At 63.5% G+C, this 56617-nt stretch carries 54 protein-coding genes and 1 pseudogene (2 of these 55 only partly in view); 33 read left to right on the top strand and 22 right to left on the bottom strand.

Going from position 1 to position 56617, the window contains the following annotated elements; all coding sequences use genetic code 11:
• Together NKH17_RS24440 and NKH17_RS24435 are read right to left on the bottom strand one after the other, a co-directional pair.
• Window positions 1-457: the 5' portion of a CAP domain-containing protein gene (locus NKH17_RS24440; RefSeq protein ID WP_352902010.1), read on the bottom strand. 59 nt of this gene lie to the left of the window's left edge; only the first 457 of its 516 coding nucleotides appear in the window; its start codon is at window positions 455-457; its stop codon lies beyond the left edge, outside the window.
• Window positions 458-587: 130 nt separating this feature from the next.
• A complete protein-coding gene (locus NKH17_RS24435; protein ID WP_352479896.1) occupies window positions 588-1043 on the bottom strand; it encodes a MarR family winged helix-turn-helix transcriptional regulator in 456 nt (151 codons plus the stop codon).
• A gap of 62 nt (window positions 1044-1105) precedes the next feature.
• Here NKH17_RS24435 and NKH17_RS24430 point away from each other — a divergent pair, with 62 nt between their 5' ends.
• Window positions 1106-1555: an SgcJ/EcaC family oxidoreductase gene (locus NKH17_RS24430; protein ID WP_352972512.1), complete on the top strand. Its 450-nt coding sequence runs from the start codon at window positions 1106-1108 to the stop codon at window positions 1553-1555.
• Window positions 1556-1830: 275 nt separating this feature from the next.
• On the opposite strand, the gene NKH17_RS24425 is transcribed toward NKH17_RS24430, so the two are convergent.
• Window positions 1831-2196, bottom strand: a complete 366-nt coding sequence (locus tag NKH17_RS24425; RefSeq protein ID WP_352479898.1) for a winged helix-turn-helix transcriptional regulator — start codon at window positions 2194-2196, stop codon at window positions 1831-1833.
• Between the two features lie 106 nt (window positions 2197-2302).
• Between NKH17_RS24425 and NKH17_RS24420 the strand changes: the two genes are divergently transcribed.
• Window positions 2303-3007 carry a glutathione S-transferase family protein gene (locus NKH17_RS24420; RefSeq protein ID WP_352479899.1) on the top strand — a complete coding sequence of 235 codons (705 nt, stop codon included), beginning with the start codon at window positions 2303-2305 and terminating at the stop codon, window positions 3005-3007.
• A 141-nt stretch (window positions 3008-3148) separates the two neighbouring features.
• The gene (locus NKH17_RS24415; protein WP_352479900.1) at window positions 3149-3973 is read left to right on the top strand and encodes a DUF2189 domain-containing protein; all 825 of its coding nucleotides are present in this window, start codon (window positions 3149-3151) and stop codon (window positions 3971-3973) included.
• Window positions 3974-3979: 6 nt separating this feature from the next.
• On the opposite strand, the gene NKH17_RS24410 is transcribed toward NKH17_RS24415, so the two are convergent.
• Complete coding sequence (locus NKH17_RS24410; RefSeq protein WP_352479901.1) at window positions 3980-4612, bottom strand: LysE family translocator; 633 nt, start codon at window positions 4610-4612, stop codon at window positions 3980-3982.
• A gap of 230 nt (window positions 4613-4842) precedes the next feature.
• Between NKH17_RS24410 and NKH17_RS24405 the strand changes: the two genes are divergently transcribed.
• Both NKH17_RS24405 and NKH17_RS24400 read left to right on the top strand, forming a co-directional pair.
• Entirely contained in the window at window positions 4843-5703 is an 861-nt protein-coding gene (locus NKH17_RS24405; RefSeq protein ID WP_352902005.1) for a TIGR01459 family HAD-type hydrolase, read from the top strand.
• 9 nt (window positions 5704-5712) lie between these two features.
• Window positions 5713-6696 carry a bifunctional riboflavin kinase/FAD synthetase gene (locus NKH17_RS24400; protein WP_352902003.1) on the top strand — a complete coding sequence of 328 codons (984 nt, stop codon included), beginning with the start codon at window positions 5713-5715 and terminating at the stop codon, window positions 6694-6696.
• A 152-nt stretch (window positions 6697-6848) separates the two neighbouring features.
• Here NKH17_RS24400 and NKH17_RS24395 read toward each other — a convergent pair whose 3' ends face one another.
• On the bottom strand, window positions 6849-7403 hold the full coding sequence (locus tag NKH17_RS24395) for an HdeD family acid-resistance protein (RefSeq protein WP_352902001.1): 555 nt from the start codon (window positions 7401-7403) through the stop codon (window positions 6849-6851).
• A 349-nt stretch (window positions 7404-7752) separates the two neighbouring features.
• On the opposite strand from NKH17_RS24395, the gene NKH17_RS24390 reads away from it, so the two are divergent.
• Window positions 7753-8658 (top strand): alpha/beta hydrolase, encoded by a 906-nt coding sequence (locus NKH17_RS24390; RefSeq protein ID WP_352901998.1) that lies wholly within the window; start codon window positions 7753-7755, stop codon window positions 8656-8658.
• A 202-nt stretch (window positions 8659-8860) separates the two neighbouring features.
• Complete coding sequence (locus NKH17_RS24385; RefSeq protein ID WP_352901995.1) at window positions 8861-9664, top strand: MipA/OmpV family protein; 804 nt, start codon at window positions 8861-8863, stop codon at window positions 9662-9664.
• A 16-nt stretch (window positions 9665-9680) separates the two neighbouring features.
• Here NKH17_RS24385 and NKH17_RS24380 read toward each other — a convergent pair whose 3' ends face one another.
• The 3 genes from NKH17_RS24380 to NKH17_RS24370 all read right to left on the bottom strand — a co-directional run bounded on the left by NKH17_RS24380 (window position 9681) and on the right by NKH17_RS24370 (window position 10751).
• Window positions 9681-10115, bottom strand: coding sequence for an RES family NAD+ phosphorylase (locus NKH17_RS24380; protein ID WP_254817429.1), 435 nt, complete (start codon window positions 10113-10115; stop codon window positions 9681-9683).
• 2 nt (window positions 10116-10117) lie between these two features.
• Entirely contained in the window at window positions 10118-10492 is a 375-nt protein-coding gene (locus NKH17_RS24375) for an Xre family toxin-antitoxin system antitoxin (RefSeq protein ID WP_352649683.1), read from the bottom strand.
• A gap of 73 nt (window positions 10493-10565) precedes the next feature.
• Window positions 10566-10751: a hypothetical protein gene (locus NKH17_RS24370; RefSeq protein ID WP_352649682.1), complete on the bottom strand. Its 186-nt coding sequence runs from the start codon at window positions 10749-10751 to the stop codon at window positions 10566-10568.
• 43 nt (window positions 10752-10794) lie between these two features.
• Between NKH17_RS24370 and ileS the strand changes: the two genes are divergently transcribed.
• Window positions 10795-13785 (top strand): isoleucine--tRNA ligase, encoded by a 2991-nt coding sequence (ileS, locus tag NKH17_RS24365; protein WP_352972505.1) that lies wholly within the window; start codon window positions 10795-10797, stop codon window positions 13783-13785.
• Window positions 13786-13980: 195 nt separating this feature from the next.
• Entirely contained in the window at window positions 13981-14661 is a 681-nt protein-coding gene (locus NKH17_RS24360; RefSeq protein ID WP_352802620.1) for a hypothetical protein, read from the top strand.
• An 84-nt stretch (window positions 14662-14745) separates the two neighbouring features.
• On the opposite strand, the gene NKH17_RS24355 is transcribed toward NKH17_RS24360, so the two are convergent.
• A complete protein-coding gene (locus NKH17_RS24355) occupies window positions 14746-15198 on the bottom strand; it encodes a nucleoside deaminase (RefSeq protein WP_352479909.1) in 453 nt (150 codons plus the stop codon).
• A gap of 76 nt (window positions 15199-15274) precedes the next feature.
• On the opposite strand from NKH17_RS24355, the gene NKH17_RS24350 reads away from it, so the two are divergent.
• The 5 genes from NKH17_RS24350 (at window position 15275) to NKH17_RS24330 (ending at window position 21475) form a co-directional block, all read left to right on the top strand.
• A complete protein-coding gene (locus NKH17_RS24350) occupies window positions 15275-17200 on the top strand; it encodes a pseudouridine synthase (protein WP_352901988.1) in 1926 nt (641 codons plus the stop codon).
• A complete protein-coding gene (gene rsmD / locus NKH17_RS24345) occupies window positions 17181-17735 on the top strand; it encodes a 16S rRNA (guanine(966)-N(2))-methyltransferase RsmD (protein ID WP_352901986.1) in 555 nt (184 codons plus the stop codon). Before NKH17_RS24350 ends, rsmD begins: the two co-directional genes overlap by 20 nt.
• Before the next feature lie 98 nt (window positions 17736-17833).
• Entirely contained in the window at window positions 17834-19198 is a 1365-nt protein-coding gene (locus NKH17_RS24340) for a M16 family metallopeptidase (RefSeq protein WP_352901983.1), read from the top strand.
• Between the two features lie 4 nt (window positions 19199-19202).
• A complete protein-coding gene (locus tag NKH17_RS24335) occupies window positions 19203-20615 on the top strand; it encodes a M16 family metallopeptidase (protein ID WP_352901980.1) in 1413 nt (470 codons plus the stop codon).
• Window positions 20612-21475 (top strand): patatin-like phospholipase family protein, encoded by an 864-nt coding sequence (locus NKH17_RS24330; protein WP_352901977.1) that lies wholly within the window; start codon window positions 20612-20614, stop codon window positions 21473-21475. Before NKH17_RS24335 ends, NKH17_RS24330 begins: the two co-directional genes overlap by 4 nt.
• Window positions 21476-21645: 170 nt before the next feature.
• Here the strand turns inward: NKH17_RS24330 and NKH17_RS24325 are convergent, their stop codons facing one another.
• From NKH17_RS24325 to NKH17_RS24310, 4 genes are all read right to left on the bottom strand, one after another.
• A complete protein-coding gene (locus tag NKH17_RS24325) occupies window positions 21646-22182 on the bottom strand; it encodes a dihydrofolate reductase family protein (protein WP_352901974.1) in 537 nt (178 codons plus the stop codon).
• 272 nt (window positions 22183-22454) lie between these two features.
• A complete protein-coding gene (locus NKH17_RS24320) occupies window positions 22455-24185 on the bottom strand; it encodes an adenylate/guanylate cyclase domain-containing protein (protein WP_352901971.1) in 1731 nt (576 codons plus the stop codon).
• A 106-nt stretch (window positions 24186-24291) separates the two neighbouring features.
• Entirely contained in the window at window positions 24292-24594 is a 303-nt protein-coding gene (locus NKH17_RS24315; RefSeq protein ID WP_352901968.1) for a dihydrofolate reductase family protein, read from the bottom strand.
• A 1422-nt stretch (window positions 24595-26016) separates the two neighbouring features.
• Entirely contained in the window at window positions 26017-29904 is a 3888-nt protein-coding gene (locus NKH17_RS24310) for an NACHT domain-containing protein (protein WP_352901963.1), read from the bottom strand.
• A gap of 70 nt (window positions 29905-29974) precedes the next feature.
• On the opposite strand from NKH17_RS24310, the pseudogene NKH17_RS24305 reads away from it, so the two are divergent.
• The 7 genes and pseudogenes from NKH17_RS24305 to NKH17_RS24275 form a co-directional block, all read left to right on the top strand.
• Window positions 29975-30181 (top strand): annotated as a pseudogene (locus NKH17_RS24305) (LacI family DNA-binding transcriptional regulator); the annotation flags it as partial.
• Between the two features lie 213 nt (window positions 30182-30394).
• Complete coding sequence (locus tag NKH17_RS24300) at window positions 30395-31723, top strand: DUF6600 domain-containing protein (RefSeq protein WP_352972498.1); 1329 nt, start codon at window positions 30395-30397, stop codon at window positions 31721-31723.
• A 208-nt stretch (window positions 31724-31931) separates the two neighbouring features.
• Complete coding sequence (locus NKH17_RS24295) at window positions 31932-32987, top strand: LacI family DNA-binding transcriptional regulator (RefSeq protein WP_352901957.1); 1056 nt, start codon at window positions 31932-31934, stop codon at window positions 32985-32987.
• 70 nt (window positions 32988-33057) lie between these two features.
• Window positions 33058-34311, top strand: a complete 1254-nt coding sequence (locus tag NKH17_RS24290) for an ABC transporter substrate-binding protein (RefSeq protein ID WP_352901954.1) — start codon at window positions 33058-33060, stop codon at window positions 34309-34311.
• 526 nt (window positions 34312-34837) lie between these two features.
• Window positions 34838-35764, top strand: a complete 927-nt coding sequence (locus tag NKH17_RS24285) for a carbohydrate ABC transporter permease (protein WP_254817448.1) — start codon at window positions 34838-34840, stop codon at window positions 35762-35764.
• A complete protein-coding gene (locus NKH17_RS24280) occupies window positions 35764-36621 on the top strand; it encodes a carbohydrate ABC transporter permease (protein ID WP_352479924.1) in 858 nt (285 codons plus the stop codon). The genes NKH17_RS24285 and NKH17_RS24280 overlap by 1 nt, the downstream gene beginning before the upstream one ends.
• Before the next feature lie 27 nt (window positions 36622-36648).
• Window positions 36649-38631, top strand: a complete 1983-nt coding sequence (locus NKH17_RS24275; RefSeq protein ID WP_352899876.1) for a glycoside hydrolase family 127 protein — start codon at window positions 36649-36651, stop codon at window positions 38629-38631.
• Here NKH17_RS24275 and NKH17_RS24270 read toward each other — a convergent pair.
• Both NKH17_RS24270 and NKH17_RS24265 read right to left on the bottom strand, forming a co-directional pair.
• The gene (locus NKH17_RS24270) at window positions 38618-39358 is read right to left on the bottom strand and encodes a gamma-glutamylcyclotransferase (RefSeq protein WP_352479926.1); all 741 of its coding nucleotides are present in this window, start codon (window positions 39356-39358) and stop codon (window positions 38618-38620) included. The two genes, NKH17_RS24275 and NKH17_RS24270, sit on opposite strands and share 14 nt — an antisense overlap.
• Window positions 39359-39569: 211 nt before the next feature.
• Window positions 39570-40952, bottom strand: coding sequence for an FAD-binding oxidoreductase (locus NKH17_RS24265; protein WP_352479927.1), 1383 nt, complete (start codon window positions 40950-40952; stop codon window positions 39570-39572).
• 226 nt (window positions 40953-41178) lie between these two features.
• On the opposite strand from NKH17_RS24265, the gene NKH17_RS24260 reads away from it, so the two are divergent.
• Window positions 41179-42186, top strand: coding sequence for an AraC family transcriptional regulator (locus NKH17_RS24260; protein WP_352479928.1), 1008 nt, complete (start codon window positions 41179-41181; stop codon window positions 42184-42186).
• A 122-nt stretch (window positions 42187-42308) separates the two neighbouring features.
• On the opposite strand, the gene efp is transcribed toward NKH17_RS24260, so the two are convergent.
• A complete protein-coding gene (gene efp / locus NKH17_RS24255; RefSeq protein ID WP_023674374.1) occupies window positions 42309-42875 on the bottom strand; it encodes an elongation factor P in 567 nt (188 codons plus the stop codon).
• 114 nt (window positions 42876-42989) lie between these two features.
• Between efp and epmA the strand changes: the two genes are divergently transcribed.
• On the top strand, window positions 42990-44036 hold the full coding sequence (epmA, locus tag NKH17_RS24250; protein ID WP_352479929.1) for an EF-P lysine aminoacylase EpmA: 1047 nt from the start codon (window positions 42990-42992) through the stop codon (window positions 44034-44036).
• 46 nt (window positions 44037-44082) lie between these two features.
• Here epmA and NKH17_RS24245 read toward each other — a convergent pair whose 3' ends face one another.
• On the bottom strand, window positions 44083-44253 hold the full coding sequence (locus NKH17_RS24245; protein WP_352479930.1) for a hypothetical protein: 171 nt from the start codon (window positions 44251-44253) through the stop codon (window positions 44083-44085).
• 104 nt (window positions 44254-44357) lie between these two features.
• Between NKH17_RS24245 and NKH17_RS24240 the strand changes: the two genes are divergently transcribed.
• Complete coding sequence (locus tag NKH17_RS24240; RefSeq protein WP_352479931.1) at window positions 44358-45032, top strand: DUF8692 domain-containing protein; 675 nt, start codon at window positions 44358-44360, stop codon at window positions 45030-45032.
• 12 nt (window positions 45033-45044) lie between these two features.
• On the opposite strand, the gene NKH17_RS24235 is transcribed toward NKH17_RS24240, so the two are convergent.
• Both NKH17_RS24235 and NKH17_RS24230 read right to left on the bottom strand, forming a co-directional pair.
• Complete coding sequence (locus NKH17_RS24235) at window positions 45045-45356, bottom strand: ABC transporter permease (protein WP_352479932.1); 312 nt, start codon at window positions 45354-45356, stop codon at window positions 45045-45047.
• Entirely contained in the window at window positions 45350-45490 is a 141-nt protein-coding gene (locus NKH17_RS24230) for a hypothetical protein (protein ID WP_352479933.1), read from the bottom strand. Before NKH17_RS24230 ends, NKH17_RS24235 begins: the two co-directional genes overlap by 7 nt.
• A gap of 20 nt (window positions 45491-45510) precedes the next feature.
• Between NKH17_RS24230 and NKH17_RS24225 the strand changes: the two genes are divergently transcribed.
• The 7 genes from NKH17_RS24225 (at window position 45511) to lpxK (ending at window position 51761) form a co-directional block, all read left to right on the top strand.
• Complete coding sequence (locus tag NKH17_RS24225; RefSeq protein ID WP_352899871.1) at window positions 45511-46002, top strand: FAD-dependent oxidoreductase; 492 nt, start codon at window positions 45511-45513, stop codon at window positions 46000-46002.
• 162 nt (window positions 46003-46164) lie between these two features.
• Window positions 46165-47508, top strand: coding sequence for a TldD/PmbA family protein (locus NKH17_RS24220; RefSeq protein WP_352479936.1), 1344 nt, complete (start codon window positions 46165-46167; stop codon window positions 47506-47508).
• Window positions 47495-48301 (top strand): 3'(2'),5'-bisphosphate nucleotidase CysQ, encoded by an 807-nt coding sequence (locus NKH17_RS24215; RefSeq protein ID WP_352802486.1) that lies wholly within the window; start codon window positions 47495-47497, stop codon window positions 48299-48301. The genes NKH17_RS24220 and NKH17_RS24215 overlap by 14 nt, the downstream gene beginning before the upstream one ends.
• Before the next feature lie 74 nt (window positions 48302-48375).
• Window positions 48376-48621, top strand: a complete 246-nt coding sequence (locus tag NKH17_RS24210) for a DUF4170 domain-containing protein (RefSeq protein ID WP_023674378.1) — start codon at window positions 48376-48378, stop codon at window positions 48619-48621.
• A gap of 5 nt (window positions 48622-48626) precedes the next feature.
• Window positions 48627-49406, top strand: coding sequence for a lysophospholipid acyltransferase family protein (locus tag NKH17_RS24205; protein WP_023717166.1), 780 nt, complete (start codon window positions 48627-48629; stop codon window positions 49404-49406).
• Entirely contained in the window at window positions 49403-50719 is a 1317-nt protein-coding gene (waaA, locus tag NKH17_RS24200; protein ID WP_254817457.1) for a lipid IV(A) 3-deoxy-D-manno-octulosonic acid transferase, read from the top strand. The genes NKH17_RS24205 and waaA overlap by 4 nt, the downstream gene beginning before the upstream one ends.
• A 1-nt stretch (window position 50720) precedes the next feature.
• Window positions 50721-51761, top strand: coding sequence for a tetraacyldisaccharide 4'-kinase (lpxK, locus tag NKH17_RS24195; protein ID WP_352479938.1), 1041 nt, complete (start codon window positions 50721-50723; stop codon window positions 51759-51761).
• 242 nt (window positions 51762-52003) lie between these two features.
• On the opposite strand, the gene NKH17_RS24190 is transcribed toward lpxK, so the two are convergent.
• Complete coding sequence (locus tag NKH17_RS24190) at window positions 52004-52237, bottom strand: DUF2093 domain-containing protein (RefSeq protein WP_031211156.1); 234 nt, start codon at window positions 52235-52237, stop codon at window positions 52004-52006.
• A 220-nt stretch (window positions 52238-52457) separates the two neighbouring features.
• Entirely contained in the window at window positions 52458-53393 is a 936-nt protein-coding gene (locus NKH17_RS24185) for a LysR family transcriptional regulator (protein ID WP_352479939.1), read from the bottom strand.
• Window positions 53394-53483: 90 nt separating this feature from the next.
• Between NKH17_RS24185 and NKH17_RS24180 the strand changes: the two genes are divergently transcribed.
• Both NKH17_RS24180 and NKH17_RS24175 read left to right on the top strand, forming a co-directional pair.
• Window positions 53484-54377 (top strand): DMT family transporter, encoded by an 894-nt coding sequence (locus tag NKH17_RS24180; protein WP_352479940.1) that lies wholly within the window; start codon window positions 53484-53486, stop codon window positions 54375-54377.
• Between the two features lie 124 nt (window positions 54378-54501).
• Window positions 54502-55257 carry a hypothetical protein gene (locus NKH17_RS24175; protein ID WP_352479941.1) on the top strand — a complete coding sequence of 252 codons (756 nt, stop codon included), beginning with the start codon at window positions 54502-54504 and terminating at the stop codon, window positions 55255-55257.
• A 34-nt stretch (window positions 55258-55291) separates the two neighbouring features.
• Here the strand turns inward: NKH17_RS24175 and mutL are convergent, their stop codons facing one another.
• Window positions 55292-56617 carry the 3' portion of a DNA mismatch repair endonuclease MutL gene (gene mutL, locus NKH17_RS24170; protein WP_352479969.1) on the bottom strand. The gene runs 525 nt beyond the window's last position, so the window shows 1326 of its 1851 coding nt (coding positions 526-1851); the start codon falls outside the window, past its right edge; its stop codon occupies window positions 55292-55294.

Here is a 56617-nt window from a genome sequence, read left to right as displayed (position 1 = left end):
AGGCGAGACCGAAGCGGGTGAAGCGCGGGTCGAGCATGTTGCGGCGGTGGCCTGGCGAATGCACCCAGATATCGAACAGCTTCTGCTGGTCGAAGCGGCCTTCGGCGATGTTTTCGGCGGCAGCGCCGGCAATGCCATTGTCTTTGACGCGCGAGGCAAAGTCCTTGCCCCAGCCGGTGGTGTGGTTCATTCGGCGGCCGCGCGCCATATAGCCGGCCTGCTGCAGTGCCGCCTGCTCGAGCCGGGCATCGGGGACAAGCGGCCCGAGACCCGCCGAAGCGCGGATGCCGGCCAGCGTGCCAGCGGCGGAGGCAGAGACACCGGCGCCTTCGCCGGTGGGCAGCACGGTGGCGCAGGCGACGAGCCCGGCAAGGGCGCCAAGGCCGGCAGCTCTGAGCAGCACGCGCCTACTTAGGCATGGTTGGGCCCCATAATTTTCGATTTTCGTAACGGTCATGCCCGCCTGACATAAGCGCGATCATGGCTTTTGCCGGGCAGGGCGGTGAAAATGCGTGATGATGGTTTCCGGCTCGACACCAGTCAGGCATTCACGGACAGACAGCTTCTTTTGCCCCATCTTTGCGGCTTCACGAGCGCTGGCGAGGTATCCTCGGTTGCAAATTTTCTCTGGGGGATATCGCTTGCAGTGACGACCGGAGCGATTCGTACGCCTGAGCACCAAGCAGCCTCCGGTATTGGTCTTCGAGACGCTGATTGAAATCGTGGACGGTCCGGATCACCGCAAGCGCCGCGTCGGTTGCAACGATTAATTTGGCCCGTCGGTCGTTCGGATCACGCGAGCGCCGAACATAACCGAGGCGCTCCAGTTCATCGATCAACTCACCCATCGATGCTTTGCCAATGCCCGCTCGCTCTGCGAGGACGCTGGGTCGGGTTCCTTCCGCGTCGATGTTGGCGAATACAGCGCCGTGTTTGGGCTTGATTGCCGAATGGCCGCTCTCCCGGAGAACCTGGACCAAAGCGCTCGCCGACGATTGATAAGCATAGAGAAGCAGAGACTGCGTGTATGGCTGATTATCCATCTTTCCAAACTTATATGGTGCCCATATAGTATGGCAACCGAACTATATGGCAAGAGGTCAGCATGGCTACTGGCAACGTCCGAACCGAAGGGGTGGAAAGTGTCGCGTACAGGCTGATCGACGCTTGGAATCGTCACGATGCTCGCGCCTTTGCCGCCGTATTCGCGGCAGATGCCGAATTTACGAACGTCTTCGGTATGCAGGCGACTGGACGTGACAGGATCGAGCAGTTCCATGCCCCAATTTTTGAGAAGATGTTCAAGCACAGCCACCTATCCGCGGAAAGCGTGCGGAACAGGCTTGTTCGCCCGGATGTTGCCACGCTCGACCTGCGGTGGTCCATGACTGGCGCACTCGATCCGATGGGAAACGAATGGCCGCGTCGGCGCGGATTAATCAGCGTAGTGGCGACGCGGGATCACGAAGAATGGTTGATTGCAACGATGCACAATATGGAACTTGGAGACGATCAAACGGTAAAGTCTCAGGAGAAACTTCAAGAGCATAAGTAGGCTCTTCATCCACGTCTAAATCGAAAGCAACAGCCATCCAGCATGGTCAGCCGATCTGATCGGGCAATGAGATCGAACGGCGGGTCAGTGACCGGGATTGGCGAGCCATGCTACAGGAGTTGGTGCTGGATGGCCCGCGCCTTGCCCGGTTTGGTCGGCCACAATGGCGCGCCCCATAAGCCGGTCGCTTGGTCTTGCGGGATCTAATGTATGAACGGCTTGGCGCGCGCTGGGCTCTCGCCGGCAGTCTTTGCGATGCGGTGATCGCCGGTCGGCTATTCCGCCGCCACGAGTTTGGTTTCCGGCGTCGATGAAACCCGGCCGTCCCGATCGTCTTCGGTATGTTCCCACCAGTCGCCCAGGGCGTCGATAAGCGGCACAAGCTTGAGGCCGGGCTCCGTGAGGTCGTAATCCACACGTAGTGGATAGCCGGCATGCGCCGTTCGCCGCACGATCCCGGCTTCCTCCAGCTTGCGCAGTTCCAGCGCCAGGATGCGGTGCGACACTGCCGGGTTGTCACGCCTCAAATCGCTGAAGCGCTTGGTACCATCCTTGAGATAATAGAGCAGCAAGGTGGGCCAACGACCGCTGAGCACACGCATGGTCTCCTCGATCGGGCAGCGTGAGACGACATCTTTCATGGCGGGGACCTGGTTACAGAATAGTGCCTAATTTACATGGGGCGACCAGCGTTTAGGGTCAAGTTTCGCTGCGCAGCGTGACCCCTAACATGGAAGAGACAAAGAAATGGAACCTATTCTCCTTTACGGCTTCCCGCTGGGAAGTTCGATGGGGCTTGTCGCTGCTTTTGAACGCCTCGGACAACCCTATCGCCTGTGTCGTGTCGACATGCTCACTGAGATGAAGAACGACGCCTATGCCAGCATCAACGGCCGTCAGGAAACGCCGGTGTTGATCACGCACGAGGGCAGGGTGCTCACCGAGACTATGGCGATTGCCGCCTGGCTCGAAGCCCGCGATACGCAACGCCGTATCAGCTTCGATCCTCGCTCGCCGGAGGCCGACCGGATGCACCAGCTGGTCGCCTTCATAAACACCGGCTTCACCGCCGCCTTCACCCCGCTCTGGGCGGCATATGAAATGGAGTCGGCCGAACCGGTGCTGCTGGCGACTTTACGTGATTTCGGCCGCAAGGTCGTTACCAACCGCCATAACCAGCTTGAGGCGATGATCCTCGACACGGATTTCCTGATCGGCGAGCGGCTGACGCTTGCCGACACCACGTTGATCGGCGTGGCGCGCTGGGCGGAGTTCCACCAGGCGGTCGACGGCGCCGCTTACCCAAAGCTGGCGGCGCTACGCCGCCGCATCGAAGCCGATCCGGCCGTGCAATACGCGCTCGCTGTCGAGGCTGGCGAAAAGCCCGCCGGGTCAGGCGCTTGCTTCGGTCACTTGCCGCTGGCCGAGGTGATCGATCGCTTCGCGGCGTAACTGTTCGCTCAGCGCCCGGCGCCCCGGCGCCGGGCGCTGGCGACAAGCACGCCCAGATCGGCTATCATGTCGACGTTCTTGAAGTGGCAGCTGCGGGCGGCCATCCTGGCGGTGACCGCCCCGACACACGGGAGAAAGGTTATGGCCGGCTTTCATGTCATGGCTGATGCACGTGGAATGCATGTACAGCCCACGGTGCGCCGCATCAGCACCGAGGATCTGATTGATGCGCTCCGTCTCGGCGTCGAGGATTTCTGGGCCAAGCCGTCGCATTATGTGTTCCTGTGCCTGATCTATCCGGTGGTCGGCCTGATCCTGACGCAGTGGACCTCGGGCTCGAACGCCATCCAGCTGATCTATCCGCTGATGTCCGGCTTCGCTTTGGTCGGTCCGTTCGCGGCTATCGGCCTTTACGAAATCAGCCGCCGGCGCGAGTTCGGCATGGATACATCCTGGTGGCATGCGCTCGACGTGCGCCACTCGCCGGCGCTCCCCGCGATTGCGGTCATCGGCATCATGCTGCTGGTACTGTTCCTGCTCTGGCTGTTCACCGCGCAGTCGATCTACACCAGCCTGTACGGCAATCAGCCTCCGGCCTCTATTGCCGGCTTTATTCGCGAGGTGCTGACGACCAGCAAGGGCTGGACGCTGATCCTGCTCGGCAACCTGGCCGGGTTCGTCTTCGCCGCGATCGTGCTGGCGACGACCGTCGTCGCCTTTCCGCTGCTGCTCGACCGCGATGTCGGCGCGGTCTCGGCAGTCGAGACGTCGGCGCGCGCCGTCCTGACAAACCCGCTACAGATGGCGCTGTGGGGCCTGATGGTCGCCGTGCTCCTGGTCATCGGCTCGATCCCGCTATTTGCCGGGCTTGCCGTCGTCATGCCCATCCTTGGCCACGCGACCTGGCATCTTTATCGCAGGGTGGTCGAACCGGAGCGGGCGGAGCAGGTCAGGCGGCCAATGTAGGACCGATCAGCGTTGCGCGTCGGTTGCCATCTTGACGGCCAGCGCGGTCAGCACCGTACCCATCATCCAGCGCTGGATCACCATCCATAAGGGCCGCCCGGCGAGGAAAACCGCGATCGAGCCGGCCGTCACCGCGATGATGGCATTGACGGTCAGGCTGATCGCGACCTGCGTGGCACCGAGCACTAGAAGCTGCGACAGCACGTGGCCCTTGCCGGGGCTGATGAATTGCGGCAGCAGCGACAGATAGAGCACTGCCACCTTCGGGTTGAGCAGGTTGGTCATCAGGCCCATCGCGAACAGCTTGCGCGGCCTGTCTTTCGGCAGTTCGCGGATATGGAAGGGCGAGCGCCCGCCGGGCTTCACCGCTTGCCAGGCGAGCCACAGCAAATAGAGCGCGCCGGCAAGGCGCAGCACATCATAGGCAAAGGGTACGGCGAGCAGCAGCGCGGTGATGCCGAACGCCGCCGACAGCACATAGAACAAGAAACCGAGCGCCACGCCGCCCAGCGAGATCAGCCCGGCCTTCGGCCCCTGCGACAGCGAGCGCGAGATCAGATAGATCATGTTCGGGCCGGGCGTCAGCACCATGCCGAGGCAGACCAGCGCGAAGGCAAGGTGGTTGGCGGGTTCAGGCAAGAGCGCATCTCCGGATGGGTACACTCACCACATGCTTCCATCATCCGCAAGGGCATGAGGGCAGGAGCCTTTGCGCCAGCGCGCCGGGCCGCCTGCCTTAGTTCCCGGACGACAATCTTGCGGACACAATGAAAGCTGGTGACAGGGCGAAGCGCTTCGGTTAATCCGGGCCGGCCGCTACGGACCGTCGGTCGCGGCGCTTGCAAGCATCATGGTACAGGGACAACGGCATGGCGGATTCGCCCGACATCATCGGTTCGCTCGCAGACTTGTCGGGAGCCTATTCAGCCATACTGTGCGACGTCTGGGGCGTCGTGCATAATGGCGAATGGCATTTCCCGGCGGCGGCTGCCGCGCTGATCGCTGCTCGCGCGGCGAGAATACCTGTCGTCCTGATCACCAATTCGCCGCGCCGCAGCGCCGACGTGGTGGCACAGATGAACGCCATCGGCGTTCCTCCCGCTGCCTACGACCGTGTCGTAACGTCCGGCGACGTTACCCGCGATCTGATCGCCGAAGGGCCGCGAAAGATCTTCCATATAGGCGCCGATCGGGATTTCACGCTCTATGAGGGCCTCGACGTCGAGATCGTCGAGGAGTTCGAAGCATCCGGCGTGGTCTGCACCGGCCTGTTCGACGACGAGGTGGAGAAGCCGGAAGATTATGCCGATCTTCTGCGGCGGCTGCGTGCCAGGAACCTGCCCTTCATCTGCGCCAATCCCGACATCGTCGTCGAGCGCGGCGAACGCATGATCTGGTGCGCAGGCGCTTTGGCCCGCGAATACGCACAGCTTGGCGGACGCACGCTGATCGCCGGCAAGCCGTACGCGCCGGTCTATGACGTCGCCATGAAGGAGGTCGCCGTCATTCTCGGCCGCCCGGTCGAGCGTTCGCAAGTTCTGGCCATCGGCGACGGCATGATGACCGACATCAAGGGCGCGGCCGACAATGGCTTCGACGTGCTCTACGTATCGGGCGGCATCCATGCCCGCGATTACGGTGAGACGCTGCAGCCGGATCCGGCCAGGCTTGCGGCCTTTCTGGAAAAATACGGCTACAGGCCGGTCGCGGTGATTCCCAGACTGCAATAGGTTCAAGCCATGACGGCAATGTTCGAACGCATTTCCGCAACCGCACCGCTGCCCGCCCATCTGCGCGGCGGCGTAGTGGCTATCGGCAATTTCGACGGCGTCCACCGCGGCCACCAGGCGGTGCTCGAACGCGCGCGCGCCGAAGCGGAGCATCGCGGCGTACCCGCCCTGGTGCTGACCTTCGTACCGCATCCGCGAAAGGTTTTCAGGCCGGACATGCCGCTGTTCGTGCTGACGCCGCCGCCGATGAAGGCGCGGCTGTTGTCGCATCTGGGCTTTGCGGCGCTGGTCGAGCAGCCGTTCACACGCGAGTTCGCCTCCTTGTCGGCGGAGGCTTTCGTCACCGGCGTGCTCGAGCGCAACCTCGGCATAAGCCACGCCGTCACCGGCTTCGATTTCCATTTCGGCAAGGACCGCCAGGGCGGTCCGGCCTATCTGATGGCTGCCGGCGAGCGCCACGGCTTCGGCGTCACGCTGGTCGATGCGTTTCGCGACGAAAGCGCCGAGGTGGTGTCGTCGAGCCGCATACGCACGCTGCTGTGCGAGGGCAATGTGGCCGAGGCCGCCGGCTTGCTCGGCTACCGTTTCACCGTCGAGGCGGAGGTGATCGGCGGCCAGCAGCTCGGCCGGACACTCGCCTTTCCGACCGCAAACATGAGGCTTTCGCCGGAAGCCACCCTCAAGGAAGGGGTTTATGCCGTCCGCTTCCGCCGCGCCGACGGTTCCCTTCATGATGGCGTCGCCAGCTTCGGCCGCCGGCCGACGGTCGACGACAATGGCGCGCCATTGCTGGAGACCTTCGTCTTCGACTTTTCCGGCGACCTCTATGGCGAGATTTGTGCCGTGTCCTTCTTCGGCTACCTGCGCTCGGAGGTGAAGTTCGACGGGCTTGACGCGCTGGTCGCCCAGATGAAGCGCGACGAGGCCGAGGCGAAGGCACTGCTCGCCGGCGTCAGGCCGCTTTCCGGGCTGGACCGAGCGATCGCGTTTTGACAACCCGCGCCGTCGTCGTCCGCGTCGCTTCGCTCCTGCTTCGCCCTGGGATGACGAAGCTGGAGATTTCAGCCAATCTCGAAGGTATGCGATAGAAATGAACGACGAGCATTACCTGTCGGCATCCTGCAATCCGCCAGGTCGATCACAATTTATCTCTTCAGCGCCAGGCCGACGGCAATGAAGGTCCAGCCTTGGAAAATCAGGTCGACGGCCAGGAACAGGCCGAGCACCCACACGCTGTTGACCGGCCAGCCCATGGCGATGACCAGTCCCGCCAGCGCGCTGACGACGCCGGCCGTGACCACCCAGCCCCAGCCCGGCTGCGGCCGGTGGCTGTAGCCGACCCAGGCCCGGAGCACGCCTGAGGCAAGCAGCGCGACCGCCAGGAGGAATGTCAGCACCGCCGAGGCCAGCAGTGGATTGTAGAAGGCGAAGAACCCGGCGACGGCGTAGAGAAGGCCGCTGAGCAGCCAATAGAAGAAGCGGCCCCATGTCTTCACGCCGAACGCATGAATGATCTCGATGACGCCGGCCATCAGCATCAGCCAGCCGACGACATAAACCGAGGCGACGGTTGCGATGAACAGATTGCCGAAAGCAATGCCGCCGAAGATGAGCAGCAGCACCCCGAGCGCGACGAACCATCCCCACTTCGCCCGCGTCTGGCCAATGGCGTCTTTCATGGCATCGCTGTGCACGGTCATTGCCCTTCTCCGTCAAGGTTGCCTAGCTTCTTTGTTCCGAAAGGTAGCGCCGATCGCCTTGCCCGTCCAGCGAGCAGGGTGTGAGCGCCACACTCCCGAGCGATCCGCTTGCCAGACCTTCGCTTTCTATCCGAAGCGGCCAAATACCAGATGGAATATTCGATCGTGTGCAGGGGTGGGCCAGCGCTAAAAAGATGACAAGCGAGTTTACGGGCGACCCGTCGTCCCGTGTATTCGCCATGGCGCAAGTGTAACGAAAAATTCCCAGCGCTGGCGTTGGCCCTTTATCGATGACGTGCGGCTGCTGCTGTATATCGTTTTCTACGCTTGATGAGGCTGGGGAAGCAAAATGAGCGATATGGACGAACACCGCGATCTGGTGGAGATCAATGCCGTCCGCAGCCTGTTGACGTCAAAACCACGAACGGTCCGCTGGGACGAACGCCGGGCACGGCTCGACGAAGTCGGTTCGGTCTGGCCGGTCGCGGAGGACATCCGATGCGAGCATGTGGTTTTCGATGGCCTCGAGGGAGAGTGGTCCCTGGCGCCTGGCAGTGACAGGGATAAGATTCTGCTCTTTTTCCACGGTGGCGGCTACTGCTCCGGCTCTCTTAAAAGTCATCGTCGAATGGTGACCGAGGCAGGTCGGGCAATGGGAATGCGCACCCTCGCGATCGACTATCGACGCGCGCCGGAACATCCTTTCCCTGCGCAACATGAAGACGCACTCACCGCATGGCGCTTTCTGAGGCGGCAAGGCATTGCGCCGGATCGCACCGTGGTTGGGGGAGACAGTGCGGGTGGCAACCTCACCCTGTGCCTGGTCAGTATATTGCGCACGGCAGGCGAGCGGTTGCCGCGATGTCTTTGGCTGTGTTCGCCCTGGACGGACCTTTCGATGTCCGGCGCGACACTATCAACCAAGGACGCAATCGACCCTATCATCCACCGGGCGTATTTGGGGGAACTGGCAACCGCCTATGTTCCCAATGGCGTTGGTCGGCGCGATCCGCTGATCTCGCCTTTGTTTGCCGATCTGAGCGGATTTCCCCCAATGCTTATACAAGTCGGTTCGGCCGAGACGCTGTTGTCGGACGCAACTCGGCTCGCGGAAGCCGCTGGCGCGGCTGACGTCAAAGTACGTCTCGAAATTTGGCCGCATATGATTCACGCTTGGCCGGTTTGGAATGCGGGGCTGGGTGCCGGTCGGCGCGCTCTTCACAGCGCGGGCATGTTTGCCCGCGAATATTTATAACCCCTGCCGAAGCAGCTGCTGGCGCATTCCAAACGTCTTGATCTGGAATCTTGGTGCGCCAGTACAATTCGCTGCAATGCGGAAAACAGCCCGGCCAACGCTGCCAAGGTTACGGACATTAAGTCAAATTTTACCGAACTGGCGCCATGGCTTGGATGAAGGCTGATAGTGTTCGTCAACGCGTTCGACGTATGGAGTAACGATGCGGTCTGTCCCGACGGTCTTGGCCGCATTCATGCTCGGCACCTGCGGCGTTGCCAAGGCAGGCGAGGGCACCTTCGGCTGGATGTCCGGAGACTGGTACCTGACGGTCGGCGCCACCGGCATGGTTGCCCCGAATTTCGAAGGCGGCAAACGGTACCTGCTCAGCGCCTCGCCGATCATCTCGCTCGGCAAGGCTGGTCCCGCGGCGCGCTTCACCTCGCGCAACGACAATATCTCGTTGGCATTGATCGACGATGGCGGCGTCCGCGCCGGCCTGACAGGCAAGTTCCTGTTTTCCCGCGACGGTGGTGATGCCGACGAGTTGAAGGGTCTCGACCCGGTGCGCTGGGGCGGCGAGGCTGGCGGCTTCTTCGAATTCTATCCTTTGGATTGGCTGCGTGCCCGCGCCGAATTGCGGCATGGCATTCGCGCCCATAACGGCTTTGTCGCCGACATCGCCGCCGACGCCTTTTACGATGTGACCCCCGATGTCAGGATTTCGGGCGGGCCGCGCGTTTCGTTCGCCTCATCGGACTATTTCGACGCCTATTACGGCGTTGATGCCGAGGAGTCCCTGGCCTCGGGGCTCAGCGAATATCATCCCGGTGGCGGGGTGAAGTCGGCGGGCCTGGGCGGCGCGGTGACCTGGAAGGTGACCGAACCGATGACGGCCAGTCTGTTCGGCGAATATTCCCGCCTGATGGGCCCGGCCGGCGATTCCAGCCTGGTCAAGGAGCGCGGCGATCGCAACCAGTTCACGATCGGCGTGTCGACGACCTATCGCTTCGATTTCTCGATGTGAGCGGGCGGGCGTCGGCTCATTTGATCAAACGGCTGTCGAACGGATAATGGTATAGGCCCGCAATCGTAATGCGTGACGCATCGTCATGGGTCGGGTTGAGCAGATAGTTGTTTGCCTTGCGCATTATGATCGAAGGGATTTTCATGAGCGCGTAACGATTGGCCGAGAGAAAGTCCGTGCCCTGTCGCCGTGTCGATTCCATGTCCTTGTCCCAGCCGTCATGGATAACCGGTTCGGTCATTTCTATTCCGTCCGGAACGTCGATTTCGATAAGCTGGTAGGTTTCCGGAACGGTTTCGCGCGTCGCATGCACCAGTATCTCCAGCAGTGCCGTCGAAGGGTGGTCGGTGCAATAGACGATGGGCATCCCGCGCCTGTTCCATCTTCCATCAACGAGCGTTCCGCCACGACCCGAGAGATCCGCGAAATTGGAGATGCGCCAGATGCGCATCGTCAGGCAAGCATGCCAAAGTCGATACGGATAAGCTCGTCGGAAACGACGTGGGCGCCGGTCTCTGTCTCAAGGAGATCGATCGGCCTTGCACCATCCAATGCTATGATCTCGCTTCTCAGCCAACGCTGGGCTTTCTCATGGCTACCGAATACCCGATCCGCCTGCTCGGCGATGCGTTCAAGGCGCAGGGCGCGGTCGGATTCAGCTGGCGAAAGCGGCTCGGCATGTTCCTTGCGACGCGCCAGCGTGCGGCGGGGGGCAACGATACGATAGAGTTCTTCGCTACTGAAACCCAGACTGCGCAGATGATCGATCTTGTCTGTAGGGACGGAAAAGTCGTGTGTTGCGCGAATTGCCCTTGCTGCGACCGACATGAATTGTTTCCTTGGTACTGCAGGCCATTTGCCTACAAATGTATGCGCAATTGGCACCTAACGCAAGGAAGCATCAGAGTTCGGGCTTTTCAATATCGCCTGTCTCGGTTAAAAGCCCAGCCATGACGAGCTTTTCGCGCCTTCTCGCGACTGCGATACGAATTACAGGCCCGGTGTTCCGGGCGGCTTGACCGCCGCCGGAGCCGCCGGGAATCTTGCGCGCGGCCTCTCGCGCTTTTTCCAGATCATGATAGTTCAACGCCCGGGCTCTTTCACCGCCGGGCAACGCATATGGCAGACGAATGACTGATACCGAGACCGCCGAGACGATCGACTATTCCAAAACGCTCTACCTGCCGCAGACGGATTTCCCGATGCGCGCCGGGTTGCCGGAAAAGGAACCACTGCTGGTCAAGCGCTGGCAGGATATGGACCTTTACCGCAAGTTGCGCGAAGACGCTGCCGGCCGCGAAAAGTACGTACTGCACGACGGCCCGCCCTATGCGAATGGCAACATCCATATCGGCCATGCGCTGAACAAGATCCTCAAGGACGTCATCACCCGCTCGTTTCAGATGCGCGGCTATGACTCGAACTATGTACCCGGTTGGGATTGCCACGGCCTGCCGATTGAATGGAAGATCGAAGAGCAGTACCGCGCCAAGGGCAAGAACAAGGACGAGGTGCCGGTTAACGAGTTCCGGCAGGAATGCCGTGAGTTTGCGGCGCACTGGATCAAGGTGCAGGGTTCCGAATTCCAGCGCCTCGGCGTCGTCGGCGACTTCGACAATCCCTATACGACGATGGCTTTCCACGCCGAGGCGCGCATCGCCGGCGAGCTGCTGAAATTCGCCATGTCCGGCCAGCTCTATCGCGGCTCCAAGCCGGTGATGTGGAGCGTCGTCGAGCGCACCGCGCTGGCCGAGGCGGAGGTCGAATACCAGGACTATGAGTCGGACACGATCTGGGCGAAGTTTCCGGTCGTCAGCCTCGCTCGCCAGGTCATCAACATCGAGGATGGGCAGCCAGCCTTGGATCCCAAGCTGACGCAGACGTCGCTCGATCTGCTTGATGCCAGCGTCGTCATCTGGACGACGACGCCGTGGACAATCCCCGGCAACCGCGCCGTCAACTACTCGCCGCGCATCAACTATGGTCTCTACGAGGTTACGGCGGCCGAGAACGCCTTTGGTCCCCAGCCCGGCGAAAAGCTGATCTTTGCCGAGAAACTTGCAGACGACGCTGCCGCGAAGGCCAAGGTCACCCTGAATCGGCTTCGCAACGTTGGCGCCGAAGAGCTTGAAAATCTTACACTTTCGCATCCCCTCAAAAGTCTGGGTGGCGGCTACGATTTTCCCGTGCCCATGCTCGCCGGCGATCATGTCACCGACGATGCCGGCACCGGTTTCGTCCACACCGCGCCGGGACACGGCCGCGAAGACTTCGACGCCTGGATGGATGCCGCCTCGGATCTTCGCCAGCGCGGCATCGACACTGCGATCCCCTTCACGGTCGACGATGCCGGCTTCTTCACCAAGGACGCGCCGGGCTTCGGCCCGCACCGCGAGGGTGGAGCGGCGCGCGTCATCGACGACAATGGCAAGAAGGGCAACGCCAACCAGGCTGTCATCGACGAGCTGATCAAGCGCAACGCGCTATTCGCGCGCGGCCGCCTGAAGCACTCCTATCCGCATTCCTGGCGCTCGAAGAAGCCGATCATCTTCCGCAACACGCCCCAATGGTTCGTCTATATGGACAAGGAGCTTGGCGACGGCACGACGCTGCGCAGCCGCGCGCTGAAAGCCATCGACGATACCCGCTTCGTGCCCGCCGCCGGCCAGAACCGCATCCGCGCCATGATCGAGGAGCGCCCCGACTGGGTGCTGTCGCGCCAGCGCGCCTGGGGCGTGCCGATCGCCGTCTTTGCCGATGCCGACGGCAATGTGCTGCGCGACGAGGCAGTCAATCGGCGCATCATGGACGCCTTCGAGAAAGAAGGCGCCGACGCCTGGTTCGCCGCCGGCGCCAAGGAGCGGTTCCTCGGCAATCACGATGCCTCGAAATGGCAGCAGGTCATGGACATCCTCGATGTCTGGTTCGATTCAGGCTCGACGCATGCCTTCACGCTTGAGGACCGGCCCGACCTGAAATGGCCGGCCGACGTCTATCTCGAAGGCTCCGATCAGCATCGCGGCTGGTTCCACTCCTCGCTGCTCGAAAGCTGCGGCACCAGGGGCAGGGCGCCCTATGACACCGTCGTCACCCATGGCTTCACCATGGATGAGGAGGGGCGGAAGATGTCGAAGTCGCTCGGCAACACCGTCGTGCCGCAGGACGTCATCAAGCAGTCCGGCGCCGACATCTTGCGGCTGTGGGTGGTAACGACCGATTATTGGGAAGACCAGCGGCTCGGCAAGAACGTGCTGCAGACCAATATCGACGCCTACCGCAAGCTGCGCAACACCATCCGCTGGATGCTGGGCACACTCGCCCATGACGACGGCGAGGAGGTGCCGCTGGACAAGATGCCGGAGCTGGAGCGGCTGATGCTGCACCGGCTCGCCGAACTCGATGAAGTCGTACGCTCGGGCTACGACGCGTTCGAATTCAAGCGCATCACCCGCGCGCTGCTCGACTTCATGGTGGTCGAGCTGTCGGCCTTCTATTTCGACATCCGCAAGGACGCGCTTTACTGCGAAGCGCCTTCCAGCGTGAAGCGCAAGGCTTCCGTGCAGGTGGTGCGCCATCTCTTCGACTGCCTGGTAAAATGGCTGGCGCCGATGCTGCCCTTCACTATGGAAGAGGCTTGGCTCGACCGTCACCCGGATGCCGTCTCGGTGCATCTCGACCAGTTCCCGAAAATCCCGGCGGACTGGAAGGACGAGGCGCTGGCGGAGAAGTGGCGCAAGGTGCGGCAGGTCCGCCGTGTCGTCACCGGCGCGTTGGAGATCGCCCGCGCGCAGAAGGTCATCGGCTCTTCGCTGGAAGCGGTGCCGGTCGTCACCCTCGACGATGCCGCGCTCGAAGCGGGGATCGCTGATGTCGATATGGCCGAGATGGCGATCACCAGCGATCTGGTTATCGTGCACGGCAAGGCGCCGGCGGGCAGCTTTACCCTCGACGACGTCAAAGGCGTCGCCGTGGTCATCGAGAAGGCGGAGAACCGCGGCCTGGTGAAGTGCGCGCGCTCCTGGCGCTACACCGCCGATGTCGGCTCAGATCCGGAATTCCCGGATGTTTCGGCCCGTGACGCCGCTGTCCTGCATGAACTCAAGGCTTTGAGCCGTCTTTAAGGCGGTGCACAAATGCCACGGCGGGCGGCCGATCGGCCCCCGCGCGTTGCCCTTAACGAGTGGTTGAGGTAAACACGCGAAACTCCGGACGACAAATTGTCGCCGGAATTCCGTCGGAAGAGCATAGGCGACGGGGACCGGACCTTTCTTTGGCCGGCGGCAATCGAGAGGCTGTCTACAGTGGGACTTTTTGGCATGACCGAGAGAACTTACGCGCGCGTTGCGCTGCTGGCGCCGCTTGTCGTATCGGGCCTCGCCTTGTCCGGCTGCATGGGCTCGCCCACTTACGGGACCGACAAGCCTGCTGCCTCGCAGCTTGCCGACGACCTCACGGGGGCTTTTTCCTTCGCACCCAAGCGCAAGGAGAGTATCGACTACAAGCCGCGCCCCACGCTGGTGAAGCCGGGGCCAGGGCAGAAGGAAGTGTTGCCGCCGCCCCAGGAAAGCATCGAGACGGCAAGTGCCGAATGGCCCGAATCGCCGGAGCAGCGCCGTGCCCGCCTGCGCGCCGATGCCACCCTGCATCAGGACGACCCGGCCTACCAGGCGCAGATTGTCGATGACGTGCAGACCGACCCGGTGGCCGTCAAGGCCGCGATGGCGCAGTCGGCTTCGAGCCATCCGCCGGCCTGGACTCCAGCGGATTCGGACAAGGGCCGCGCCGCGGAAGTCAAGCGCCGTCTGGCTGAAGGCAAACAGGGCGACCCGACCACCCGCAGATATCTGAGCGAGCCGCCGGTGCAATACCGCGCCGCCGCCCCCACCGCGCCGGTGGATGACCTCGGCGAGGATGAGTACAAGAAGGAACGCCGCCTCAAGAAGGAGGCGGCCGCCAAGAGCAAGAGTGGCGGCATGTTCGACTGGCTGCCTTGGTAGCCTGACAGCGCTAGAGACGTTCTTGCCTGGATTGGCTGGCTGGACTGGCTGACTTAGATTTGGACCGTCTGCCGGACCGGAAAATCAGGGTCCGCGTCGCTCGCGAAAAAAGTCTTTCAGCAGCGCTGCCGCAGCGTTCTCGGCCATGCCCGGATAGATATCGGGCACATGGTGGCAGGTTGGTGACGTGAAGAAGCGAACGCCGTTGACCACTGCGCCGCCCTTCTCATCAGCAGCGCCGAAATAGAGGCGGCGCAGCCTGGCGAAGGAGATGGCGCCGGCGCACATGGCGCACGGCTCCAGCGTCACGTAGAGATCGTGGCCGCTGAGCCGCTCACTGGAAAGCTTGCGGCAGGCTTCGCGGATCGCCAGCATCTCGGCATGAGCGGTGGGATCGGCGAACTCGCGGGTGCGGTTGCCGGCACTTGCAACGACCGTATCGCCGCCGACGACGACCGCGCCAACCGGCACCTCGCCACGCTGGGCGGCGGCTTCGGCCTCTTTCAGCGCCAGCGCCATGAAATCCTGCCGCTTCACGCGGTTTCCATTCCGATTATCTCCTCGCCACTAGAGCGCGATCCTGTTACTACCCGCGCAAACGAGCAAAGGCCACATGGACGACAAAAACAAAAAATTCCCGCGCAAGGCCGGCCCGAAGCCGGCAGGGCCGCGTGGTCGCGATAGCGCTCCCGGCAAGGGCGGCAAGCCGTCCTTCGGCGCCAAAAAACCCTACACTCCGCGCGGCGACCGGCCGGCGGCGGCCGAAGGCGAACGGCCGAAGCGCGACTTCAAAGGCGACCGGCCATTCAGCAAAGGTCCGCGTCCGGAAGGCAAGCCTTATGAACAGCGCGAGGGTCCACGCAAGCCGTACGCACCGCGCGGCGACCGGCCAGCGGCGGCCGAAGGCGAACCGCCGAAGCGCGACTTCAAGGGCGGCGACCGGCCGTTCAGCAAAGGGCCGCGTCCGGAGGGCAAGCCTTATGAGAAGCGCGAAGGTCCGCGCAAGCCCTACGCGCCGCGCGGCGACCGGCCGGCCACTGCCGAAGGCGAGCACGGCGAATGGCGCTTCGACCGTCCCAAGCGTGACTTCGGCGATCGTCCCAAGCGTGATTTTGGCGGCGATCGGCCGCAAGGTGGACAAACGGCACGGGCGGGGTCGGACGGCGGCTTCAAGCCGCGCCCGCGTCGCGTCGAGCTAACGGAAGAAGCCGGCGAACGCATTGCCAAGCGGCTGGCGCGTGCCGGCCTGGCCTCGCGCCGCGACGCCGAGGAACTGATTGCGGCCGGTCGCGTCAAGGTCAATGGCAAGGTGTTGTCCTCGCCGGCCTTCAACGTGATGCCCGGCGACATCATCCATCTCGACGGCATGGAGATCCCGCCGATCGAGCGCACCAGGCTGTTCCTGTTCCACAAACCGGCCGGCGTGGTCACCACCAACCGCGATCCCGAAGGCCGCAAGACCGTCTTCGATGTGCTGCCCCCCGGGCTGCCGCGGCTGATGACCATCGGCCGGCTCGACATCAACACCGAAGGCCTCCTGCTGCTCACCAATGATGGCGGCCTGTCGCGCGTCCTCGAACTGCCGGCCACCGGCTGGCTCAGGCGCTACCGCGTGCGCGTCCACGGCAAGGTCGAGGAAAGCGCGCTTGCCGGCCTGCGCGAAGGCCTTGCCGTCGACGGCGTCTTTTATGGCGCCATCGAAGCGACGCTCGACCGCGAGCAGGGCTCGAACGCCTGGCTGACACTCGGCCTGCGCGAAGGCAAGAACCGCGAGGTCAGGAACATCCTGGGCTCGCTCGGTCTCGACGTGACGCGGCTGATCCGCATTTCCTACGGGCCGTTCCAGCTCGATGATTTGCCGGAAGGCCATGTGCTGGAGATCAAGGGCCGTGTGCTGCGCGACCAACTCGGCGAGCGTCTGGTCGAAGAGTCCGGCGCCAATTTCGACGCCGATATCGCCAAGCCATTTTCCAACAAGCCGGTCAGGCGTGAGCGGGAGGAGGAGCCCGAGCGGCCGAAATTCAACCGCGACGGCGAACGCCGGCCGATCGGCGAGGGCGGCCTGATCAAGAACCGCAAGCGTCGCGAAGGCAGCCGCGACGAAGCGCTCGGCAAGCTGTCGACAAGCCCCGACAGGAGCTTTGGGCCGAAAAAGAGCTTTGGCGAGCGTGGCCCCAGACCTGAACGCAGCGACTTCGGGGACAAACCCCGTGGCGACAAGCCTCGTGGCGGCTTCGGTGGCAAGAAATCCGAACGGGAGCAGCGGCCGATCGAGCCGCCGGGCCAGCGCAAGGCCAATGTCTGGATGGCGCCGGGCGCACGGCCGATCGGCAAGGGCAGGGCGGAGGCAGACGCGGCCAAGGCGGCAGAAAACAAGGCGCGCAAGGCCTCGTTCAAGCCGTCTTACAGCAAGTCCGGCGGCAAGCCGCAAGGCGGCGGTGCAAAGCCGTTCGGAAAGCCACGCGGCGAGCGTCAGGATGGCGGTGGCGACCGGCCGCGCGGCGGCCCGAAGGGAAGCAATGCGGATCGTCGGCGGTGAGTTTCGCGGGCGTCCGCTGGCGACGCCCCGCACCTTTGCCATCCGCCCGACGACCGACCGCACGCGTGAGGCGGTCTTCAACGTGCTGGCGCATCGCTTTCCCGAAAGACTGGACGGCGCGCGCGTCCTCGACCTGTTCGCCGGCACCGGCGCGCTCGGCCTCGAAGCGCTGTCGCGCGGCGCCTCCTACGCTGTCTTCATCGAAGAATCCGCCGAGGGGCGCGGCCTGATCCGCACCAATGTCGAGGCCTTCGGCCTCACCGGCCGCACCAAGATATTCCGCCGCGACGCGACGGGCTTGGGCGAGGCGGGCACCATCGCCGCATTCGGCCTGGTCTTTGCCGATCCGCCCTATGGCAAAGGCCTTGGCGAACGCGCCTTGCGCTCGGCCAAGGCCGGCGGCTGGCTCGCCCCCGGCGCGCTCTGCGTCGTCGAGGAAGCGACGGCGGCGCCGTTCGAGGCAGGGCCGGGCTTCTCGGTTGTCGACGAGCGCAACTATGGCGAGACGGTCATCCGGTTTATCGAGGCCGCCTGAGTTCGGTGTCCGCGATGACGCCTTCAAAATGACGCACAATTCGCTTTGCCTCGACCAGCAACCCCGCCTATCGTCCGACCACCAAACCGGAGCCATCTATGACATTTCAGGCTGAATGGCTGCGCGGAACGCTCTTGGGGCTGGCTCTGGTGATGGCCGCGCCGGCTCTGGCGGGCAACAATCCCGACAACGGCGTCGTGACCGATTTCCTGCTCGACAACGGCATGGAGGTCGTGGTCATCCCCGATCACCGCGCCCCGATCGTCACCCATATGGTCTGGTACAAGATCGGCAGCGCCGACGAGCCGCCGGGCAAGTCCGGCATCGCCCATTTCTTCGAGCATCTGATGTTCAAGGCGACCAGCAACCATGCGGCGGGCGAGCTCGACCGCGCCGTCGCCGCCATCGGCGGCTCGGACAACGCCTTCACCTCCTACGACTACACCGCCTTTCACGAGACGGTGGTGCCGCAGGCGCTCGGTGAGATGATGGGCTTCGAGGCCGACCGCATGCGCAATCTCATCCTCAACGACGATGTCATCAAGACGGAGCGCGACGTCATCCTCGAGGAGCGCCGCTCGCGCATCGACTCCAATCCGCAGGCGGTGCTCGACGAGGAAGTCGATGCCACGCTGTGGCAGAACCAGCCCTACCGCATCCCGGTCATCGGCTGGATGCAGGAGATGGAGAAGCTGAACCGCACCGACGCGATGGCCTTCTACAACAAGTATTATACACCCAATAACGCCGTGCTGGTGGTTGCCGGCGATGTCGAGCCGGAAACGGTCAAGGCGCTGGCCGAAAAGACCTATGGCAAGGTCGCGCGCGGCCCGGATCTGCCGCCGCGCATCCGCCCGGTCGAGCCGGAACAGAACACCAGGCGTACGGTGACGCTGACCGACGGGCGCGTCAGCGTGCCGAGCTTTACCACGCAATGGGTGGTCCCGTCCTATCACACGGCAAAGCCCGGCGAAGCCGAAGCGCTCGACGTGCTGTCCGAAATCCTCGGCGGCGGCAACCGCAGCCGGCTCTACCAGGAGCTTGTCGTCAGGCAAGGCATCGCCGCGGCGGCCGGCGCCTTCTTCCAGGGCACCATGCTCGACGACACCAATTTCACCGTCTACGGTGCGCCGCGCGGCGATGCCAAGCTTGCCGACGTCGAGGCCGCGGTCGACGCGGAGATCGCCCGCATCGCCAAAGACGGCGTCACCAGCGACGAGCTGGAAAAATCCAAGGACCGTTTCGTACGCTCGATGATCTTTGCCCGCGACAAGCAGGAAGACATGGCCAACATCTACGGCTCGACGCTCGCCACCGGCGGCAACGTCCAGGACGTTCAGCAATGGCCGGACCGCATCCGCAAGGTCACCGCCGACCAGGTCAAGGAAGTCGCTGCCCGCTACCTCAATCTCGACCACGCAACGACCGGCTATCTTCTGCCGCAAACCCAAGCTGGGAATTGATGTGATGATGAGCCAGCATGGTCCCGCTCTGCCTTCTCCCGTCGTGGGCTCCTCCCCTTCTCCCACAAAGGGAGAAGGGAAGCGCCAGCACGCCGGCCCGCTTCTAGCAACCCTCATCCTCTCCCTCGTCTTCCTCGTCCTGCCGGCGCTTTCCGCCCGTGCTGCCATGAACATCCAGGAGGTGACCTCGTCGAAGGGCATTACCGCCTGGCTGGTGGAGGATTATTCGGTGCCGATCGTCGCCATCCGCTTCGTTTTCGATGGCGGCGCGACGCAGGATCCGCCCGGTAAGGAAGGGCTTGCCAATCTGATGAGCGGCCTGTTCGACGAAGGTGCCGGCAACCTCGACAGCGAGGCCTTCCAGATCAAGCTTGACGAGGTCGGCGCCGAGATGAGCTTCGATGCGCAGCGCGACGGCATCTACGGTTCGATGCGCATGCTGGCCGACCAGCGCGACGGCGCCTTCGACCTGTTGCGCGTGGCGGTCAACCAGCCGCGCTTCGACCAGGTGCCGATCGACCGCATCCGCGCGCAAATCCTGTCCGGCATCATCGCCAGCGAGCGCGATCCCGATACGCTCGCCCAACGCAAATGGCTGGACGCGATCTACGGCAGGCATCCCTATGCGCGGCCCGACCAGGGCACCAGGCAAAGCATCGCGACGATCATGCCGGCCGATCTCAGCGCCTTCCACAAAGCAAATTTCGCCCGCGACGGCCTGCATGTCGCGGTGGTCGGCGCCATCGATGCCGAGACGCTGAAGCAGAAGCTCGACCTGGTGTTCGGCAGCCTGCCGGAAAAGCAGGCGCTGACGCCCGTTCCCGACATCGACCTGAAGCTCGGCCAGCGGCTCGAGGTCGTCTACGACCAGCCGCAGGCCTCGCTGCAACTCGCCTATCCCGGCGTGAAGCGGAATGCGCCGGATTTTTTCGCCGCGGTGCTAATGAACGAGATCCTCGGCGGCGGCACCTTCACCTCGCGGCTGTTCGACGAGGTGCGCGAAAAGCGCGGCCTGGCCTACAGCGTCAGCTCCGACCTCGTCGACCACCAGCATTCCGAGGCGCTGTCCATCACCACCTCGACCCGCGCCGACAGGGCGGCCGAGACGCTGGCCGTGGTGCGCGACGTGGTCAAGCGCATGGCCGAGGAGGGGCCGACCGAAGCCGAGCTGGCGGCGACCAAGAAATACATGATCGGTGCCTATGCCATCAACAATCTGAATTCCTCGGGCGCGATCGCCTCAACGCTGGTCGAGATCCAGCTCGGCAAGCTCGGCATCGACTACATGCAGCGCCGCGCCGCCCTGATCAACGCGGTGACGCAGGACCAGGTGAAAGCGGTGGCGAAAAAGCTGCTCTCCGCCGAGCCGGCCGTCATGGTGGTCGGGCCGAAGCTGGGCGCGGCCAACAAGGGATGAGCCCTAGCTTCGGCATCGCCTTTGGCGGCGGCGGCGCGCGCGGGCTGGCGCATATCCATGTTATCGAGGCGCTGGACGAGCTGGGCATCAGGCCGGCGGCAATCGCCGGCTCGTCGATCGGCGCCATCATGGGCGCCGGCATGGCCTCGGGTATGACCGGCAAGGACATCCACGACTATGCGCGCTCGATCCTCGGCCGCCGCGCCGAGGTGGCGACGCGCATGTGGCGGGCGCGGCCCGGCACTTTTGCCGAAGCAATGCAGGGCGGCCTGCGGGTCAGCCAGTTCAATGTCGAGCGCATCCTCAAGGCGTTCCTGCCCGATGCCATTCCCGAGACCTTCGCCGAACTCAAAATACCGCTGAAGGTGACGGCAACGGATTTTTATGGCCACAAGCTCGCGGTGTTGGCCGAAGGCGAACTGCCTTCGGCGCTGGCCGCTTCGGCGGCGATTCCGGCGGTGTTCCGCCCGGTGATGCGCGACGGCAGGATGCTGATCGACGGCGGCATCTACAATCCCGTGCCGTTCGACCTGATCGAGCTCGACGCCGACATCATCATTGCCGTCGACGTGGTCGGCGCGCCGGCCGAGGCCGGCCGCAAATTCCCGACCTCCGTCGACCTGATGTTCGGCGCCACGCAGCTGATGATGCAGTCGATCATCGCCAGCAAGCTGAACCAGAGCCGGCCCGACATATTGGTCCGGCCGGCGGTGTCGAAATACCGGGTGCTCGACTTCATGAAGGTCGAGGCGCTGATGGCCGAGACGGTTGCGATCAAGGACGAGCTGAAGCGCGAGGTGGAGCAGGCGCTGAAGGCGAGGGAAGACGCTGCGGTCGCGGGCAGGCAGCGGACGGTGTAGGGAAAGCTGCCAATCTCCCCCCTTGAGGGGGAGATGTCGCCGAAGGCGACAGAGGGGGTCGTCTCGCTTAATGCGCCAACCCCGCCGTCGAAAGAGAGAAACCGCGCCCGGTCGAACCGACCCCCTCTGCCCTGCCGGGCATCTCCCCCTCGAGGGGGGAGATTGGCTGATCACGCCGTCCCGGCCGCATACTCCAGCGCCACCACGCCGTTGCTGAATTGCGTGGCCGAGATCAGCTCGAGCGGCAATTGCGCGCCGGGCGGGAACAGCAGCTTGCCCTGGCCGACGGCACCGGGGTAGCTGAGCAGCCTGATGCGGTCGACCAGGCCGTTGCGCAGCAATTCCTGCGCGACGCTGAGGCTGCCATGCACATAGATGTTGCCGCCGCTGCCTTGCTTCAGCCCTCTGACCGCGTCCGGCAACGCGCCAGTCAGCAGCTCGGCCGGCTGCCAGTCGAGCGCCGTCAAGCTGGTCGAGGCGATATATTTCGGCAGCGCGTTGAACCGGTCGGCGAAGTCTCCGGTCTCCTTGGGCCACGAGCCGGCAAAAATCTCATAGGTCGTGCGCCCCAACAGCATGGCGCCACTGTCGGCAAGCTCGTCCTCCTTGAATTTCTGCATCTCATCGTTCCAGGCCACGCTGGGCAGCTTCTCGACCTCGGCAATGCCATCGACGCTGATGAATTCGGTGATGATGAGTTTTCTCATGGCGGGTTCCTTCTGTCGGGACGGCCGTGCGGGTCTTGTGCGAACTGCACCGTCAACTAGCGCGGCACTTTTTCAGGGGGAGGGCTTTTCCTGTTCAGATTCGGTCTGCAATGACCGCCCCGCTGAGCAATACCAGTTTCCTGGCTAGTATCCGCCACGTCGAAGCATGCGTCGGCGACTGGTACTATGAGCCCAGTAAGGTAGAAGAGAGCCGAGCTATTTCGCCGTGGCTAAGGTCCAGCTTATCGCCGATCGTGCGAGTCACGGGCTGCCTACAGCTTGGCAATACCGGCTTTCAGCAGCCCTTCGCGGATGTGCTGCACATCGGACTCCTGGGCATAATGCAGGGTGGCGATAAATGAATCGAGGTCGAATTGGGGATCGAGCGTTCTGATCTTGCCCAGATGCGCTGCGGCAGCGATTTCGTCGCCGAGCCAGCCGTAGCAGGCGGCGGCAAAAGCGTGCTGAGCCGCGTCCATGGTCGACAGATGCATGAACGCTTCGATCGCCTCGCCATACTGGCGCGCGGCGAAATGCGCCTTTCCCAGATGGCTCCAGAACCTCTCCGGGTGGTGCGGGTTCAACTGCATGGCCTTGCGGATCCATTCAATTCCCTCTTCCGGCCTCCCGAGCCACGTCAATAACTCGCCTTGCTGCACCACCACGAGGTCGTAATTGGGATTGAGGGCCAGCGCCCGCTCTTGATGGTAGCGCGCTGTGGTCAGCTCATTGTTGTTCACGTTCACTGCCGCGAGAATGCGGTGGACATCGGCATCGTTGTTGTCCAGCGCCAGCGCCCTGTCCAGCGCCGCCATGATGCTGTTCCAGACGGCATCCCTGTCTTCGCACCAGTTATGGACCCAGGCCTGGCCAAGAATGCAGGCCCGCCAGGCATGGGCGTGGGCATAATCGGGGTCGAGCGCAACGGCCCTGTCTATCAACGTTCGCGCGCGTTCATTGTCCGCAATCGTGCTTCGGTGATGCAGCACCTTGGCAGCAAGCACACATTCATACGCGGCCATGTTTGCAGGTTTCGCCCGCGCGAGCTGGTCCCGCTGAGCCGCCTCGACACGACCGGGCAGCGTCGCTGCGATCGCCGCCGTCACCTCATCCTGAATCGCGAATATGTCGACCAGCTTCCGGTCATATTTGTCCGCCCAGATATGAGCGTCATTCGCGGTGTCGATGAGCTGAACCGTCACGCGCACCCTCTCGCCGATCTTGCGGACGCTTCCCTCCACCAGGTATTGGACGTCGAGTTTCTCGGCCACCTCGCGCACATTCACGGCGCGGTTCTTGTAGACGAAGCTGGAATTGCGCGAGATGACGAACAACTCATGGTGGCGTGACAGTTCGGTGATAATGTCCTCGGTCAGTCCGTCCGCGAAAAATTCCTGCTCGGGGTCGCCGCTCATGTTGGTGAATGGCAGCACCACTATCGAAGGTTTCGAGATCGATCGCTTTGCCTCGACTTCCGGCAGGACAGGACTGTCAAGCCCGATGCGATAGAGGCGAACCGGGCGGCTGATGTTCTTCAACGTCTTCTCGCCCAGGTCCTCCATGGCAATTTCGAGACGGTCGGCAATTTGGGTCGCCACCGCTGCGGTCACGCAGATACCGCCGACGTCGGCGAGTTGCTCGATGCGCGAGGCAATATTGACGCCGTCGCCGAAAATATCCTCATCGTCGAAAATGATGTCGCCGAGATTTATGCCGATCCTGAATTCGATACGCCGTTCTTGCGGCACATCCGAATTGCGCCGTTTCATGCGTTGTTGGATTTCCACGGCGCATTTCACGGCATCGGTCACGCTCTGGAACTCGACGAGCATGCCGTCTCCGGTGGTCTTGATGATCCGGCCCTTGTTCTTGGCGATGGCGGGATCGACCAGTTCTATGCGATGGGTCCGAAGGCGTGCGAGCGTGCCGGATTCGTCGGCCTCCATTAGCCGGCTGTAGCCCGCCATATCGGCAGCCAGAATTGCGGCTAGTCTCTGTTCCATCGCTGAACCAAAAACCAAGCGTACGCTTCCTGGGCCGCCAAATCCAGCAATTTGGGCTTGTGGCTGAATCAAGACGTCTTCTACCGCGGCAGCAAGTAAGGACGGATCAGAACCTTCCGCCTGGTGGCTGCGAACTCGATCGCATGAATCGCGGGAGGCGCGGCGTCGAGCTCGTCGAGGCGACATATTTCGGCAGCGCGTTGAACCGGTCGGCAAAGTCGCCGGTTTCCTTAGGCCATGAGCCGGCAAAGATCTCATAGGTCATGTGCCCCAAAAGCATGGCGCCGCTGTCGGCAAGCTCGTCGTCCTTGAATTTTTGCATCTCATCGTTCCAGGTCACGCCCGGCAGCTTCTCGACCTCGGCAATGCCATCGACGCTGATGAACTCGGCGACGATGAGTTTTCGCATGGCGGGTGTCCTTTTGTCGGGGGGCGGCACCGCGTGGGTATGTGCGAAGCTCAACCGGCAGGGTTAGTCCCCGCCAAGCCTCCAGCATCTGTTTTGGTCTATAGAGGGCAGTCGCGCTGATGGATTAGCTATGGCGCGTGCCGACCACCAACAGCTCTTCGATCTCGCGCGCGGAAGTCACCCCCGCCTGAACCAGTATGTCGAGAGAATCAACCAAGGCCTTTACCTGACTGGAATCCAGCACTCCCGTTGCGTCATCCGAGAGAACATCCTTCAACCAGCGGCATACTCTCCCGCCAATGTCGTGGCTGACCCAGAAGCTCGTGTCAGGCCCATACGCGGAGCACCACGCTCCCAAAGCCTCAAGTAAATAAGGCAATAGTGCGGGACGGCGTGAGGTCTCGATGAGGTCGAGAAACAATACGGCCAAATAGCCTGAACTGGCAGCGCCGGTGGCCAGGCCCGTAAGCGTCGGCATGACCGCTTCGAGACCCTGCCAGTTGTCAGGAACGCTCGGACGACGTGTTTGCAGGATGCCTGACCGCTGGAAGAACATGGCCGTCAGCGCGTCGGCGGCGTGTATCTCAGTGGTAAATTCCTTCCTCCAGTTTAGTTGCTTATAATTCCGCGTGTTCTTCAACCGCTCGGCCAATGCTATCCGCATAGCCGCCGGATAGGCGGGCTTTGTCGCATTGGAAGACAGCACGGCCCGATCGAAGCCTCTGAGGAGGCTGGCCATGCCGTCATGGAACGCCTCATCGCCGAGTTCGGTGATGGGCTGGACGAGGCTCACGACGACCTCTTCATGCGGCAGAGCCGCACACAGGATCCCAAGATAGTCGAAGAACAGCCCGTTCCACGTAAATGGCCGGCCCTCTGGCTCGCGCTCCTCATCTTCCGAGGCGTTAGCCGAGAGGGTCCATGCCATCAGATGCTTAGTGAGGGGCAGAAGCCAGTCAGGAAGGGTGCCGACGGTCAATGGGACTAAGTGGGAGACGATTTCTCCGAGTCGCTGCTCGTTGGCGTAGGCATCAGGCGGCTCTACACGCCGCTTTCTTGGCTTCTCTGCCGTAAACCCAGGCAATTGGAGATAACGTTTGGGCCGAGTGAGCCATGGGGGAAGCGTAGGCCAGCCCGGTTCCTCGCCTTGGCCGGAAAGCCAAGCGAGTTCGGCGGCAACAGCCTTTCCGATCCTTTGCGCATGCGCCTGCCCAACTGCCCGTTCGTCCGGTTCCGTATCGCGGCGACGCGGATAGCTTGAACTGGCCAGCATGATGCGGATGATTGCAGGTAGGATCCTGTCAGTCTTCCACTCAACGAATGCACTGCCGAGCGCATTCGTAACCGGGAGGCCGGGATTGGCGGCCAAAGCCAACAGCTTGTCCCGCACAGTGACGGTCGGATTCTCGCGATAAATGGCGATCAATCCGAGTGCGGCGATTGCGACCTTGTCGTAGACGATCTGGTTATTGCCGTAGCCCTCCCGAGCGGGTCCCGCAGCAGCTCGATCGAGAACCTCCTCCGCCCAATGAAGGATTTCAGCGCGGTCATCTCCGCGGTAATCGCGCGCGGCGAGGGCCGCGGCCATGACAATTGCGCGGCGGTCCCACTCGGCGTCAAACGCATCGCGGTCGGTATCTTCGGAATCCGGGCGAGGTCGTCGGGCTGGTGCTTCGCCCACGTAATGCCATCCGCGACAATCTCCGGCGTGGAGCGTCCCGGATCGGTCAAGGCGAGCTCAATACTGGCACGGATATTGAAACGCCGAGTGCTTGCCGCCACCTCTGCGTTCTTTTCGGCGATCAGCCGCTGTTCGTGCGGCTCCGGCACATATTGGAGAAACTCCGCCGTCGAACCATCCTCATTCTCATAGCTTCCAGATTGCCAGTTGACCGGGTCCATCATGCGCAAGGCGCGATTTGCCAACGCATACAACCCTTGGATCGGATCCTCGCCGTCCGGTGGACGCTGCCAGATTTCGTTCCTGGCCTGCCCAAGCGACTTGCGAAGCGCCACGGCCAGTTCCGGCTTGGCATCGAACGCATAATAGGGAAACCCCACAAACAGCCGAGTTCTGCGTGAGGGGCGTGCATCAAGATCGGCACGTTTCACTTTCGCTGTCGTCGGCTCTCGTTCAGACGCGAGAAAGCGGTCGACGCCAGTGAGATCCCGAACGTGGCGATGCTCATCGAGTTTAAGAAGTTCGGGGGCTGCCGCCAGCGGCCACGCCACGTCGCGGAAAATCGGCCAGTGTGACAAAACGACGTCGACGGCCACCGCCAGGAAGGCAAAGCTTGAACCATCGGGTCCCAAAATATCGTCGAGGACTTGCCCTGGAGCCACTCCCGCCTCGATCCTGCTATGGCCCCACGCCTCCAATGCCATCAAAGCCGACGTGGTCATGCTGCTCGGAACAGGGACCCGTGGCCAGCCATAAACGCTGGCATCGCCCTCGAATGATTTTGAGCCGTCTGGAAACGCGATCATGATCCGGGAGAACGGCACGCGTTCCTTGGCGTGTTGTTTGCGAAGCCAGTCGGTCGCATGTTCAACGATGCGGCGCACCAGCCGCAAGCCTTCATCGGGCGCCTGTTCGAGGATTTCGAGGAACGGACCTTGGCTTGGCGACGCTGGCATAAACAGGTGCTCATGAATGCCGAATGGCCTCAAATCCCGAGAACTGCTGTAAAAGTCCCGCCGTTTTGGCTTCTCAATCACGCCGCCAAGGAAGAAATCCACGAATTCGGCCGGCGCAGCCTTGGCAAGGGCGCCACGGCCCTTCAGCAGAGCCTCGAACTCTCGGTGAATTGTCTCGCCGGCATTCAGGGTCGCAAGGTATTTTCTTGCGGCCGCAGGATTGACCAGTGCAAAAGCACAAGCCGTCATTCGGACGAGCGCATGCGCATCGGTGATGTGCGGGATTGTCACGAGTAGCGGGATCTCCTCTCCCTCCCGAAACATGCGCGGTCGCACGGCCTCGTCGATCAGGGCGAGCCACTCGAACAGGATGGCAACAACCTCGGCATTTATGGGAAGCTGGAGCATATGGGTCGCCATCAGCCAGGCTCTGAAGGCGGTGGCGACTTCCGGGATCGTCGGCTGCGGAAGCGATCGGGCATTGAGGGCAAGCCACGCAATCAGGGCTACCCATCCACGCCCCGTCGGATATACAAATTCTCTGGCTCCGGGCGGAACTGGCTGACTTGGTTGCGCCTTTGCAAACACTTCGGCGTAAGTCTCTGTCTCGGCAATGATGATCAGCCGGACTACATCACGCAACACGCGGCCATCGTCCGCAAGCAGTACCTTATTCATTGACTGCAAGTACTGCGCAAAACGCTCTGAGCGCGGTAGGGCGAGCAGGATTGGTCGCCGCCAACTACCGTGCGCCGTGTCCCCCGACACCAATTGGAGAAGGTTCTGCCATCGAGCCCCGGTCTCATCGCCCTCCAGAGCAACGCGGGCAGCCATTTCCAGGCCACGGGACAAGGCCGCTGGCAAAGGGGCATCCTTCGCCAACGCCTCAATCCGTTTTGAATCCTCGTCCAGCATGAAGCCGAGGGTCCAATCCCGTAGGACATCGTGCCGGAATGCGACTTCTGCGCCGCGGATTTCTTCGCGGATGGCATCAAGGCGCAGCAGTTCCGCCACCACGGCGGAATCGAGGCTGTCGGCCTTCGAGGCGACAAGCGTCGGCTGCGCCAGAAGATCGGCTCCCATCGAGCGCAGCGCTCTCAAGCGCGCCCACCGGCCGGAATCTTCACCGCGACCGCCGCCGTAATTCCACCAGAGACGGGCCAGGTCAATTTCAGACGAAATCTCGGCCTGCTGTCCGGCGCTCAGCGCAACCATACGCGAGAGGTAGAACAGGTTTCTGGCAATGCTCTTGGCCGGATGGTCTTTCTCCAAGAGAACGGCGAATGCCGCGTTCTGCTCCGACAGTTGCTCGGCCTCGTCGTCTGAGATGTCCGGGACTTTAAGCACCGCCACATCCGGCAACAGTGCCTGCGGAAGCACCATCTTCCAATCCGAACTTGCTTCATTGCTGGTTACGACCGCGTGCCAGCCTGGGTATTTCGCGACGGCGGCCAACAGGTCGGTGACGGTCGCCCGCTCCTTCCCGTCGTCGACCTGGTCGATATTGTCGATGAACAGCGTGGTACCACCACCCGCTCCAAGTTCATTGAAGAATTGGTCCGAAGGAACGGTGCAGCCGATTTCATGGGCCATCCGCGGCCAACCACCCGGCACGATGCGCCCGTTCCGCAGGACAATGATGCGTCCCTCTGGTCGCAGAAGCTCGGCCAAGTGCTTCAAAACGGACGACTTACCGGCACCGGGAGCACCCACAATGTTAAGAACGCGCGTCCGTCCCAGCGCCTCACAGGCTTCTTCAATCAGCGCCGTCCGGGCGAGCCGCACACCGCCCACCTCGTTGCCGATCTCGCCGAGCGCCAACTGGGCGCTATCGGCCAGGAGGGCCATCGTCCCTTTTAGATCGGCGGCATCGCCAAACCGGAACCCCTCTTCGGCGGACAGTTTGCGGATGACGTCGGTTCGCGTGCGCGAACCGCTTCCCCTGGCCGAGGCTTCTGCGTCAACGATGAGCTGGGACCAAAGATCGCCCGCTCGGCTGGCCTGGTCAGATGCCAGCACAAACCGACACCGTTCCCGAGCCCTGTGCTCATAGTCGGATCCGGCAGATTCAAAGTCGAAGACGAGCACCTGAAATCGGCGCAGCAAACGCCACACCGTTCCATCGTCAGTTGGCGCGCCATGCCGTTGGAGATTGTCGGTGAAGACTTTGACGAAGCTTCGCATCGGGTCGGAAGCGAAGCCTTTCCGTCTGATATTCACCATAAAGGAGGCTGCGTCGGGCCGTTGCCGTGCCCAGTGCAGCACCTCCTGTACCGCTTGCTCAATCAGTGTCGTCGTGCGCGCGATGGCCACGGCCGTCTGATATCGTTGGGTCTCGAACTCCGGCTTTTGCGCCGCTTTCCACACCTGTCCGACAACGTCCGTAAATTCGCCATCGCTTGCAGTGAACGTCAGCGTTCGCTTCGCCTGGATTTCAAGCGTCGCCTTCGAGCCATCCGCATTCGTCGCATGTATCACGATGTCGTCAAGCGGATGTCCGGCAATCCTTTGCTGCAGGCCGACTGACTGTATCGTTGCGCCAACAAGGCCGCGCGGCTCACCGCCCGCCAGCATGCAGAGGGTGTAAAATGCCCCTACCCGCACCTCAAACTGCCCGCCAGCATTGGCACTGGCGGCGGGAGGAGCGATCCGCGATTCGTTTTCATCCGTCACAACCCATTCTGTTCTCGATCTGTTCGAGACGCAAGCCACAGAGTGGATTTAGCGGATCGAAATCCAAATCATGGCGTCCGACGCGCAGCCAACCCCCGCCAAGCAGCCCGTCACCCTCCGCGAGGTGGCTGCACTCGCCGGCGTCAGCGTCGCCACCGCCTCGAAGGCGCTGAACGGGCAGGGGCGGATGACGGCCGAGACGCGGACCTGGATTCGCGAGACGGCGCAGCGGCTTGGCTTTCGCCCGAACAGCCTGGCGCAGAGGCTGTTGCGGCGGCTCCCTTACCGTCGGGCCCGCTGACCTATCGCCGCGCCTTCGGCGCGCATTTGTGACGGTCACCGCCTTCATGAAGCAACTCTGATCCCAAATGTCGTCGTGCGATGCCAAGCCGTTGCGTGAGCGGATGCGGGTAACATCGGCGAAATGGAACAATCCGGCAGCCGGCGGGTTTGTAGGATGAAGGGCGATCTGTTTCGGAGGAACATTACGATGAAACGCGTCCTTGCCCAACATGCGGTGCGACTGATGCTCGGCGCCGCCTGTCTGCTCACGGTCGTCGAGATTCCCAACCCGATTGCGCCATTGTCGCTTGTGTCAGAGGCAAGGGCTGCCACCACCGTTTCGATCAGCACATTCTATGAAGACCTGTCTTCCTATGGTGATTGGGTCTCGTATCACGGAGCGACCGTTTTCGTGCCGGTCGATGTGCCTGACGATTGGCGTCCGTATACGCTTGGACATTGGGTCTACACCGAGCAGTACGGCTGGCTGTGGGTGTCCGACGAGCCATTCGGCTGGGCGACGTACCATTACGGCCGGTGGGGCTATGCCGACGATATCGGCTGGTATTGGGTTCCGGGCACTCGTTGGGCGCCAGCATGGGTGAGTTGGCGTCGTGACAGGGAGCACATGATTTGGGCTCCACTGCCGCCGCGCCGCGATCCGGATCTAATTTCAATCGAGGTGACCTTCGACACGACGCCGGATTATTACTGGGTTGTGGTCCCCACCCGCGAATTCCTTGCCGCGGACATTTCTACCGTCGTTATCCGTGATGAGCCGGAGTTTGTTCGCATCGTCGAGGCGGCCGAGCCGGCCGGCGACGTGACGATCCAGAACAACGTCGTGATCAACAAAGTCATTGATGTCGATGTGATCGAAAAGGAGACGAACCAGAAGGTGACTGCCGTCAAGGTCAGCAAGACCGACGCGCCCGAGCAGTCCGGCAAACTGGAAAACGATACGGTCGCTGTCTTTGGGGGCGAGGTGAAAGCCGACCCTAAGGCCAAACCAGCCAAGCTCAAAGACATCGAGGAGGTGAAGCAGGTTCAGGCCGGCCGCAAATCGAAACCGACCGAAGGTGCTGCAACGACCGAGCAGGCCAAGCCCGAAGAAACCGCCAAGCCTGAGAAGCCGAAGGCCGGCGAGCAGCCCGCCGCCGAGCAGCAGCAGGGCGAGCCGGAACAGGCGGCCAAGCCTGAGAAGCCGAAGACCAAGAAGCAGCCCGCCGCCGAGCAGCAGCAGGCCGAGCCCGAACAGGCGGCCAAGCCTGAGAAGCCGAAGGCTAGGAAGCAGCCCGCCGCCGAGCAGCAGCAGGCCGAGCCCGAGCAGGCGGCCAAGCCTGAAAAGCCGAAGACCAAGAAACAGCCCGCCGCCGAGCAGCAGCAGGCCGAGCCCGAGCAGGCGGCCAAGCCTGAAAAGCAGAAGGCCAAGGAGCAGCCCGCCGAGCAGCAGCAAGCCGAGCCCGAGCAGGCGGCCAAGCCCAAGCCGGAGAAGCAGAAAAACAAGGCGTGCGATCCGCAGACTGAGAGCTGCTAGCCGTACGGGTAGACTGCGGCATCGCGATTATTCGATCGCGGTGCCGCTGAGCGGCCATTCCCCCTTGCCATCCCCACATCCTTCCCCTAATCTCTCCTTTGAGAAAACCTTTTCCCAACTCGCCTCGCATCCGCTGACATCACCAATCAGCACCCTGGGGGGTCATAAGAGAAAAGCTTTTCCCACCTGGGAGGATCATATCCAAATCATGGCGTCCGACGTCCAGCCAACGCCCGCCAAGCAGCCCGTCACCTTGCGTGAAGTGGCAGCCCTTGCCGGCGTCAGCGTCGCCACGGCCTCAAAGGCGCTGAACGGGCAGGGGCGGATGACTGCCGAGACACGCGAGCGCATTCGCGAGACGGCGCAGCGGCTCGGCTTTCGCCCGAACAGCCTGGCGCAGAGCCTGCTCAGGCGGCGCTCCTTTACCGTCGGGCTTTTGACCAACGACACCTATGGTCGGTTTTCGCTGCCGCTGATGGCCGGCGTTTCCGATGCCCTGGTCGATGCTGGCGTCTCGGTGTTTTTGTGCAATGTCGAGGATGACCCGCGCCTTGCCCAGCTGCATGTCGATGCCATGCTCGACAAGCGCGTCGACGGCATCATCGCCACCGGCAAGCGCATCGACCGCCACCTGCCGGTCGATCTCGCCAATCTCGGCATTCCGGCGATCTATGCCTTTACCGAGCCCGATCCAAACGCCATCGCTTTCGTGTCCGACGATGCCGGCGGGGCGCGGCTGGCGGTCGAGCACTTTTGTCGGCTCGGGCGGCGGCGCATCGCCCATGTCAGCGGCCCAGCGAGTTTTGCCGTGGTGCATGCCCGCGCCGAGGCCTATCGCGCGGTGCTGGCCGAGAACGGCCTGCCGGTCATGGAGCCGCTGCTTGGCCACTGGTCGGAGGCCTGGGGGCATGAGGCGGTCAAGACGCTGTTCGACCCCGAGGGGTTTGACGGCACGCGTGAAAAACCGGACGCGGTGTTTTGCGGCAACGACCAGATCGCGCGCGGCGTCATCGACGCCTTGCGCGAGCGCGGTATCGGCGTGCCTGACGAAGTCGGCGTCATCGGCTTCGACAATTGGCAGATCGTCGCCGAGGCGACCCGGCCGCCGCTGACCTCGGTCGACATGAATCTCGCAGCACTTGGCCGGGAGGCCGGCCTTGCCCTGCTTTCGCTCGTCGGCGGCGAACCCGCTGTGCCGGGCATCAGAAAACTGCCGTGCCGGCTGGTGGTGCGTCAGTCATGCGGCCGTCCGCCGGACGGCTGAAAACGAAACGGGCCGTGTCGATTGCAAAGCGCTGGGGCGCGGCCGAGTTAAAACCATGTGGAGGAGAAGCATGAGAACCACCTTTACCGGGCTCGCCATCGCGGCGAGCATTTTCGGCACGCTGGCGACAGTCGGCTCGGCCGCCGCCGACACCGCCAACATCTGGGTGCGCGCCGACGGCTCGAACTTCATGCCGCGCATCGTCGATGCCTTCAACAAGGGGCATCAGAACCAGATCAAGCTGGACATCATCCCCAACGCCGAAATCATCCCGAAATACGGCGCTGCGGCTGCCGGCGGCACGGCGCCGGATGCACTCTCGCTCGACCTGATCTACACCCCGTCCTTCGCCGCCGCCGGCCAGCTGGAGGACATCACCGACTGGGCGAAATCGCTGCCTTATTTCGCCAGCCTGTCGCCGGCGCATGTCAAGACCGGCACCTATAAGGGCCGCATCTACGGGCTGCCGTTCTCGGCCGATTCCTCGGTGCTGATCTGGAACAAGAAGCTGTTCAAGCAGGCCGGCCTCGACCCGGAAAAGGGCCCGACCAACTGGGCCGAGATCGAGAGCGACGCCGAAAAGGTCAACGCGCTCGGCGGCGACATCAAGGGCTTCTACTTCTCCGGCAATTGCGGCGGCTGCAACATCTTCACCTTCACGCCGCTGATCTGGGCCTCGGGCGGCGACATCCTGACGGAGGACGGCTCCAAGGCGACGCTGGACACGCCGCAGATGCGCGGCGCCATCGACCTCTACCGTTCGATGGTCAAGAAGGACCTGGTGCCTTCAGGCGCGCAGACCGACACCGGCTCCAACTTCTTTGCCGCCTTCGCCACCGGCAACATCGGCATCTCGCCGTCCGGCGCCTTCGCCATCGGCGCGCTGAACACGCAATATCCGGACATTGACTACGGCATCACCTTCCTGCCGGGCAAGGACGGCGGCTGGTCGTCGTTTGCCGGCGGCGACAATTTCGTCGTCACCAAGGGCACCACCAAGGTCGCGGTGGTGAAGGAGTTCCTCGATTTCGCCTATTCGCTCGAGGGCCAGACCATCCTGGCGAAATACGGCAGCCTGCCGGTGCGCGGCGACATCGCCAATGAGGCGCTGAAGGACCTCGACCCGCGCTACAAGGTCGCCGCCGAGGCAATGGCCAAGGGCCGCACGCCCTATTCGGTGGTGTTCAACGACCTGATCAACTCGGCCAACGGTCCGTGGAATCAGATGATGAACGAGGTCTTCTTCGGCGAAGACGTCGACGGCGCCATCGCCAACGCGCAGGAGACCATGCAGTCGATCATCGATTCGGCGCCGCAGAAGTAAAGCGCCGGCGCCCACCTCCCCCTCGAGGGGAGGTCGGACCGCAGGTCCGGGTGGGGTCATCGCGGCCGTGCTCGACGCTCCTTTGATGTCGGCGCGCTTCGCGGAGGACCCCACCCCCGCAGCCCCTTAACCTCCCCCTCGAGGGGAGGTCGGACCGCAGGTCCGGGTGGGGTCATCGCGGTAGTGCTCGACGCTCTTTTGATGTCGGCGCGCTTCGCGGAGGACCCCACCCCCGGCCTTCGGCCGGACCCTCCCCTCAAGGAGGAGGGGGACGTCCCGCCAATGGAACAACAGGCATGAGCACCATCACAGTACGCCGTTGCAATGCTGGCTCCCCCTTCTCCCCTTGTGGGGTCCGAAGGACGGGGCGAGACCAGTGGCTCGCCCCCGGGCGGTGTCGCCGAAGGCGACGGATGAGGGGTGCTCCAGCTTGGCGCGGACGGCGATCCTTCCAACACCCCGTCTCGGCGCTGCGCGCCGATCCACCTTCTCCCACAAGGGGAGAAGGGAAGGCGAGCGGCCAGCCATGACCACCATCACAGCAATCTCCGCCCCGACGCGCCCCCGCAAACTCGTTGGCGCCGGCCGCCGGCAGTGGATCGGCCTGCTCTATGTCGCGCCGGCCGTCGCGCTTGTCGTCGTCTTCTTCATCGTGCCGCTTTGCATGACGGCCTGGATGTCGCTGCACAACTGGCCGCTGATGGGCGCGCACAGCTTTGTCGGCCTCGACAATTACTGGGCGATCCTGCGCGACACCCGCTTCTGGAACGCGCTGAAGTTCACCGGCTACTACACGGTGGTGGTGACGATCGCGATCTTCGCCGTCGCCTTTCCGCTGGCGCTGTTCATCGAAAGGCCGCGGCAGCTGACCGGCTTCTACCGCACGTCCTTCTTCATGCCGGCGGTCATCGGTTTTGCCTCGGCCAGCCTTTTGTGGTCGTGGCTGCTCAATGTCGATTCCGGCCTGTTCAGCCCGGCCGCCTTCGAGCTTGGCCTGACCGAGAAGAAATTCAACCTGCTGGCGACCTTCCAGCCGGCCTTCTGGTCGATCATCGCCATGGTGGTGTGGAAGGTGGCGGGCTTCACCATGATCATCCTGATGACCGGCCTGCAATCGATCCCGCCGGATCTGCAGGAAGCGGCGATGATCGACGGGGCAGGGCCATTCGCGCGGTTCCGGGCGATTACCTTGCCCTTGATGCGCCGCACGCTGGCGCTGGCGCTGATCCTGTCGGTGGCCGGCTCGATCCTCGCCTTCGACCAGTTCTACATCATCCTGCGCGGCGGCCCGCGCAACCAGACGCTGACCGCCGTCTACTGGATCTTCAACCAGTCCTTCGTGTCGTTCAAGCTCGGCTATGGCGCGGCGCTTTCGATGGTCCTGCTGGTCATCCTGGTGGCGCTCAGCCTCATCCAGCTGCGGCTGCTGCGCCAGCCCGAGGGGGTCGACTGATGGCGCAGGCAAGGAGCCGCAAACGCCGCATCGGCATGCAGATTGCCGAGCACTCGACCGGCATCATCGCCTCCATTCTGTTCCTGGCGCCGATCGCCTGGACGGTGCTTTCGGCCTTCAAGCCGGCGCAGGAAGCGCGCCAGCCGCCGGTGCCGCCCTGGCCGACCAGCGGCATCTCGCTCGAGAACTACGCCACGCTCAACACCTTCGGCGATGGCCTCTGGCTGCCGGCGCAAAACAGCATCTACGTCTCGGTCATGACCGTGGTGCTGTCGGTGATCGTCAGCGTGCTCGCCGGCTACGGTTTCTCGCGCTTCCGTTTTCCGCTGAAGAACCTGCTCTTCGTCGTCATCCTGTCGACGATCATGATCCCGTTCCAGTCGATCCTGACGCCGATCTTCCTGGTGCTGACAAAAATCGGCCTGCACAACACGCTGACCGGGCTGGTCTGCGTCTATGTCACGCTGCAGCTGCCGTTCTCGATCTTCATGATGCGCAACGCCTTCGACGCGGTGCCGCGCGAGATCGAGGAGGCCGCGCGCATGGACGGCGCCAACAATGTCACCATGCTCTTGAGGGTGATGCTGCCGCTGGTCTGGCCGGGCATCGTGACCATCGCGCTGTTCGCCTTCCTCGGCGCCTGGAACGAGTTTCTGGCGGCCCTCGTGCTGATGACAGACCAGTCCAAATTCACGCTGCCGATCATGATGACCGCACTCCAGTCCGGCCGCTTCGGCGCCATCGACTGGGGTGCCGTGCAGGCCGGCGTCACCGTGATGATGGTGCCGTGCCTCGTGCTCTTCCTGCTGCTGCAGCGCTTCTACATCCGCGGCCTGATGGCAGGGGCCGTGAAGTGACCAATCGAACCGAACCGGAGTGAATTGATGACCGCATCGCAATCCGCCAGTCAGGGCGCCAAGCCGAAACTCGCCTTCCGCCCGCTGCCGGTGCCGCAGGTCGACGTGCGCGGCTTCTGGGGCGACCGCGTCGATGCCGTCGCCTCGAAGACCGCCGGCATCCTTTACGACCGCTGCGTCGAGGCGCGCATGCTCGAGCAGATCGATCCGGACCGGCCATCGCCGGGCGTCGTCATCCCGTTCCACTCACCCTCGCCGGACGAGGCCGCCACCGCCGGCAACGAGTTCACCGGCTCGACGGTGACGACGCAGATGTTCTGGGATTCGGATTGGGGCAAGACCATCGAGACCGCCGCCTATTCGCTCTACCGCCGCCGCAACGAAGAGCTGGAGAAGAAGATCGACGCCGTCATCGATATGTACGGCAAGCTGCAGCAGCCCGACGGCTATCTGTCGAGCTGGTACCAGCGCATCCAGCCCGGCCTGCGCTGGACCAATCTGCGCGACTGCCACGAGCTCTATTGCGCCGGCCACCTGATCGAAGGCGCGGTCGCCTATTACCAGGCCACCGGCAAACGCAAGCTGCTCGACATCATGTGCCGCTACGTTGACCACATCGCCGAGACGTTCGGTCCCGAGCCCGGCAAGAAGAATGGCTATTGCGGCCATGAGGAGATCGAGCTGGCGGTGGTCAAGCTGGCGCGGGTGACCGGCGAGCGCAAATATATGGAGCTTGCCAGATACTTCATCGACCAGCGCGGCCAGCAGCCGCATTATTTCGACGAGGAGGCGCGGGCCCGCGGCGCCGACCCGAAGGCGTATCATTTCAAGACCTACGAATACAACCAGTCGCATAAACCGGTACGCGAGCAGGACAAGGTCGTCGGCCATGCGGTGCGGGCGATGTATCTCTATTCGGGGATGGCCGACATCGCCACCGAATATGGCGACGACACGCTGCGGGTGGCGCTCGACCGGCTGTGGGACGATCTCATGACCAAGAACCTCTACGTCACCGGCGGCCTCGGGCCGTCCTCGCACAATGAGGGTTTCACCGCCGACTACGACCTACCCAACGACACCGCCTATGCCGAGACCTGTGCTTCGGTCGGCCTGGTGTTCTGGGCGAGCCGCATGCTCGGCATGGGTCCCAATGCGCGCTACGCCGACATCATGGAGCGGGCGCTCTACAACGGCTCGATCTCGGGCCTGTCGCTCGACGGCTCGCTGTTCTTCTACGAAAATCCGCTGGAGAGCCGCGGCGCCCACCACCGCTGGAAATGGCACCGCTGCCCGTGCTGCCCGCCCAATGTCGGGCGCATGGTCGCCTCGATCGGCAGCTATTTCTATGGCCTGTCGGACGACGCACTCGCCGTCCATCTCTATGGAAACGGCACGGCTCGTTTCGATATCGCCGGCCGGCAAATAGAGCTGACCCAGACCAGCAACTATCCCTGGGACGGTGCGGTCTCGATCTCCGTCGAACCGGAAGCGCCGACCGCGTTCACCTTGCATCTGCGCCTGCCGGGCTGGTGCCGCAAGGCAACGCTCAAGGTGAACGACGCCGATGTCGATCTGGCTACTGTCACCAGCGACGGTTATGCCGCGGTCCGCCGCGAATGGCGCAAAGGCGACCGCGTCGAGCTCGATCTCGAGATGGCGGTCGACCGTCTATACGCCAACCCGCAGGTGCGGCAGGATATCGGCCGTGTCGCACTGGCGCGCGGCCCGCTGATCTATTGCGTCGAGGAGACCGACAATTCCAGCCAGCTGCACCGCATCGCCCTGCCGCGCACGGCCGACATCGAGGCGCATCAGCAGCCGAACCTTCTGGGCGGCGTCGTGACACTTTCGGCGATCGCCAAAAAGGAGGCTTTCGAAAACTGGGAAGAGGGGCTCTACCGCACCGAACCGCCGGCGGTGGAGGACGCGAAGCTCACCGCCGTGCCGTATTTCGCCTGGGACAACCGCGACCCCGGCGAGATGCTGGTCTGGCTCAGGGACGAATGAAGCCCGGCGGCAGCGCCCGACCGATCTCCTCGGCCACAAGTTCCTGCAGCTGCCAGAGATTGCGGTCGCGGATGCCACAGGCGTCGAGATGGCGAATGGTCTCGAACAGATATTCGGCGCCCGAACCCCAATGGCCGACGGCGTTGGCCAGGGTCGCCGCTATCGCTCGCTTGTCGAGTTTGCCGGCATAGCGCGGATTGGCGCGATCGACAACGAAACCAAGCGCTTGGCCCATGCCGTCGGCTGTCCTGACCTGCAGCCAGCGCGGCAGGTTGACGGAGGGCAGGATGGTCATCTCGCGGCGCAGCAGCGCTTCGAGATTGGCCGCCACGGGCTCGGCGATCTCGAACACCATGCCCTGGCATTGGCCGCCGCGGTCGAGCGCCATCATCAGGCCGGGCTGCTCGACGGTGCCCCTGAAGCGCTGCACCGTAAAACAGAACGAACGGTGCCAGCCCGTCGCCACGGCCCGTTCGCCACCCCTGACCTCGCCGGCCGGCTTCCACAGCAGCGAGCCATAGGCGAACAGCTTCAACGGCCCGGCCGGCGCGCCGGCCAACACCTCGTCGCGAATGCGCGCGTAATCGGCATCGGTCATGTAGACCATGCCCGGTGTCGGCCCGGCATCCTCGACCGCACGCAAGGTGCGGGCGACCAGCGCCTCGGTCAGCGCCATCGGTGTCTTGCGTGGCGAACGCCGTGATGCGGCGGAAATGACCTTGCTCATCCTCATGCTCTCAGCCTTGCCGCCATGTTGCCGAAGGCTGAAGGATTCTCAAGGGCCCAGTACACCGGCGCGGTATCGGGATTCGAACTATCGTGTCGAACAGCTTGACTGGATTCGACGAAATACCCAGCGGGCTTAAGCGCGTCGACTGAACCCGTTTCAGCGCGACGCGCTTCAGTGCGGAGGCTGATCTGGCCGGCCGCCGCCGCCGTCAAGCAGCCGGCCGGATGTTTTGGTTCACCCGGAAGAGGTTGTTTGGGTCGTATTTCTTCTTCAGCGTAGCCAGGCGCTCATAATTGTCGCCATAAGCCGCCTTGAGCCTTCCTTCGCCCTCGTCATCCATCATGAAGTTCAGGTAGGCGCCACCCAGATCGAACGGATGCACGGCCTCCCAGTAGGCCTTGGTCCAGCGGGTCACCGGCCCGGCTTTCTGTGGGTCCGGATCGATCCCGGCGATGACCATCGACCAGGTCGCATTCCGGCAATTCCAGGGTGTCTCGTCTTTGCCGACGCGATGGACCGCGCCATCGATAGGGTAGAGGTGCATGAGCGATAGCTCGCTCGGCGTCTTCGCCGCCTGCTCGAGATGGGCCTCGATCGCCTCGTCGGACAGCGTCTTGACGAAATCGCCCCGCCAGTACCACTGCATCCCCTTCGGGTAGAGCCCATCGAACATGCTCTGCACCGCGGGATAGGGCATCGTTCCCATCCAGTTGAACCAGGGCGCGGGCAGCGCATCGAGCAGCGGGGCCAGCGCCTCTCTGCCTTTTTCCTCCGGGCCGTTGTAGCAGCACATCAGCAGACACATCCGCTTTCCCCAAAACTCTTCCGGGAAGGGTGCGCTCGAGAGGACGGTCTTGAGCCCAAGAAAGATCCCAAGTTCTTCGGGCGCATTCGGCAGGAACTCGCGATAATGCTGCATGATGGTGCGGGCGTGGCGCTGATCCCATGCGATCGGCCCCGCAAAGACCATGCTGACCTGGTGGAGCTTGAACACAAAGCTGGTGACGATGCCAAAATTGCCGCCGCCGCCGCGAAGCGCCCAGAACAGGTTGGGGTTCCGCTCCTTGCTTGCGGTGACGAAGCTTCCATCGGCAAGCACGACATCGGCTTCGACCAGATTGTCGATGGTCAGGCCATATTTGCGCGTCAGATAGCCGTGGCCGCCGCTCAGCGTCAGTCCGGCGACCCCGGTGGTCGAGATGATGCCCGCCGGTACGGCTAGGCCAAAGGCATGGGTGGCATGGTCGACGTCGCCCTGAGTGCAGCCCGGGCCTACCCGCGCCGTACGGGCATCCGGATCGACGCGCACACCGTTCATCGCCGACAGGTCGATCACCAGACCGTCGTCGCAACTCCCCAATCCTGGTCCGTTATGGCCGCCGCCACGTACCGCAACCAGCAAATTGTTGTCGCGGCCGAAATTCACCGCTGTGATCACGTCGGCGACGTCGACACAGCGGGCGATGATCAGCGGCCGCTTGTCGATCATGCCGTTGTAGAGCTTGCGGGCCTCATCATAGCCGGCGTCGCCGGCGCGGATGACTTCGCCCCGCAGGCTTGCTGCGAATTTGGTGATGTCTTCATCGTTCATGACATTCCTCCCTGTTATTGGACCTGTCGGCCGGCCGATGAAACGCTAATCCCGTCCGCTGTTCCCGCAAATGTCACATCGTCCATTTCCGTTGCCCGATCGTTCAGAGTAGGATTAGACCGGATGGATGGTTGCTCGGGCGGCCATATTGCCGGATAGTTCGAGATGCCTGGCGGAAAAACTCGTTGTCAAAGGGGGTAGCCGATCGTTTCCGGAGGTGTAGTGCATGGATGTCCTTTCCGATGTGCTCCGGGCTGTTCGCCTCACCGGTGCGATCTATTTCGACGTCGACGCCAGTTCTCCCTGGGTTGGCGAGTCGCCGGGCACTGCCGACATTGCCGCCGCTGTCATGCCGGAGGCAGAGCACATCATCTCTTTTCATGCCGTGATGTCGGGGTCGTGCTGGGCCGCGCTGGCAGACGATTCGGTGCCCCCGGTGCTGGTGAACGCCGGTGATGTCGTTGTCTTCCCCGGTGGTGTTCCGAACGTCTTGAGCTCCTCACCCGGGGCGCGGGGCGAACCCAATATGGCGATGTATTATCGGCCGATAGACGAGAGCCTGCCGTTCGCGGTCATCCATGGGGGCGGGGGAGACGAGCGGACCCGGTTCATTTGCGGGTATCTTGGGTGCGATGCGCGTCCCTTCAATCCTCTCCTCGCCGCATTGCCGGCCATCCTGTGTGCCCGCAAGCCCGCCGATGGAAGCAGCTGGGTTATCGACCTTTTTCGGCTGGCGCTGGCAGAAGGTGGCAGTGGGCGGGCGGGCTGTGAAACGATCCTTGCCAAGCTGAGCGAGCTGATGTTTGTCGAGATCATCCGCCGCCATCTCGAGACCCTCCCCGACGATTCGCGCGGCTGGCTGTCAGGCCTACGGGATCCACATGTCGGCGAGGCGCTCCGGCTTATTCACGCTCGCCCCAGGGAGGAATGGACATTGGACCGGCTCGCCCGCGAAGTGGGGCTCTCACGCACGGCGTTTGCGAGCCGCTTTACCCACTATGTCGGGGTTTCGCCGATGCACTATCTTGCTCGCTGGCGTCTGCAACTGGCGGGACGTCTGCTCGAACGGCCCGGAATGAGCATCGCGCAGGCGGGTGCCGAGGTCGGCTACGAGTCGGAAGCCGCCTTCAATCGCGCCTTCAAAAAGTTCGTCGGCATTCCACCTGGCACCTGGCGAAAGGGACGGTCGGCATTGCTCGAGGCTCACAGATTGCCCGCTGGCGTCGTGCAATAGGAAAGAACTGGCTGGGGCGTTGACGCTTCGGTCTGCGTGCAGCGTCCCAATACTCGAAAGCCCCTGGCACAAAGCGGTAGACGATGACCGGCCGCCGCGACGCTTTCGGCGAGCTTCACGCCTCAATCCTTCGCGCGCTCGACATAGGCGCCATCGGCCGTCATCACCACCACGCGGGTGCCGGCGCTGATGTGTGGTGGCACCAGGGTGCGCACGCCGTTGGACAGCGTTGCCGGCTTGTAGGATGAGGATGCCGTTTGGCCCTTGGTCACCGGCTCGGTCTCGACCACCTCGAAAGTGGCGCGCTGCGGCAGCACCAGCGAGATGGCGATGTTGTTGTATTGCGAGATCTGTACCGGCATCCCTTCCACCAGATAAGGCGCCATGTCGCCGACCACGCTTTCCGGCACCGCGACCTGATCATAGGTCTCCGGGTTCATGAAGTGAAAGCCTTCGCCGTCGCGATAGAGGAACGTGTGCTCGCGCTCCTCGACATAGGCGCGCTCGACCTGCTCTGTGGTGCGATAACGCTCGGAAACCTTTACCCCGTCGGAGATGCGCCGCATGTCGAGCTGGGTGACCGGCGTACCCTTGCCAGGATGAATGTTTTCGGCAAAGAGGATCACATAAAGCTTGCCGTCCTTTTCGACGACGTTGCCTTTACGTAAGGAGCTGGCGATGACCTTCACGGGTTTCCATCCTGATAAAATTTGTTGGCGCAAATCGGCTGGAGAGGCCGTTGCGTGCGGCCTAGCGCATCTTGGCCGCAATCGCCAGCCCTCTGTGCAATTCCCCTGAAGCCGATGACCGCCGCTTCGCCCTGGTGGACGCCGCATGTCCACGCCGACCGCCGGCCGCGGCTGATTCTGCGCAACGCCATTGCCGCCGGCATGCGCGACTGGTTCGCCCGCCGCGACTTCGTCGAGGTGGAGACATCGGCCCTGCAGGTCTCGCCCGGCAATGAAGCGCACCTGTCGGCCTTTGCCACCGAGGCGATCGGGCCGGACGGGCAGCGCCAGCCGCTCTATCTCCATACTTCGCCAGAATTCGCCTGCAAGAAGCTGCTTGCTGCCGGCGAAGAGCGCATCTTCAGCTTCGGGGCTGTGTGGCGCAACCGCGAGCGCGGCCCCTTGCACCATCCTGAGTTCACCATGCTCGAATGGTACCGCGTCGGCGAGACCTATGAGAGCCTGATGCGCGATTGCGCCGAGCTCGTCGCGCTGGCGGCCGAACGGGCGGGCGCAAAGCGTCTTAGCTTCCGCGGCCGCGAGGCCGACCCGTTTGCCGAGCCGGAACGGTTGAGCGTCGCCGAGGCCTTCATGCGCCATGCCGGCATCGATCTGCTGGCGACGGTAGCAGCCGACGGCAGCACCGACCGCGAGGGCTTGCATGCCGCCCTGGTCCAGGCCGAATTGCGGACCGCGCCCGACGACAATTGGGCCGACCTGTTCAGCCGGGTGATGGTCGAAAAAATCGAACCGGCGCTGGGGCAGGGGTGTGCCACAATCCTCTACGGCTACCCGATCTCGGAGGCGGCATTGGCCCGGCCGAGCGCCGACGATCCACGCACCGCCGAGCGCTTCGAGCTCTATTGCTGCGGCGTCGAGCTCGCCAACGCCTTTGGCGAATTGACCGATCCGGCCGAGCAGCGCCGGCGCTTTGCCGCCGAGATGGACGAGAAGCAGCGCGTCTATGGCGAACGCTACCCGATCGACGAGGATTTCCTCGCCGCGCTCGCCATCATGCCGCAGGCGAGCGGCGCGGCGCTCGGCTTCGACCGGCTGGTAATGCTCGCCACCGGCGCGCTCAGGGTCGACGACGTGATCTGGACGCCGGTGGCTGGTCCCTGACGAGAGGTTGGGCTGACCGAGGCGTCAGATTTGGACCAATTACATGTCAGGCCAGGCCGCCGCTGGCTCCGTCGGCCAGAAGATTAGCGACGACGAACATCGACAGACCCATCACCAGCGTGCCGGCGGCGGTGATTGCCGGGAGAGCTTTTCGCGCGGCCGTTGGCACTGGCCAGGAACTGCACCAGGACGACTGGTCATGGGCGAAGCGCTGCAACCGTTCCGTGTGTTGCCGCGATCATGGTGGGCCGGCATAGTGCTGGCGGAGTTCGCGGCGCAGCGGAGCTAGCGGCCAGCGTACTTAGAATGGGCCTGGGCACAATGCCAGACAAGAACGCGCTGGACGCAAAGCATGGCGGCGAATGGACAATGTCCTGGCGCTTGGTCATACTTGCGGCCGCAGCGATTAACGTTGTGATGCTCTTGGCCGCGCTGTTCGTCGCGCAAATTCTAGGTCTGGACGCTACGATCTTCTATCGAGATCCATCTGCAGCCGCCGACGTCGGCTTCTACACGGGGTGGATTTCGTCTTTAGGTGCCTCACTATGGATCGGCACCGGCGCTGCGACCCTGTTTGCTGGTCGGCTCACGCGCCGATGGGATTGCACGTTTCTCGGCGGCCTTACCCTGGTCTTGGGCCTCGATGACCTGTTGTTGATCCATGAGGACGTGCTGCCCGTTGTTGCGATACCAGAGATTGTTCCCATGATTGCCTATGCCGTCGCCGGGTTGTTCTGGTTCTTTCGGCTGCGACGGAAGACATTCGAGGGCACGATCGTATTTGTGGCCGCAGGCTTCCTACTCGCGATGTCAGCAGCCATCGACCAGCTGGGAGAGCTGTTTCCAACCCCGGATTCGGCGGTCGACATCGCCGAAGACGCCGTCAAAGAGCTTGGCATCTTTCTTTGGGCGGCAGGTGCTGTCGGGTACGCGGCGATGGTGACACGATTGGGCCGCCCGTGGGTGGATCCAGCCGATCCCAACTCTACAGGCTGACTGCCGCACACGCTATGAGCCAACGGCGGTGATCACCACCGGCACGATCAGCGGCGACAGCAGCAGCGGCATGACGATGCGGCGGCCGGGAAACTTTTCGTCGGAAAGCGCAATCGCTGCAAACGTGCCGAGTGTCGTCGCGATCAGCGTCGTCCCGAACGCAACGATCAGGCTGTTCCCGATCGCTGATTGCCAGCGTTGGGTGCCGAGCACGACCGCGTACCAGCGCGTCGAAATCCCCTCCAGCGGAAAGATGAAGAAGGCGCCGCTGTTGAACGACAAGGGAACCGGAACGAGGATCAGGAGGAGAAACAGGATCACCATGCGAGGCCCTTGGGCACGGAGGCGATGAGGCAGGCGAGGGGGAAGCCCAGTATCAGCGTGGCCAGCGTCTCCGCCGCGGCGACGAAGAATGTGGGCATGAACACCTGCAGGAAGATCGCCTGCTCCGGCGGCACTCTTTCAATGCCTCCAATTCGTGCGCCAATCGCTTCCGGCGGCCACCCGCGCCAATGCGCTGGCGCTCGCCGGTCTGCTGGCCGAGGCCCTGACGGCCTGGGAGGAGGTGGTGGCGGACGCTGACCTGGCAGACTTGCCGCGCTCCAACGGCTGTCTCTACTTGTATCGTCGCGAGAGCGATTTCGCCAAGGCCGCTGGGGGCAGGGCGCTGCGCGCCGGGTTTGGCGTCCATCAAGAGGTTCTGATGCCGGAAGCGGTGGCTGCGCTGGAGCCCGGCCTGCCCGCGACCGGGGCCAGCGGTCTGTACTTCCCGGACTCGATGAATGTCACCGATTCCCGGCCCGTCATCGGTCCGTCGCGCGGCAGCTCCAGGGTGATCCATGCCTTCGGTCATGGTCATCTCGGCCTGACACTCGCGCCGATCACCGCGCGCCTGGTCGCCGAGCTGATCATTGGTCCCGGCGATCCAGCGCGTCTCGCGGCGTTTTCGGCTGATCGCTTCCGCGCCTGATCGATCGAACATTTCGCCGTCGGGTTGCGATCAGGAGTCGCGCCGACCTGGGCTGGATGCCCCCTGATTGTCCGCTTCTCCCATTGCAGAAGCCGCGCCGGGACAATAGATGGTGCATCGACGGCTGCCCTTCAGCCGGCCGGAAATAACAGGATCATGCGCATGACCGATACGCTCGACGCAGCGAAACTGACCGATCGCGTCGCAGCCCTGGTCGAGGCTGCCAAACGGGCCGGCGCCGATGCCGCCGATGCGGTTGCGGTGCGCGGCCGTTCGACCGGCGTGTCGGTGCGGCTCGGCAAGGTCGAAGGCACAGAGGCGTCCGAGAGCGAAGACGTCTCGCTGCGTGTCTTCGTCGGCAAGCGGGTAGCGAGCGTTTCGGCAACGGCGGCATCCGACCCCAATATGCTGGCCGAGCGTGCCGTCGCCATGGCCAAAGTGTCGCCCGAAGATCCCTATCAGGGTCTCGCCGATCCGGCCTTGCTGGTCAAGACGCCGCGCGACCTCGATCTCTTCGACGCCACTCAGGTATCGGCGGACCAGTTGAAGGAAGCAGCCCTTGCCGCCGAGGCGGCGGCGCTTGCCGTCAAGGGCGTCACCAATTCGGCCGGCAGTAGCGCCAGTGCCGGGCTGGGCGGCCTCGTGCTCGCCACTTCGCATGGGTTTGTCGGCCATTATGTCGCGTCGCGCTTTTCGCGCTCGACCAGCGTGATCGCCGGCGAGGGCACCGGCATGGAGCGCGATTACGAATTCTCCTCGCGCCAGCATTTTTCCGATCTCGACGCGCCGGAAGACATCGGCCGCAAGGCCGGCGAGCGCGCCGTACGCCGTATTGGCGCGCGCAAGGCTGCGACCGGGCCGGTCGACGTGGTGTTCGATCCGCGCGTGGCGCGCGGCATTGCCGGCCATCTCGCTGGTGCCATCAATGGCGCCGCGGTGGCACGCAAGACCAGCTTTCTGCGCGACATGATGGGCAAGAAGGTGGCTTCGGCCGCAATTACCGTCACCGACGAGCCGCTCCGGCGCCGCGGCCAGGCCTCGCGCCCGTTCGACGGCGAAGGCGTCGAGGGCGAAAAACTGTTCATGGTCGACAAGGGCGTGCTCAACCACTGGTTCCTGTCGACTTCCGCAGCGCGGGAACTCGGCCTCGTCACCAATGGGCGCGGCTCGCGCAACGGCTCGTCGGTCTCCCCGTCATCGACCAATCTTGCAATCGAGCCTGGCGAACGGACGCCGGAAGAGCTGATCAAGTCGCTCAAGACCGGCTTCTACGTCACCGAAGTGTTCGGCCAGGGCGTCGACATGGTGACGGGCGAATATAGCCGCGGCGCTTCCGGCTTCTGGATCGATAACGGCGAGCTGGCCTATCCCGTCGCCGAGGTGACCATCGCCTCCAATTTGAAAACCATGTTCCTCAACATGGTTCCGGCGAGCGATCTCGACCGCAATTTCGGCACTGCCGCGCCCACGCTTTTGATCGAAGGAATGACCCTTGCCGGAGCTTGATCCGGCCGTCTCGGCCGGCGCTACTGAAGACCTGCAGCTGCTGCTCGACGCTGCCCGCGAGGCAGGGCTCATCGCCATGCAGTACTTCAACAACAATCCGCAGGTGTGGATGAAGGGCGGCACCTCGCCGGTCAGCGAAGCCGATCACGCCGCCGACAAATATCTGCGCGAAACCTTGCTGGCGGCCCGGCCGGACTATGGCTGGCTGTCCGAGGAAACCGTCGACGACCCGGTAAGGCTTATCGCGCGCCGCACCTTCGTCGTCGATCCGATCGACGGCACGCGCGGCTTCCTCGAGGGCTTGCCCACATGGTGCGTCAGCGTCGCGGTGGTCGAGAACGGCCGCACGCTTGCCGGCGTGCTCGACTGCCCGGCGAAGGGCGAGATCTATTGGGCGCTGCCCGGCGAGGGCGCGTTCCTGAATGGCAAGCGCATCAGCGTGCGTCCGCCGGCGGAAACGGCCGAAATCGCCGGACCGAAGCCGATGATCGACCTGCTGCCGGCGAAATGGCACAAACGGCTGAAGCGGGTGCCCTATATTCCGTCGCTCGCCTACCGGCTGGCCATGATCGCCGGCGGCCAGCTCGATGCCACCTTCGTCAAGGCCAACGCGCATGACTGGGACATCGCCGCGGCCGATCTCATCCTGCGCGAGGCAGGCGGCGCCGTGCTCGATCGGCACGGCCGCGCGCCGCTCTATGCCGGCGAAGTGATCCGTCACGGACCGCTCGCCGCCGGCAGCGGCGAACTCCTCGCCGTGCTCGCCGGCGTCATCGCCGGGCTGGACAATTGAACATTATCAATAGTTCCAAAGTCGGCGGCTTTGGTCTAGACCTGTCCCAAACTCACGATATGTGAAGGATCGACATGGCCGCTGAAGACGGAAAGAAACAGCTTTTGCACCTGGTGTTCGGCGGCGAACTCAAGAAGCTGGGCGGCACCGAATTCCGCGATCTCGACGCGCTCGACATCGTCGGCATTTATCCGGACTACCAATCGGCGCACGCCGTCTGGAAGGCCAAGGCGCAAGCTAGTGTCGACAATGCCCATATGCGCTATTTCGTCGTTCACCTGCACCGCCTGCTCGACCCCGAAAACAAGGCTGTCGGTTGACATCGATGAACCATGAAGCGGTCAAGCGTTCAGCCCCGCGGTCGGCGGTCAGACGTCGCAAGCCGAAGACGTTCTGGCGCAAGATCCGCGAACCGCTGGCGCAGTCGCGATTCGTCAAGAATGCGCTTGCCGCGCTGTTTGCGTATTTCGTCCGCCTTGTCCGCTTGACCAACCGCATGGTCGACGGATCGGCCAAGTTTTCCGGCGGCGCCTATGCGCAGCTCGAGCCTGGCATCATCGCGCTTTGGCACGGCCAGCATTTGCTGACCCCGGCCTATTATCCCAAGGGACGGCCGCTGGTTGCCATGGTGTCGCGCAGCGCCGATGCCGAGCTCAACGCGCTGATGGTCGAGAAATTCGGCATCGAGGCGGTGCGCGGCTCTGGCGGGCGTGAAAGCGCAAGGCATCTCGACAAGGGCGGGGCCAAGGCGCTCATCGCCCTCAAAAAGTCGCTCGCCACCGGTAAGAATGTCGCCATGATTGCTGATATTCCCCACGGCACGCCGCGCGATGCGGGGCTCGGTGTCGTCCTCCTGGCGCGGCTGTCCGGCCGGCCGATCCTGCCTGCCGCGATAGCCACCAGCCGCCGCAAGGTGATCGAGGGCAGCTGGGACAAGACGACGATCAACTTGCCCTTCGGCCGCTCCTCGATCGTCGTCGGCACGCCTGTCTTCGTGCCGGCCAACGCCGACGCCGCGGAAATGGAACGCAAGCGCCAGGAGGTCACGGCCTCGCTCAATGCCGCGACTGCCGAGGCCTATCGCCTTGTGGACGGTTCGAAATGAGTATGCGCTGGGCGCGCGCCTTCCTGACGGCATACCGTTTCGCCGGCGCCGCCGCTTACCCGCTGGTCGGACCTTACGTCGCCTGGCGCACATCCAGAGGCAAGGAGGACCGCATTCGCCGGCGTGAACGCTACGGCGTCGCCGGACGCGAGCGCCCCGAAGGCCCGGTGATCTGGATCCATGCCGCCAGCGTCGGCGAGACCATCGCCGTCGTGCCGCTGGTCGAGAGCATTCTCGATTACGGCGTCAACATCGTGCTGACCACAGGCACCGTCACCTCGGCGCAGGTCGCCGAAGAACGGCTGGGCGACCGCATCATCCACCAATATGTGCCGCTCGACCTCAAGCCGGCGGTCAGCCGCTTCCTCGACCATTGGCAGCCGGACCTGGCGATCATCGCCGAATCGGAGATCTGGCCGATGACCATCCTGGAACTCGGCGCCCGCCGCGTGCCGCAGGTTCTGGTCAACGGCAGGCTGTCCGACCGCTCTTTCAAATCCTGGAAGAAGCGCGCCAACATTGCCGAAGCATTGTTCGAAAATCTCGCCCATGTCGTTGCCCAATCGGATCTCGATGGCGAGCGCTTCCTTTCGCTCGGCGCCCGGCCGGTCACCGTGTCCGGCAATCTCAAGGTCGACACCGCGCCGCCGCCGGCCGACGAGCGAGCACTGGCGGCGCTGAAACGCCAGATCGGCGGTCGCCCGACCTGGGCGGCGATCTCGACCCATGATGGCGAAGAGGCGGTCGCCGCCGAAGTTCATGCGATGCTGCACAAGCGCCACCACGGGCTTTTGACGATCATCGTGCCGCGCCATCCCGATCGCGCCGGGCAGCTGGCCGCCCAGATTTCCGGCATGGGCCTGAAGCTGGCGCAGCGCAGCAAGGGCGACAGGATCACTGCCGACACCGATATACTGCTCGGCGACACGATCGGCGAAATGGGGCTTTATCTGAGACTGACGGAAATCGCCTTTGTCGGCCGTTCGCTGACTTCCGAGGGCGGTCAGAACCCGCTGGAACCGGCCATGCTGGAGACGGCGGTGCTTGCCGGCCGCAATGTCCAGAATTTTCGCGAGGCCTATCAGCGCCTGCTCGATAGCGGCGGCGCTAAGCTGGTGCGCGACCGCGATATGCTGGCCGGCGCCGTCAATTTCCTTTTGACCAACGAGGCGGCCCGCCATGAGATGATGGCGGCGGGCGCGGCGACCGTCGACGAGATGCGCGGTGCGCTGGCACATACGCTCAGGTCGCTCGAGCCCTATATCCAGCCGCTGGTCGTCAAGTCGCGCCTGAAGGGCGCGAACGGGCGCTGACGTGACCTCGGAAGCGCCGCCCTTCTGGTGGGAAGAGCCCGACTGGCGGGTCACGGCGCTGTCGCCGCTCTCCGCCATCTATGCGCTTGTCGCCGGTCGCCGCATGCGGCATGCACCGCGCGAAAAGGTCGAGGCGCCGGTGCTCTGCGTCGGCAACTTCACCGTCGGCGGCACCGGCAAGACGCCGGTGGCCATCGCATTGGCCGAGCAGGCCCGGCGCATGCAGCTCAATCCGGGTTTCCTGTCACGCGGCCATGGCGGCTCCTTCGCGCAGCCGCATATCGTCGATCCGCACCACGACGCCGCCAAGCATGTCGGCGACGAGCCGCTGCTTCTGGCCGAACACGCGCCGGTCGCGGTGACGCCGAATCGGGCCGCCGGCGCCAGGCTTCTGCTGGAGAAGCTCGGCTGCGATTTCCTGATCATGGATGACGGTTTTCAGAGCGCGCGCATCCACATCGACTATGCGCTCGTCGTCGTCGACGCGCGCCATGGCATCGGCAATGGCCGCGTCATCCCCGGTGGGCCGCTGCGGGCAAACATCGTCGACCAATTGGTCTTCACCAGCGCCTTGCTGAAAATGGGCGAGGGCACAGCGGCCGATACGGTTGTGCGCCAGGCAGCGCGCGCCGGCAGGCCGATCTTCGAGGCGCATACCGTGCCGAGCAGCAAGGTGACGCTGGCCGGCAGGCGGTTCCTGGCGTTCGCCGGCATCGGTCATCCCGACAGGTTTTTCGACACCGTAAGCGAGGCCGGGGGCGAGCTTGCGCTGACCCGACCATTTCCAGACCATCATTTCTACAGTGCGGACGAGCTTGCCGAATTGGCGGCGACAGCACGTAAAGCCGGGCTTGGCCTCATTACCACCGCCAAGGACGCTGCCCGCCTGCGTCACGGCGCAGCACCGCCAGAATTCCTCGACGGGCTCGATGTGCTGAAGATCGACACTGTGTTCGAGCTTGACCACGTGCCGCAGCGCATTATCGACGAGACGCTGGATGCCTGGCGGCAGCGCAGGCTGAGGGGTCGATCAGCAGCTTGAGCACCGAGGCGGTGTAGGACTGGAATTTGCAGCTTTCCGCCGGTCGAGCGTATTTTGTTCTTGCTTTGTGCCGGCAGCTATGCTACTGACTTCGGTATGGTGATGATTCGCCGGTGACCCGCCTTCGAGCCTGAGGCGGGTTTTTTATTTCAAGATAGGCTCTAAAGTTTCGGTGTTGCCGGCCTGACCCGGGGGGCAGAGGGCGCAGGATCGCAACGGGGCGACTCCCCATCTGCGCTAGACTAGCGTCGGCGGCGCAGTTCCGGATGCGCTTCGATCTCGCGGCGCAGCGAGGCGGCGGCATTCACATAGGGTTCCTGCCTGGCGACACTCCAGTATTTGAGCTCGTCGAGCGGGATGCTCTCGCCGGTCACCGCGCAGCGCACGAAGGCGCCGGGGCTGGTCACCTGGAAGTCGCCATCGAGATAGCGGATGCGGGCTTCCTTGCCGCCGGGACCTTCGAAACGGTTCATCATGGGGTGGTGCCGAAATTCATGACGATGTCATCGCCACAAATTGCGGCGAGGTCAAGCTTGGTTGGCCTTGCCTGGTTCTGTTTCTGGTGACACTTGCTCAAACAAGCCGGCAAAGCGAATGCCAATGCATGTCGCGCAAAGTGTGCGGCGGTTTTGCGCGACATGCATAAACACAAGAACCTGAAGCACGTCGCATGATGCCGGTCGAACGCGACGCGTCTTAGGCATCTCCTTCCTCGGCCGTGATAAACTGCTCGATCTTCTCCGCTGGCAGCCCTGCCTGGACGGCGATGCGCCGGGCGAGCTCGGCGGCGGCTGCGCGCGGCCGCCCCAGCGGCCGGTCGAGCCAGTAGGATATCGGGCTGAGAACGCTGCGTTCGTCGACGGCGACGATGCGGCCCGACTTCAATTGGTCCACCGTCAACGGCGGACGTGCCAGCGCAATGCCGAGCCCGTGCGCGGCGGCGTCGAGCACGAGGTTGTAGTCCTCGAAACGGCGGTCGTGCGGCCGCGGCCGATAGTCCATCTCCTGCGCCGCAAACCAGGCGCGCCAGGCCGAAGCGTCGGAATCGTTGATCACCGGAAATTCGAGCAGCCGGGCAGGATCTCCGCGGCCGATCTCCCTGGCCAATTCCGGCGAGGCGACCGGGAACACATATTCTTCGAAAAGCTGCACCGAGATCCGGCCCGGAATGCGGCCGCGCCCGCAGCGGATCGACAGGTCGATGCCTTCGTCGGCAAGATCGCCCTGGCGGATGTCGACGTCGAGCATGATCCGCAGCTTGGACGGGTGATTCTCCAGCGCCGCCATGCGCGGCATCAGCCACAGCCCGCTGACCGAGGGGATCGAGGTCAGCCGCACCACCGCCGTGCCGCGCGGCTCAACCCAGCGATCCGAATTGCTGGCGATCAGGGCGAAGGCTTCGGTGGTGCGCAGATGCAGGCGGTTGCCTTCGACGGTCAGCGAGACGCCGCGCGCGCCGCGGTCGAAGACTTTCAGCCCGAGCCAACCCTCGAGCTTGGCGATCTGCCGGCTGACGGCGCCATGGGTGATATTGAGCTTCTCGGCCGCAGCCGAAAAGCTGCCGGTCCGAGCCGCGGCGTCGAAGGCGCGCAGCGTTTCGAGCGGCAGCATCGGGTCTAAGCTGTGATCCATAGTCACAGGTGATCCTCGATTTGTTCGTTTGTCAACCGACCCGCAATAGCGTTTCTCTACTTCATGGCATTGGATCGCGAGGACACCCAGATGAGCGCTTACACCGGCACGTTGAATACGACACAGCGCATGGATGCCGCGGCTGCCATCGCGGTGGCGCTGACGGTGGTCGGCTGGGCCTCGGCCTTTCCGGCGATCCGCGCCGGCCTTGCCGCTTTCGGGCCGCTGGAACTTGGCGCGCTGCGCTTTGCCATCGCCGCGGTTCCGGCGGCGATCTTTCTCGCTGTCAAGCGGCCGGCACTGCCCAGGCTCGATGAACTCTGGCGCTTTGTCTTCGGTGGCGCCGTCTTCGTCGCGCTGTACACGGTGATGCTCAATTTCGGTGAACTGACCGTTTCGGCCGGTGCCGCCGGCTTCATCATCAATGTCAGTCCGATCTTCACCGCCATCATGGCCATGGCGCTGCTCGGCGAACGCTTCTCGGGCCTGGCCTGGGCCGGCACATTCCTGTCCTTCGCCGGTATCGGCATCATCGCCATGGGCGAGGGGCAAGGGCTCCATTTCAACAGTGGTGCGCTGCTTGTCCTCGGCTCGGCATTGTGCTCGGCCGTCAACACCATCGTCCAGAAGCCGCTGTTTGGCCGCCACCACCCGCTGACGATCTCTGCCTCGAACATGGTGCTTGGCGCGCTCTGCCTGTCGCCCTTCCTGCCGAGCGGTCTGGCGCAGGCGGCGGTCGCCGACACCGCCGGGCTCGGCGCGGTCATCTTTCTTGGCATCGTGCCCAGCCTCATCGCCTATGCCGCGTGGGCAACAGCACTTTCCCGGCTGCCCGCCGCGCGCGCTTCCAATTTCCTCTACCTGGTCTCGCCGGTCGCGACGCTGATCGGCTTCTTCTGGCTGGGCGAAGTGCCGACAGTGCTCGGCATCATCGGCGGCGCGCTGGCGCTTGGTGGCGTCATCGTGGTGAATTTGAAGAGATGAATCAGATGGTTGAGGCCTTTTGCCGACTCAAACCGGCTACTGACGGCCATTGCGATGCAGACACGAGCCAGGCGGGTGTCTATGTTGATCGCGTTGGCGAAGCGCAGTAAGGGTCGACATGGGAATGCAGTTTATCTCCGCAGTGTTTTTCTTGCTGCTGCTCAGCCAAAAAGCCGCCGCGGGTTGGTATCAGGTCGAAAATTACGAAGGTTTCATTGGGCCTAACCCAGTCCATCTGTCGCTGCAGAGGAATGACAGTTTCGGCAGCGGGATTACGGTCGAGGGGAGCTATTTCTACGACGCGAAGCAAAGCCCGATAGCCGTGTACGGCAAGATCAACGGCACCAGCGTGTCCCTTTGCGAGGTTGCGGACGACAAGGAATTCGACCGGGTCCTGGTCATGGGATCGAAAACGCCCGTCGACACTACTGGATGCCCATTTTCTCTGGACATTGGTGAAAGCGGTGCAACGGGGGCATGGAGCAAGGGTGCGGACAAACATCCCGTTACGCTCAAGAAAGTTGCGAGCCTGGACGATACCGGCGACGGGAAGATTGATGGAACCGTTGAGATCCCGTTCTGGGCGCAGACCGCCACCGATAGATTTGCGGGAATCTACGCGAAAACCGACGCCGGCATTTGCATGGAAAAGTTGCTAGTCATCAGCAAGCGCAGCAAGAAAGTCGTTCAAGAGATCGTTTTCGATGACGAAGATTGCGACGCGGGTATGCTGATGACACCAATCTATATGAACGTTCAAAAACACACGGAAAAAACCGTCGAGATTATTTCTGTAAGCTTTCGCGGCGGCGGCGCCGGCTATAGCATGGACTATGCTTTCTCTCCTAAAACCAAAAAGTATCATAAATTGGTGAACTGAGCGGGTGCCCGCTTGGCATTGCGCAGGGTAAGGCTTACCGCCTGCCGAACAGCCTCTCGATATCCGACAGCTTGAGCTCGATGTAGGTGGGGCGGCCGTGGTTGCAGGTGCCGGAGCCGGGCGTCGCCTCCATCTGGCGCAGCAGCGCGTTCATCTCTTCGGGCTTGAGCAGACGGCCGGAACGCACCGAGCCGTGGCAGGCCATGGTCGCGGCTATTTTGTCCAGCCGCTCCTTCAGCGTGTCGACCGTATCGTTGTCGGCGATCTCGTCGGCGAGGTCGCGCACCAGCTGCTGGACGTTGGTCTCACCAAGCATCGACGGCGTCTCGCGCACCGCGACGGCACCGGGGCCGAAGCGCTCGATGCCGAGGCCGAAGCGGGCCAGCGTCTCGGAGTGCATGGCGAGCCGCTCGGCATCTTCCTCCGACAGATCGACGATTTCGGGCAGCAGCAACATCTGTGACGGCACCGCGCGTGAGTGCAGCGCATTTTTCAAGGCCTCATAGACCAGCCGCTCATGCGCCGCATGCTGGTCGACGATGACGAGCGAATCCCTAGTCTGGGCGACGATGTAGTTCTCATGCACTTGTGCGCGCGCCGCGCCCAATGCCGTGCCGAGCAGCGTCTCTGCCGCCTGGTCCTGTCCGGCGCGCGCGTCGGCACTGTGCAGCGGCCCGGCATCGAACGCCGCCTGCTCGTCCTCGCCCAAGCCGCCGCCCATAGCGAGCGGCCGCTGCGGCGAACGGGCCGGATCGAACCCGGCAAAGCCTGAGGCCCGATAGGCGGCCTCGTAACTGCGGTGACCGTTGGCCGGCCCGCCATGCGCATAGGATGCCGCGCCTGGCCGGAACGCCGCCATCATGCCGGCGGCCCCCGTGGTGGCGGCGCGGATGCCGGCATGGGCCAGTGCTTCACGGATGGCGCCGACGATCAGCCCGCGCACCAGCCCCGGGTCGCGGAAGCGCACGTCTGCCTTGGCCGGGTGGACGTTGACGTCGACGATCGCCGGATCGAGCGTCAGGAATAGCACGGTGACGGCATGGCGGTCGCGCGGCAGCACGTCGGCGAAGGCGCCGCGAATGGCGCCGGCGATCAATTTGTCACGCACCGGGCGGCCGTTGACATAGGCGTATTGCTGTAGCGCGTTGGCGCGGGTGAAGGAGGGGACCGAGACATGGCCGGCGAGGTGCACGCCGTCCCGCATCGCGTCGATGGCGATCGCATTGTCCGGAAAGTCGGCGCCCATCACCTGTGCCACCCGGCGCAGCCGGCCTTCCGGGCTGTCGTCGGTCGCCGGCAGTTCCAGCGTCGAGCGGTCCGGGCCGGCCAGAGTGAAGCGCACGGCGGGGAAGGCGATGGC

The sequence above is a fragment of the Mesorhizobium sp. M1334 genome (assembly GCF_040317995.1).
Lineage (GTDB): Bacteria > Pseudomonadota > Alphaproteobacteria > Rhizobiales > Rhizobiaceae > Mesorhizobium.
Note: the sequence above shows the minus strand (reverse complement) of the source record. Positions and strands in the feature narration are given on the sequence as shown.

Coding starts and splice junctions, on each gene's coding strand:
- NKH17_RS24435 (WP_352479896.1), bottom strand. CDS start 1,043: ATGGATAATCAGCCATACACGCAGTCTCTGCTTCTCTATGCTTATCAA.
- NKH17_RS24430 (WP_352972512.1), top strand. CDS start 1,106: ATGGCTACTGGCAACGTCCGAACCGAAGGGGTGGAAAGTGTCGCGTAC.
- NKH17_RS24425 (WP_352479898.1), bottom strand. CDS start 2,196: ATGAAAGATGTCGTCTCACGCTGCCCGATCGAGGAGACCATGCGTGTG.
- NKH17_RS24420 (WP_352479899.1), top strand. CDS start 2,303: ATGGAACCTATTCTCCTTTACGGCTTCCCGCTGGGAAGTTCGATGGGG.
- NKH17_RS24415 (WP_352479900.1), top strand. CDS start 3,149: ATGGCCGGCTTTCATGTCATGGCTGATGCACGTGGAATGCATGTACAG.
- NKH17_RS24405 (WP_352902005.1), top strand. CDS start 4,843: ATGGCGGATTCGCCCGACATCATCGGTTCGCTCGCAGACTTGTCGGGA.
- NKH17_RS24400 (WP_352902003.1), top strand. CDS start 5,713: ATGACGGCAATGTTCGAACGCATTTCCGCAACCGCACCGCTGCCCGCC.
- NKH17_RS24395 (WP_352902001.1), bottom strand. CDS start 7,403: ATGACCGTGCACAGCGATGCCATGAAAGACGCCATTGGCCAGACGCGG.
- NKH17_RS24390 (WP_352901998.1), top strand. CDS start 7,753: ATGAGCGATATGGACGAACACCGCGATCTGGTGGAGATCAATGCCGTC.
- NKH17_RS24385 (WP_352901995.1), top strand. CDS start 8,861: ATGCGGTCTGTCCCGACGGTCTTGGCCGCATTCATGCTCGGCACCTGC.
- NKH17_RS24380 (WP_254817429.1), bottom strand. CDS start 10,115: ATGCGCATCTGGCGCATCTCCAATTTCGCGGATCTCTCGGGTCGTGGC.
- NKH17_RS24375 (WP_352649683.1), bottom strand. CDS start 10,492: ATGTCGGTCGCAGCAAGGGCAATTCGCGCAACACACGACTTTTCCGTC.
- ileS (WP_352972505.1), top strand. CDS start 10,795: ATGACTGATACCGAGACCGCCGAGACGATCGACTATTCCAAAACGCTC.
- NKH17_RS24360 (WP_352802620.1), top strand. CDS start 13,981: ATGACCGAGAGAACTTACGCGCGCGTTGCGCTGCTGGCGCCGCTTGTC.
- NKH17_RS24350 (WP_352901988.1), top strand. CDS start 15,275: ATGGACGACAAAAACAAAAAATTCCCGCGCAAGGCCGGCCCGAAGCCG.
- rsmD (WP_352901986.1), top strand. CDS start 17,181: ATGCGGATCGTCGGCGGTGAGTTTCGCGGGCGTCCGCTGGCGACGCCC.
- NKH17_RS24340 (WP_352901983.1), top strand. CDS start 17,834: ATGACATTTCAGGCTGAATGGCTGCGCGGAACGCTCTTGGGGCTGGCT.
- NKH17_RS24335 (WP_352901980.1), top strand. CDS start 19,203: ATGATGAGCCAGCATGGTCCCGCTCTGCCTTCTCCCGTCGTGGGCTCC.
- NKH17_RS24330 (WP_352901977.1), top strand. CDS start 20,612: ATGAGCCCTAGCTTCGGCATCGCCTTTGGCGGCGGCGGCGCGCGCGGG.
- NKH17_RS24325 (WP_352901974.1), bottom strand. CDS start 22,182: ATGAGAAAACTCATCATCACCGAATTCATCAGCGTCGATGGCATTGCC.
- NKH17_RS24320 (WP_352901971.1), bottom strand. CDS start 24,185: ATGGAACAGAGACTAGCCGCAATTCTGGCTGCCGATATGGCGGGCTAC.
- NKH17_RS24315 (WP_352901968.1), bottom strand. CDS start 24,594: ATGCGAAAACTCATCGTCGCCGAGTTCATCAGCGTCGATGGCATTGCC.
- NKH17_RS24300 (WP_352972498.1), top strand. CDS start 30,395: ATGAAACGCGTCCTTGCCCAACATGCGGTGCGACTGATGCTCGGCGCC.
- NKH17_RS24295 (WP_352901957.1), top strand. CDS start 31,932: ATGGCGTCCGACGTCCAGCCAACGCCCGCCAAGCAGCCCGTCACCTTG.
- NKH17_RS24290 (WP_352901954.1), top strand. CDS start 33,058: ATGAGAACCACCTTTACCGGGCTCGCCATCGCGGCGAGCATTTTCGGC.
- NKH17_RS24285 (WP_254817448.1), top strand. CDS start 34,838: ATGACCACCATCACAGCAATCTCCGCCCCGACGCGCCCCCGCAAACTC.
- NKH17_RS24280 (WP_352479924.1), top strand. CDS start 35,764: ATGGCGCAGGCAAGGAGCCGCAAACGCCGCATCGGCATGCAGATTGCC.
- NKH17_RS24275 (WP_352899876.1), top strand. CDS start 36,649: ATGACCGCATCGCAATCCGCCAGTCAGGGCGCCAAGCCGAAACTCGCC.
- NKH17_RS24270 (WP_352479926.1), bottom strand. CDS start 39,358: ATGAGCAAGGTCATTTCCGCCGCATCACGGCGTTCGCCACGCAAGACA.
- NKH17_RS24265 (WP_352479927.1), bottom strand. CDS start 40,952: ATGAACGATGAAGACATCACCAAATTCGCAGCAAGCCTGCGGGGCGAA.
- NKH17_RS24260 (WP_352479928.1), top strand. CDS start 41,179: ATGGATGTCCTTTCCGATGTGCTCCGGGCTGTTCGCCTCACCGGTGCG.
- epmA (WP_352479929.1), top strand. CDS start 42,990: ATGACCGCCGCTTCGCCCTGGTGGACGCCGCATGTCCACGCCGACCGC.
- NKH17_RS24240 (WP_352479931.1), top strand. CDS start 44,358: ATGCCAGACAAGAACGCGCTGGACGCAAAGCATGGCGGCGAATGGACA.
- NKH17_RS24235 (WP_352479932.1), bottom strand. CDS start 45,356: ATGGTGATCCTGTTTCTCCTCCTGATCCTCGTTCCGGTTCCCTTGTCG.
- NKH17_RS24220 (WP_352479936.1), top strand. CDS start 46,165: ATGACCGATACGCTCGACGCAGCGAAACTGACCGATCGCGTCGCAGCC.
- NKH17_RS24210 (WP_023674378.1), top strand. CDS start 48,376: ATGGCCGCTGAAGACGGAAAGAAACAGCTTTTGCACCTGGTGTTCGGC.
- NKH17_RS24205 (WP_023717166.1), top strand. CDS start 48,627: ATGAACCATGAAGCGGTCAAGCGTTCAGCCCCGCGGTCGGCGGTCAGA.
- waaA (WP_254817457.1), top strand. CDS start 49,403: ATGAGTATGCGCTGGGCGCGCGCCTTCCTGACGGCATACCGTTTCGCC.
- NKH17_RS24190 (WP_031211156.1), bottom strand. CDS start 52,237: ATGATGAACCGTTTCGAAGGTCCCGGCGGCAAGGAAGCCCGCATCCGC.
- NKH17_RS24185 (WP_352479939.1), bottom strand. CDS start 53,393: ATGGATCACAGCTTAGACCCGATGCTGCCGCTCGAAACGCTGCGCGCC.
- NKH17_RS24180 (WP_352479940.1), top strand. CDS start 53,484: ATGAGCGCTTACACCGGCACGTTGAATACGACACAGCGCATGGATGCC.
- NKH17_RS24175 (WP_352479941.1), top strand. CDS start 54,502: ATGCAGTTTATCTCCGCAGTGTTTTTCTTGCTGCTGCTCAGCCAAAAA.